This is a genomic window from Clostridium sp. MT-14 (genome assembly GCF_042436595.1).
GTDB lineage: Bacteria > Bacillota > Clostridia > Clostridiales > Clostridiaceae > Clostridium_B > Clostridium_B aromativorans.
On the sequence record NZ_JBHMIY010000001.1, the window covers coordinates 346,029 to 397,635 of the forward strand.

Annotated in this window: 44 protein-coding genes, 1 pseudogene and 2 riboswitches (1 of these 47 running past the window's edge); of the genes and pseudogenes, 4 read left to right on the top strand and 41 right to left on the bottom strand. The window is 34.5% G+C overall.

Going from position 1 to position 51,607, the window contains the following annotated elements:
• The 26 genes from whiA to ACFHWD_RS01795 form a co-directional block, all read right to left on the bottom strand.
• Window positions 1-532, bottom strand: the 5' portion of a protein-coding gene (gene whiA, locus ACFHWD_RS01670; RefSeq protein WP_150356729.1) for a DNA-binding protein WhiA. It extends 419 nt beyond the left edge of the window; 532 of the gene's 951 nt are visible here — the first part of the coding sequence; the start codon lies at window positions 530-532; its stop codon lies off the left edge, out of view.
• Between the two features lie 14 nt (window positions 533-546).
• Window positions 547-1,875, bottom strand: coding sequence for a YvcK family protein (gene yvcK, locus ACFHWD_RS01675; RefSeq protein ID WP_150356730.1), 1,329 nt, complete (start codon window positions 1,873-1,875; stop codon window positions 547-549).
• Complete coding sequence (gene rapZ, locus ACFHWD_RS01680) at window positions 1,872-2,759, bottom strand: RNase adapter RapZ (protein WP_229981985.1); 888 nt, start codon at window positions 2,757-2,759, stop codon at window positions 1,872-1,874. The genes yvcK and rapZ overlap by 4 nt, the downstream gene beginning before the upstream one ends.
• Window positions 2,760-2,969: 210 nt before the next feature.
• A complete protein-coding gene (gene murB / locus ACFHWD_RS01685; protein ID WP_229981986.1) occupies window positions 2,970-3,884 on the bottom strand; it encodes a UDP-N-acetylmuramate dehydrogenase in 915 nt (304 codons plus the stop codon).
• 119 nt (window positions 3,885-4,003) lie between these two features.
• On the bottom strand, window positions 4,004-5,875 hold the full coding sequence (gene uvrC / locus ACFHWD_RS01690; RefSeq protein WP_150356733.1) for an excinuclease ABC subunit UvrC: 1,872 nt from the start codon (window positions 5,873-5,875) through the stop codon (window positions 4,004-4,006).
• 16 nt (window positions 5,876-5,891) lie between these two features.
• On the bottom strand, window positions 5,892-6,500 hold the full coding sequence (locus ACFHWD_RS01695) for a metal-dependent hydrolase (RefSeq protein WP_150356734.1): 609 nt from the start codon (window positions 6,498-6,500) through the stop codon (window positions 5,892-5,894).
• Window positions 6,501-6,675: 175 nt separating this feature from the next.
• Window positions 6,676-8,103 (bottom strand): penicillin-binding protein 2, encoded by a 1,428-nt coding sequence (locus ACFHWD_RS01700; RefSeq protein WP_150356735.1) that lies wholly within the window; start codon window positions 8,101-8,103, stop codon window positions 6,676-6,678.
• 4 nt (window positions 8,104-8,107) lie between these two features.
• Window positions 8,108-9,310: an FtsW/RodA/SpoVE family cell cycle protein gene (locus ACFHWD_RS01705; RefSeq protein ID WP_150356736.1), complete on the bottom strand. Its 1,203-nt coding sequence runs from the start codon at window positions 9,308-9,310 to the stop codon at window positions 8,108-8,110.
• Between the two features lie 51 nt (window positions 9,311-9,361).
• Entirely contained in the window at window positions 9,362-9,802 is a 441-nt protein-coding gene (locus ACFHWD_RS01710) for an FHA domain-containing protein (RefSeq protein ID WP_150356737.1), read from the bottom strand.
• Between the two features lie 70 nt (window positions 9,803-9,872).
• On the bottom strand, window positions 9,873-12,695 hold the full coding sequence (gene uvrA, locus ACFHWD_RS01715) for an excinuclease ABC subunit UvrA (RefSeq protein ID WP_150356738.1): 2,823 nt from the start codon (window positions 12,693-12,695) through the stop codon (window positions 9,873-9,875).
• Between the two features lie 31 nt (window positions 12,696-12,726).
• A complete protein-coding gene (gene uvrB / locus ACFHWD_RS01720; RefSeq protein WP_150356739.1) occupies window positions 12,727-14,718 on the bottom strand; it encodes an excinuclease ABC subunit UvrB in 1,992 nt (663 codons plus the stop codon).
• A gap of 2 nt (window positions 14,719-14,720) precedes the next feature.
• Window positions 14,721-16,010, bottom strand: coding sequence for a PDZ domain-containing protein (locus ACFHWD_RS01725; RefSeq protein ID WP_150356740.1), 1,290 nt, complete (start codon window positions 16,008-16,010; stop codon window positions 14,721-14,723).
• A gap of 113 nt (window positions 16,011-16,123) precedes the next feature.
• Complete coding sequence (locus ACFHWD_RS01730) at window positions 16,124-17,299, bottom strand: S41 family peptidase (RefSeq protein WP_150356741.1); 1,176 nt, start codon at window positions 17,297-17,299, stop codon at window positions 16,124-16,126.
• A 228-nt stretch (window positions 17,300-17,527) separates the two neighbouring features.
• Window positions 17,528-18,418 (bottom strand): permease-like cell division protein FtsX, encoded by an 891-nt coding sequence (gene ftsX, locus ACFHWD_RS01735; protein ID WP_150356742.1) that lies wholly within the window; start codon window positions 18,416-18,418, stop codon window positions 17,528-17,530.
• Window positions 18,408-19,094: a cell division ATP-binding protein FtsE gene (gene ftsE / locus ACFHWD_RS01740; protein ID WP_150356743.1), complete on the bottom strand. Its 687-nt coding sequence runs from the start codon at window positions 19,092-19,094 to the stop codon at window positions 18,408-18,410. The genes ftsX and ftsE overlap by 11 nt, the downstream gene beginning before the upstream one ends.
• A 162-nt stretch (window positions 19,095-19,256) precedes the next feature.
• Window positions 19,257-20,198: a transketolase family protein gene (locus ACFHWD_RS01745; RefSeq protein WP_150356744.1), complete on the bottom strand. Its 942-nt coding sequence runs from the start codon at window positions 20,196-20,198 to the stop codon at window positions 19,257-19,259.
• On the bottom strand, window positions 20,198-21,022 hold the full coding sequence (locus ACFHWD_RS01750) for a transketolase (protein WP_150356745.1): 825 nt from the start codon (window positions 21,020-21,022) through the stop codon (window positions 20,198-20,200). Before ACFHWD_RS01750 ends, ACFHWD_RS01745 begins: the two co-directional genes overlap by 1 nt.
• 274 nt (window positions 21,023-21,296) lie before the next feature.
• Window positions 21,297-21,647, bottom strand: coding sequence for a type II toxin-antitoxin system PemK/MazF family toxin (locus tag ACFHWD_RS01755; RefSeq protein WP_150356746.1), 351 nt, complete (start codon window positions 21,645-21,647; stop codon window positions 21,297-21,299).
• Complete coding sequence (locus ACFHWD_RS01760; RefSeq protein ID WP_150356747.1) at window positions 21,607-21,927, bottom strand: CopG family transcriptional regulator; 321 nt, start codon at window positions 21,925-21,927, stop codon at window positions 21,607-21,609. Before ACFHWD_RS01760 ends, ACFHWD_RS01755 begins: the two co-directional genes overlap by 41 nt.
• A 686-nt stretch (window positions 21,928-22,613) precedes the next feature.
• Entirely contained in the window at window positions 22,614-23,777 is a 1,164-nt protein-coding gene (gene alr, locus ACFHWD_RS01765; protein WP_179978050.1) for an alanine racemase, read from the bottom strand.
• 105 nt (window positions 23,778-23,882) lie between these two features.
• Entirely contained in the window at window positions 23,883-24,491 is a 609-nt protein-coding gene (locus ACFHWD_RS01770; protein WP_150358447.1) for a germination lipoprotein GerS-related protein, read from the bottom strand.
• Window positions 24,492-24,574: 83 nt separating this feature from the next.
• The gene (locus ACFHWD_RS01775; RefSeq protein WP_378060001.1) at window positions 24,575-26,074 is read right to left on the bottom strand and encodes an NAD(P)H-hydrate dehydratase; all 1,500 of its coding nucleotides are present in this window, start codon (window positions 26,072-26,074) and stop codon (window positions 24,575-24,577) included.
• Window positions 26,034-26,450: a holo-ACP synthase gene (acpS, locus tag ACFHWD_RS01780; RefSeq protein WP_150358449.1), complete on the bottom strand. Its 417-nt coding sequence runs from the start codon at window positions 26,448-26,450 to the stop codon at window positions 26,034-26,036. Before acpS ends, ACFHWD_RS01775 begins: the two co-directional genes overlap by 41 nt.
• Window positions 26,451-26,572: 122 nt before the next feature.
• The gene (locus ACFHWD_RS01785) at window positions 26,573-26,920 is read right to left on the bottom strand and encodes a DUF6514 family protein (protein ID WP_150358450.1); all 348 of its coding nucleotides are present in this window, start codon (window positions 26,918-26,920) and stop codon (window positions 26,573-26,575) included.
• A 254-nt stretch (window positions 26,921-27,174) separates the two neighbouring features.
• The gene (sleB, locus tag ACFHWD_RS01790; RefSeq protein WP_150358451.1) at window positions 27,175-27,873 is read right to left on the bottom strand and encodes a spore cortex-lytic enzyme; all 699 of its coding nucleotides are present in this window, start codon (window positions 27,871-27,873) and stop codon (window positions 27,175-27,177) included.
• Window positions 27,874-27,992: 119 nt separating this feature from the next.
• The gene (locus ACFHWD_RS01795) at window positions 27,993-29,255 is read right to left on the bottom strand and encodes a magnesium transporter (protein WP_150358452.1); all 1,263 of its coding nucleotides are present in this window, start codon (window positions 29,253-29,255) and stop codon (window positions 27,993-27,995) included.
• Window positions 29,256-29,467: 212 nt separating this feature from the next.
• Window positions 29,468-29,637: riboswitch (M-box (ykoK) riboswitch) on the bottom strand.
• Between the two features lie 308 nt (window positions 29,638-29,945).
• Here ACFHWD_RS01795 and ACFHWD_RS01800 point away from each other — a divergent pair.
• Window positions 29,946-31,784: a YgiQ family radical SAM protein gene (locus ACFHWD_RS01800; RefSeq protein ID WP_150358453.1), complete on the top strand. Its 1,839-nt coding sequence runs from the start codon at window positions 29,946-29,948 to the stop codon at window positions 31,782-31,784.
• Window positions 31,785-31,805: 21 nt separating this feature from the next.
• On the opposite strand, the gene ACFHWD_RS01805 is transcribed toward ACFHWD_RS01800, so the two are convergent.
• The 4 genes from ACFHWD_RS01805 to ACFHWD_RS01820 all read right to left on the bottom strand — a co-directional run bounded on the left by ACFHWD_RS01805 (window position 31,806) and on the right by ACFHWD_RS01820 (window position 34,799).
• Window positions 31,806-32,480 carry a hypothetical protein gene (locus ACFHWD_RS01805; protein WP_150358454.1) on the bottom strand — a complete coding sequence of 225 codons (675 nt, stop codon included), beginning with the start codon at window positions 32,478-32,480 and terminating at the stop codon, window positions 31,806-31,808.
• A gap of 78 nt (window positions 32,481-32,558) precedes the next feature.
• Entirely contained in the window at window positions 32,559-33,467 is a 909-nt protein-coding gene (locus tag ACFHWD_RS01810; protein ID WP_150358455.1) for a YegS/Rv2252/BmrU family lipid kinase, read from the bottom strand.
• A gap of 175 nt (window positions 33,468-33,642) precedes the next feature.
• Window positions 33,643-34,065, bottom strand: coding sequence for a CBS domain-containing protein (locus ACFHWD_RS01815; protein WP_150358456.1), 423 nt, complete (start codon window positions 34,063-34,065; stop codon window positions 33,643-33,645).
• A 65-nt stretch (window positions 34,066-34,130) separates the two neighbouring features.
• Window positions 34,131-34,799: a TVP38/TMEM64 family protein gene (locus tag ACFHWD_RS01820; protein ID WP_150358457.1), complete on the bottom strand. Its 669-nt coding sequence runs from the start codon at window positions 34,797-34,799 to the stop codon at window positions 34,131-34,133.
• 217 nt (window positions 34,800-35,016) lie between these two features.
• On the opposite strand from ACFHWD_RS01820, the gene pssA reads away from it, so the two are divergent.
• Window positions 35,017-35,544, top strand: a complete 528-nt coding sequence (gene pssA, locus ACFHWD_RS01825) for a CDP-diacylglycerol--serine O-phosphatidyltransferase (protein WP_179978054.1) — start codon at window positions 35,017-35,019, stop codon at window positions 35,542-35,544.
• A 90-nt stretch (window positions 35,545-35,634) separates the two neighbouring features.
• Here the strand turns inward: pssA and ACFHWD_RS01830 are convergent, their stop codons facing one another.
• From ACFHWD_RS01830 to ppx, 3 genes are all read right to left on the bottom strand, one after another.
• Window positions 35,635-36,000: a hypothetical protein gene (locus ACFHWD_RS01830; RefSeq protein ID WP_150358074.1), complete on the bottom strand. Its 366-nt coding sequence runs from the start codon at window positions 35,998-36,000 to the stop codon at window positions 35,635-35,637.
• 69 nt (window positions 36,001-36,069) lie between these two features.
• On the bottom strand, window positions 36,070-36,660 hold the full coding sequence (locus ACFHWD_RS01835; RefSeq protein ID WP_179978056.1) for an HD domain-containing protein: 591 nt from the start codon (window positions 36,658-36,660) through the stop codon (window positions 36,070-36,072).
• Between the two features lie 65 nt (window positions 36,661-36,725).
• Window positions 36,726-38,228: an exopolyphosphatase gene (ppx, locus tag ACFHWD_RS01840; protein WP_378059970.1), complete on the bottom strand. Its 1,503-nt coding sequence runs from the start codon at window positions 38,226-38,228 to the stop codon at window positions 36,726-36,728.
• A gap of 222 nt (window positions 38,229-38,450) precedes the next feature.
• Here ppx and ACFHWD_RS01845 point away from each other — a divergent pair, with 222 nt between their 5' ends.
• Together ACFHWD_RS01845 and ACFHWD_RS01850 are read left to right on the top strand one after the other, a co-directional pair.
• Window positions 38,451-39,992 carry an exopolyphosphatase gene (locus tag ACFHWD_RS01845; RefSeq protein ID WP_378059972.1) on the top strand — a complete coding sequence of 514 codons (1,542 nt, stop codon included), beginning with the start codon at window positions 38,451-38,453 and terminating at the stop codon, window positions 39,990-39,992.
• A pseudogene (locus tag ACFHWD_RS01850) lies at window positions 39,985-42,132 on the top strand (RNA degradosome polyphosphate kinase); the annotation flags it as partial. The gene ACFHWD_RS01845 and the pseudogene ACFHWD_RS01850, both read left to right, overlap by 8 nt.
• Before the next feature lie 101 nt (window positions 42,133-42,233).
• Here ACFHWD_RS01850 and ACFHWD_RS01855 read toward each other — a convergent pair.
• The 8 genes from ACFHWD_RS01855 to ACFHWD_RS01890 form a co-directional block, all read right to left on the bottom strand.
• Window positions 42,234-43,460: a terpene cyclase/mutase family protein gene (locus ACFHWD_RS01855; RefSeq protein WP_179978060.1), complete on the bottom strand. Its 1,227-nt coding sequence runs from the start codon at window positions 43,458-43,460 to the stop codon at window positions 42,234-42,236.
• 48 nt (window positions 43,461-43,508) lie between these two features.
• A complete protein-coding gene (locus ACFHWD_RS01860) occupies window positions 43,509-44,207 on the bottom strand; it encodes a DUF4430 domain-containing protein (RefSeq protein ID WP_179978061.1) in 699 nt (232 codons plus the stop codon).
• The gene (locus tag ACFHWD_RS01865; RefSeq protein ID WP_150358067.1) at window positions 44,197-44,913 is read right to left on the bottom strand and encodes an ECF transporter S component; all 717 of its coding nucleotides are present in this window, start codon (window positions 44,911-44,913) and stop codon (window positions 44,197-44,199) included. Before ACFHWD_RS01865 ends, ACFHWD_RS01860 begins: the two co-directional genes overlap by 11 nt.
• Window positions 44,910-46,544 carry an ABC transporter ATP-binding protein gene (locus tag ACFHWD_RS01870; RefSeq protein ID WP_378059975.1) on the bottom strand — a complete coding sequence of 545 codons (1,635 nt, stop codon included), beginning with the start codon at window positions 46,542-46,544 and terminating at the stop codon, window positions 44,910-44,912. The genes ACFHWD_RS01865 and ACFHWD_RS01870 overlap by 4 nt, the downstream gene beginning before the upstream one ends.
• Window positions 46,525-47,433 (bottom strand): energy-coupling factor transporter transmembrane component T, encoded by a 909-nt coding sequence (locus ACFHWD_RS01875; protein WP_378059978.1) that lies wholly within the window; start codon window positions 47,431-47,433, stop codon window positions 46,525-46,527. Before ACFHWD_RS01875 ends, ACFHWD_RS01870 begins: the two co-directional genes overlap by 20 nt.
• Window positions 47,434-47,510: 77 nt before the next feature.
• The gene (locus ACFHWD_RS01880; RefSeq protein ID WP_378059980.1) at window positions 47,511-48,881 is read right to left on the bottom strand and encodes an Ig-like domain-containing protein; all 1,371 of its coding nucleotides are present in this window, start codon (window positions 48,879-48,881) and stop codon (window positions 47,511-47,513) included.
• A gap of 2 nt (window positions 48,882-48,883) precedes the next feature.
• Window positions 48,884-50,452 carry a cell wall-binding repeat-containing protein gene (locus ACFHWD_RS01885; protein ID WP_378059982.1) on the bottom strand — a complete coding sequence of 523 codons (1,569 nt, stop codon included), beginning with the start codon at window positions 50,450-50,452 and terminating at the stop codon, window positions 48,884-48,886.
• 151 nt (window positions 50,453-50,603) lie between these two features.
• Window positions 50,604-50,785: riboswitch (cobalamin riboswitch) on the bottom strand.
• Window positions 50,786-50,896: 111 nt separating this feature from the next.
• A partial coding sequence (locus ACFHWD_RS01890; protein WP_378059984.1) for an acetyl-CoA hydrolase/transferase family protein occupies window positions 50,897-51,607 on the bottom strand: 711 nt, incomplete at its 5' end.

The following is a 51,607-nucleotide window of genomic DNA, read 5'->3' on the forward strand; positions in this document are numbered from 1 at the left end:
AGTTCAATCCATATTCATTTACAAGATGGCTTAAATCACCTGCGTATATCTCATTATGGGTTACAAATTCTAAATGATAAGTCTTTTCAGGATTGCTGATACTCCCTCCTCCCAGGAATGCTCCTCTTATATATGCTCTCTTCAGTAAATCAGTTCTCACCATGTTTTGGGGGATACTATAATCTAAAGAAAATACATCTTCTTCCTCTTTTAAAATTCCCACTTCCTTAAGCAGTGTTCTAACATTCTCTCCTTCAGTTATAATTATCTCATATACATTGTTTTTTTTCAGAGAATTACTTTTTTTTACCAATATCTTTGAGTGCATATCAAACTTATTTTTTAATAACTTAAAAAGAAATCTAGCAGTTGGTGCATTTTCTGTAATTATCTTAAAACTAAATTTCCTTATGCCTCCTAAAAGTAAAGTTCCACTCACCTTCATTATTGCAGACAGTTCCGCTGCAGCCTCTTCTCTACCCATATTCGTATATCTGCAAATTTCATTTTTTACTCTCAATGAAAACGACATATCCAATCTCCTACTTATCTCTTTATTTCCTTTAACCTCTCCGACAAATAAAAATACTCTATTATCTTTTTCCTATCATATAGAAGTTTTTTGTCCATAATGGTTTCTATCAATATAGAAGCTAATTTTTCAGAATTATGTCTTATCAGTCCATTTTTAGCACTTATAAAATCACCCTCTATGACCTTCACTCCCAGGGAATCCACGGCATCCTCATTTATTTTAACTAGATGAGATTCCTCCTCCTTATATTTTCCTTCCAATTCTCTGTTTATTTTTCCTACATTGACGATCACATAATCAATTATACCGCTGCCTATATGATTAAAAATAGTCCTTATATGATCTTCTACAGAAAACCCATCTGTTTCACCGGGCTGGGTCATTATATTTGACACATAAAGCCTTATGGCGCTGGTATTTCGTACGGCATTGGCTATATCCTTTACCAAAAGATTGGGAATCACACTGGTATAAAGGCTGCCCGGCCCTAATATTACAGCATCTGCATCCAATATGGCATCCACTGCTTCTCTTAAAGCCCTGGCATTTTCAGGCTCTATGAATATCCTATCTATACTGCTGTTCTGCTCAACAGCCTCTCTTGGAATATTGGATTCTCCCTCCACAACAGAACCATTTTTCAATTTGGCTTTTAAAACCAAATTATCCAGAGTTACGGGCATCACCTTTCCAGTTACTGCAAGAACAGAACTCATCTTATGAACAGCTTCCTCAAAATTTGCGGATATTCCATCCATAGCAGCTAAGAAGAGGTTTCCAAAGCTCTGATTTTTAAGTCTTCCATCTTTAAACCTGTATTGAAGTAAGTCTTCCATAAGAGGCTCAGTATCTGCAAGAGAGAGTATACAGTTTCTTATATCTCCCGGTGGAAGCATTCCCAAATCTTCTCTTAAGTCACCAGAACCGCCACCGTCATCTGCTACAGTCACTATAGCAGTTATATTTGAGGTGTAATACTTAAGTCCCCGGAGCATGGTAGAAAGCCCTGTACCTCCGCCTATAGCCACAATCTTAGGCCCTTTTACTAGAAGACGCTTTTCATATATGAGATTTTCTAATTTTTTTGAATCCAAGGATACGCTTAAATATCCTTTATTTATCAGTGCTATTATAGAACGCATTCCCTGGGTTATAGAAATATATACTACAAATATCCCTGATATAACTAAAAATATATAAAAAGAAATATAATAAAAGCTATAAAACCTCCTGTTTACAAATTCTATCACTCCAAATATTATAAATAATACTCCCATGGCTCCAAGCATAACCCACCTTTTAACTTTTATACCAGGTCTGAGCCAATCTACAATCCTCATAGCTTTTTACCACCTTTATCATTCACGTCTTCTTCAATATCCCTGTGGTCTATATTAACTTTATGCCCATTAGCTTTTAATCTACTGTAAATAGCATTGGCAATAGTTACAGATCTATGCCTCCCTCCAGTGCATCCTATGGATACAATAAGCTGTCTCTTACCCTCCTTCAAATAATTTGGAATTAGGAACTCCAACATGTCTTCCAGCTTATCTATAAATTCTATAGTTTCTTTGAAATCCATTATATACTCTATTACAGGTTTATCTTTTCCAGAATATCTTTTAAGAGCTGGTATATAGAATGGATTTGGCAAAAATCTTACGTCAAATACCAAATCCGAATCAACTGGTATGCCGTATTTAAAACCAAATGAAAGTACAGTTATCATCAGCTGAGTTTCTATTTGACCCTCTTCTGAGTATATCTTTGTTATTTTCTCCCTCAACTCTCTGGTTGCAAGTTTTGAAGTATCTATTATATTATCTGCTCTGTCTTTTATATCTTTAAGTCTATTTCTCTCCATAAGTATTCCATTTAAAATTCTCCCATCAGGAGACAATGGATGTTTTCTTCTAGATTCTTTAAATCTTTTAACTAATACCTCATTTGAAGCATCCAAAAACAATATTTCATATTTATATCCTTCCTCTTTTATATAATTTAAGCTTTCAAATATATCATCAAAAAACTGCCCTCCTCTTATATCTATTACTAAAGCTATTTTATCTATTTTACCATCAGTTTGATAACAGGCCTCTGCAAATTTAGGTATAAGGGTAGGAGGAAGATTATCTACACAAAAAAAACCCAAATCTTCCAAACTTCTTATAGCCTGAGTTTTCCCGGCTCCTGATAATCCTGTCACTATAACAAATCTCATGGCCACATTCCTCCACCAACAAATATTTAGCATTTATATAAAATTTTTAAAATCAACTTATGCAAATTTACTTTTTTTAATTATAGCACAATGAATTAGAAGAATAAATATAGTTTAAAGTGGAGAATCAAATGCAGTATTAGCACTAATTCTCCACTTAAACTGATATTTAATATCTATACTTTGAACCTTAGGGAAAATTTTTATATTTTAATCTTCTCCTATAATCCTAACTTCAGTATAAAGATCCACATTGAACTTTTCCTTCACCCTATGCTGCACAATCTTTATCAAATTTAAAATATCACTGGCAGTAGCATTTCCCCTGTTTATTATAAATCCCGAGTGTTTTTCGGAAACCTGGGCATCTCCCACATTTTCCCCCTTTAACCCGCTGTCCTCTATTAATTTAGCGGCAAAATGGCCTTCCGGTCTCTTAAAAGTACTTCCTGCTGAAGCATATTCCAAGGGCTGCTTTTGACTTCTTCTTCTATTTAAATCATCTATACGATTTTTTATCTTTTCATATTCTCCATTTTTTAAATTAAAAGTCACTTCTAAAACAGTATATCCATACATCAATATAGAACTCATTCTATATCCCAATTTCAGCTCATCTCTATCAAGCACCCTCACTTCGCCAAAATTGTCTATAACCTTTGCGCTCTCTATTATATGGGAGATTTCTCCATTATATGCACCTGCATTCATGGTAACTGCCCCTCCCACACTGCCAGGGATTCCACAGGCAAATTCAATTCCCGTTAAACTGCTATTTAAGGCAGCAGCTGAAATCTCTTTCAAAGATGCTCCGCTTTCTGAAATAATTTTATTTCCCTCAACTATAATATGATTTAATTTTATAAGCTTAATTATTATACCCCTTATTCCGCCATCTTTTACAAGTAAGTTGGAACCATTTCCCATTATATAAAAAGGTACATTATTCTTCTTACAAAATTTTATTACATCTATCACCTGTTGAAAATTTCTTGGAGTAATAAGTATATCTGCAGGTCCTCCCACCTTAAAAGAAGTATGATATTTCATAGGTTCATCTATTCTTATATCCTCTTCATTCAATATTTCTTTCAAATTTATAGCAAAATTTTTAAACTTATTCATTGTAAGTATTCTCCTTGAAAATTAAAATTAAGTATTATGTTTAGTATAATGTATGTATACTACTTAATCAAGACTGTACATTCTTATATATTACATTTTACCCATTAAATTCAAGCCTATTAATTTTTACTGCCATTTTTGAAATAAAAAATGATATTTTCCGCCGTTCGTCTGTCTATAGAAGGTACAGCCAGCAGTTCCTCTAGATTTGCCTTTTTTATATTATCTATGCTTCCAAATTTCTTCAACAATGCTTTTCTTCTGACCGCTCCTACATTAGGTATATCTTCAAGTACTGAATGAAACACTCTTTTATTTCTAAGACTTCTGTGATAAGATATGGCAAACCTGTGAACTTCATCTTGTATTCTTGTAACAAGCTTATTCACATTAGGACTATAGCCTATGGCCAATTCTTCATTGTTATATATAATCCCTCTTGTCCTATGCCGGTCATCTTTCACCATTCCACATACCGGTATATCTATTCCAAGTTCTTTCAATATTTGAAGTGCCACATTTACCTGCCCTTTTCCTCCATCCATAAGGATCAGATCTGGAAAAATACAAAACTTTCCAGCACTCAATTCAAGATTTTTCTCCTTTATTTTCTCTATTTCATCCAGACCGTGCTGAAATCTTCTTTTAATTATCTCTCTCATGCTGTCATAGTCATTTGCCCCTACTACAGTGTTTATCCTAAATCTCCTATAATCGCTATTCTTAGGTCTTCCATTCTCAAACACCACCATAGAACCTACAGAATCCACTCCTTGAATGTTTGATATATCATAGGCCTCTATTCTATGGGGAATATCGTCAAGTTTAAGTATTTCAGAAAGTTCTTCAAGTGATGTATCATATAATTTTTTATCCTGAATAAACTTTAATTTAAAATTTTTTAGCATAGTTTCAGCATTTTTTTGAACCAAGTCCAAAATTGCCTTTTTGTCACCTCTAAGTGGAATTCTAATATACACTTTAGAACTTTTCTTCATACTGAGCCAATCCTCCAGCAGTTCAATATCATCCACTTCAGGTACATATATGGTCTTACCTATATAAGCAGTGCCTCCATAAAACTCCTTTATAAAATTGGCTATTACTTCGCTCTTAGGTAAATCCACTGTATTTTCCACAATAAAATGTTCTCTGCCAATTATTTTCCCAGATCTCAAAAAGAACACTTGCAGACAGCTGTCTTTTCCATCAGAGTACATATTTATAAAGTCCTCATTTTCAAAACCCACTGTAGTTATTTTCTGCTTTTCAATAACTTTTTCCACTGCAAATATCTTATCTCTCAACTCCGCTGCTTTTTCAAATTCAAGATTTTCCGAAGCGGAATTCATATTTTCTTTCAGTTCTCTGACTATATCCTTATTTTTCCCGGATAAAAAATCTATTACCTCATTCACTATATCCCTATATTTTTCCCTACTAATGTATCCTCCGCAGGGAGCTTTGCAGATCCCTATATAATAATTCAGACAGGGTCTTATTTTTTTTCCATCTTCCTTTATGGAAAACCTGCAGGTCCTTATAGGAAATATTTTTTTTATGATCTCCATAGTCTCATATACAGAAGAAGAGCTTACATAAGGTCCAAAATATTTTGCACCATCTCTAGCCACAGTTCTCGCATATATTATTCTAGGAAAATCTTCATTTACAGTTATCTTTAAAAATGGATATCTCTTATCATCTTTCAATAGTATATTATAGTGTGGTCTGTATTTTTTAATCAAATTGCATTCTAAAATAAGGGCTTCCATTTCTGAATCAGTTACAATATATTCAAATTCAGAAATATGTCTGACCATGGCTTTCACTTTTTCTGAATGATTTTTTGAACTCTGAAAATATTGTCTCACTCTATTTTTTAAAATTTTTGCTTTTCCCACATATATAATTTCTCCCAGAGAATTTTTCATCAAATATACTCCAGGTTTATCTGGCAATACTTTTAGCTGATATTGAAAATCAAACACTTAATCACTCCTAAAACTATTTGTAAAATATAACTGGAAGTCTATATATTGTAAATAAAATTCCACATATCATCAACAATTCCTCTATAGCAGAACCAACTTTAGAATTAGTTCTATAAGTGAGAGGAAATTTAAATTTCTTATTTTCAACAGGATAAAAAAGCGGTACTCCCCTATTTGTAAACATATCACATAACAAATGCATGCCGTAACCTACCATAAAATAATAAACCAAATAATGGATATTGTACATATTACCTAGATATCCTACAATAAAAGAAAACATTATCATACCTGTAAAACTGTGAGTTAATCCATTTCTATGAGAGGATACTGCTATTATAATGAAAGATATTCCAATAGCCTTCATTATTGGGGCATCAGTATATAAATAATCATACCAGATAAAAGTTATTCCAATACAGCCATAAAAAATAACTTTGGTAAATTTGTTTTTAAAAGGAAGAATATATTTATTTACTATGCTTTTAGGGTGATCTACATCCGGCAATATAGATGCAAATGCCACCAATAAAAGTCCCATAAAATTAAATTTGCCGGGAAGTATGTTGTAAATTGATAAATAGGTGATTAGCCCCATGCCTATATGAGTTTTCCCCTTCATATTTTCTCCTCATTAACTGTCATAATATTAGACAACTTTCATGCTTTTAATTTCAATAACCCCTTTATTGACTATATTATAGCATTAAATTCAGAGTAACTTCGTATTTTACATCAAAATTTCCCGGGAAATTTATACAATTGGAAATATATAATCGACAATACACAATTTACAGTTATTTTCTAAGTGCTGTCCTCATAACTTCCGCCGCTATAGAAGCAGCCAATTTTCCTCCCTGTCCTCCATTTTCTACAATCACCGCCACAGCTACTTTTGGATCTTCATAAGGTGCAAAACCTATGAACCAGGAGTGAGGTGGTGAATATTTTCCCATAGATTCATTGTCTGCTGTTCCAGTCTTTCCAGCTACGTCCATTCCCGCTATGGAAGCATTAACTCCTGTTCCCGATTCCACTACAGATCTCATAAGATCTCGCATGACATCTGCTGTGCTGGTGGATATCAACTGTCCTACCTGTTCCGGCTGTATACTTTTTACCTCTTGGCCCGTATTTGTAAGTACATCACTTACCAAATGAGGCTTCATAAGAATTCCTCTGTTGGCTATAGTGCTTGTAACCACTGCCATCTGAAGCGGACTCGCCAGGTCACTGCTCTGTCCTATGGCACTTTGGGCTATGCTTCCTTTTTCATAGGACTTAAGAGATGGAAACTTGCTGGGTTCCACTGGTATGCCATCTGTTGGGATTTCTTTGTTGAAAAATAATTTCTCTGCAGTCTGCTTTAATTTGTCATTTCCCAATTCAAGCCCCAGAGTTCCAAAATATACGTTGCTGGAATGTGTATACGCATCTTTGAAATTTATGCTTCCCAAAACTTCTCCTTCAAAATTATTCAGTGAATAACCTCCTCCCAGAGGGAGGCTCCCGGTATCTTGGATGTACTTATTCTGAACACCAGGTATATTTTCCAGGGCACTTATGGCAGTCACGGTCTTAAAAGTGGAACCAGGAGGATACAAACCTGCTGTAGCTCTGTTCAAAAGCGGTTTATTACTGTCTTGGTTCAATTGTTTCCAGGTATTTTGCAGGTTATTTGGATCAAAAGAAGGTCTTGAGACCATGGCTATTACTTCTCCAGTCTTGGGATTCAAAGCCACAACAGCACCCTTATTACTACCTAAAAGATTATAAGCCGCCTGCTGGGTGTTTAGATCTAAAGTTGTCTTCAAACTATAGCCGATCTTTTTTTGAGCCTTTCCTTTGTTTAATATGAAGCTCTTTATACTGTCCTGAATATTTGAGGACATAAGTTCCTCATCGTACTTTCTCTCAAGACCTGTAATCCCATATTTAATATCTACATACCCAAGCACATGGGCAAATATAGCTCCTCCGGTATACTCTCTCTTTTGAGTTTCTGCATTTATAGGTTGACTTTTAGTGAGGGCATTGCCATTTCTATCATATATGGTTCCCCTGAGCACTTCATTTCTCTTTATCCAAAGCCTCCTATTGTAGGTACTGTTCAATATTTTCGGGCCTGTTAACATTTCAAAATAGGTCATGTAGGAGATAAGAGCTATAAAGCATATTAAAAAAACCATCATTACCTTTTTTATATTATTCAATATGTCATTCATCCTTCTACCTACCTTCCTCTGATATTTTTTGAATTATGCCTAAAGAAAAAAACGTTATTAACATGGAGCTTCCGCCCCTGCTTACAAGAGGCAGAGTTATACCCGTAAGGGGAATGGCATTCATAACACCTCCGACTATAACCAGTACTTGTGATGCTATCATGGCGCTGTACCCCACAGCCAAAAGCCTTGAAAATTCATCGTTTCCATACACGGCAGCTCTCATACATCTATAAAACAACAAAAAATACAATATTATTATGGCAAATCCCATCAATATCCCCAATTCCTCACAAAGTACTGCAAATATAAAATCCGTAGTATTTATGGGCACATATTCGGGGTGTCCCAATCCCAACCCTGTTCCAGTAAGTCCTCCAGATGCTATAGAAAACATGGATTGGACAATTTGATAGCTTTGATCATTTGCATATGGCCAGGGGTTTTTCCATATCATAACTCTTGTTCTAACATGATCAAACAGTTTATAACTCATCAGGGCCCCTGCAGCAGATAATAAAAAGCAAACTATAACATATTTAAATTTTGAAGTTGCTATATAGAGCATGGTTATAGCTATTCCAAAAAATATGAGGGCAGATCCAAGATCTCTCTGAATCACCATGAACCCAAGGGACATCATTACAACCAGTGCAGGTATTATAAGGCTTTTGAAATTCTTATAATCCTTTAGGTCTGCAGCTAAATACGCAACTAAAAATAACTTTCCAAATTCCGAGGGTTGAAACTGAAAGCCAGCTATATCCACCCAGTTCTTAGAACCATTTAACTCAATGCCGACAAAAGTACCCATTCCCATAAATATCAGCGTGAACACCAGATAGATATATTTATACTTGCTGAACCTACTTGTATCCGGCATTAAGACCACAATAAGTATAAATCCTGTAACCCCCACTGCAAACCAGACTATCTGTTTGATTGCAACTGCCATATTCAATCTATACAACATCACCATACCTATAACAGACAGTATACTGGAAAAAATAAATATATATTTATCTCCATCGGAAAAAAATTTTCTTATTACAAAATATGAATATCCTATAAGCAGGCAGATTACCAGTGCCATTACCATGGCTCCTTTATCAAAAGGCTGCTTTATTATTGCCAGATTAAAAAAGCATATGAAGCATAAAAAGTATGTATATTTCAATAATTTTTTTTCGTCCTTAATAGAGTCCAATACTCTCACCACCCATCTATTTACAGCAATTTTATAATATTCAAATTAAAACTACCCTATGACCTTAAAAGACGTATTACCTATTCTTATTTCATCTCCGGAATTCAGATAGTGCTTTCCCCTTAGTTTTTTCCCGTTTAAAAGAGTTCCGTTAGTGCTTTCCAAATCCTCCAATATGCAGTCCTTTCCATTTTTTATATAAATTCTGGCATGATGCCCTGATGCATAAGGATCTTCTAATATAAGCTGATTATCATTTTTTCTTCCTACGGTTATTTCTCTTCTAACCGGAATCACAGCTCCCTTCCTGAGATTGGAATTATTACCCGGGTTTATCACTTCAAGTCCAAAGGATTTTCTATTTATTCTTCTCGCTCTTCTACTTCCCACTTTTATATCCTTATACATTATCCTGAGCGCCCAAAATATTATAATATAAACTATACCTATGATTACAATTTTAAAAATCATACTCAATTTACTCAGATCCATTTAAAAGTATCCTCCTTAACACATAGAAAGACTAGCATTATAAGTGTGCCTATGCTAGCCTTTATATAAATTATAACATTTCTTTTAAATATTGTCCCGTATAGGAGCTTTTATTTTTAGCTATTTGTTCTGGAGTGCCAGTACAAATAACGGTGCCGCCTTTTTCTCCGCCTTCAGGTCCAAGATCAATGATATAATCTGCACACTTTATAACTTCTAGATTGTGTTCTATAACTACCACCGTATTACCTACATTTACAATTCTCTGGAGTATATTTATAAGTTTACTCACATCATCTATATGAAGCCCCGTAGTAGGCTCATCCAGTATATACAGTGTTTTTCCAGTACTTCTCTTGGACAATTCATAAGCTAATTTAATCCTCTGAGCTTCTCCTCCAGACAATTGTGTAGAAGGCTGCCCTAATTTAATGTATCCAAGTCCTACGTCTGCCAATGTCTGTAATTTATTTTTTATTCTAGGTATATTCTCAAAAAACTCCAGGGCCTCTTCCACCGTCATATTTAGTACATCATCAATATTCCTATTTTTATATTTTACCTGGAGAGTTTCCCTATTATACCTTTTTCCCTTACATACTTCACAGGGTACATATACATCTGACAAAAACTGCATCTCTATTTTTATTATCCCATCACCGCTGCAGGCTTCGCACCTGCCGCCTTTTACATTAAAACTAAACCGTCCCGGTTTATATCCCCTCATTTTAGCTTCCGCCGTATTTGAAAACACTTCTCTTATTATATCAAATACTCCTGTATAGGTGGCAGGATTTGATCTGGGGGTTCTTCCTATGGGACTTTGATCTATATTTATGATCTTATCTATATTCTCTACACCGAGAATGCTGTCATAAGCTCCCGGATTATCTTTCGAATTGTTCAATTTCTTATGCAGGGCCTTATATAATATTTCATTCACCAAAGTACTTTTTCCCGATCCGGATACTCCAGTAACGCAATTAAATATTCCCAGCGGGAAATCCACATCTATATTTTTCAAATTATTCTGCCTGGCCCCTATTACTTTTATAAACTTGCCGCTGCCTTTTCTCCTCTGTTTGGGAACTTCTATTTTCTTCTTGCCCGTCAAGTACTGCCCCGTTATAGATCTTTCACAATTCATGATATCTGAAATAGGCCCCGCTGCCACTACTTCCCCACCATGCTCTCCTGCTCCAGGTCCTATGTCAACTATAAAATCTGCCTGCTTCATGGTATCTTCATCATGTTCCACAACTATAAGAGTATTCCCTACATCTCTCAGATGCTTCAATGTAGCAATAAGCCTATCATTATCCCTCTGGTGAAGTCCTATGCTTGGTTCATCCAATATGTAGAGTACACCTACCAGCCCGGAACCTATCTGAGTGGCAAGTCTTATCCTCTGTGCTTCTCCTCCGGACAGTGTTCCAGCTGTTCTCGAAAGGGTCAGATAATCCAATCCCACGTCTATTAAAAACTGAAGTCTGCTGTTTATTTCCTTAAGTACCTGATCACTTATTAGCCTATCCTTTTCCGACAGCTCTATTTCCTTGAAAAATTTCAGTTCGTCTTTTATGGACATACTAGAGAGCTCAAATATATTTTTTCCACCCACTGTAACAGACAGTGCAGCTGGATTCAATCTAGCTCCCTTACATGTTGGGCATGGGTTATCACTCATGTAATTTTCTATTTCCCTTTTTATATAGTCGGAATTTGTCTCCATGTATCTTCTCTTTAAGTTATTCACCACTCCTTCAAAAGAATGATTGAATTCCATTATCCTATTATCCTTTTTATATCTTACTCTTACCTTTTCTCCCCTGAGTCCGTACAGGAGTATATCTAAAACTTTCGGGCTGAGTTTTTCTATTGGAGTGTCCAATTTAAATTTATACTTGTTGGAAAGGGCCTTCAATATACTGAAAGTCCAGGAATCCTCTTTTAAGCTTCCTTCTCCCCAGGGCATTACAGCCCCCCCAAGTATACTCTTTTTTTTGTCAGGTATGACCAAATTTTCGTCTATTTCAAGAAGAGTTCCAAGTCCGTCACAGGTATCACATTTTCCAAAAGGTGAATTGAAAGAAAAAGTTCTAGGAGTGATTTCTCCTATACTTATACCACAGTCAGGACATGCAAACTTTTCACTAAAAAGCACATCCTCTCCACCTAAAACATTTATTATAACTACACCTTCTGACAATTTAAGAGCAGTTTCAATAGAACCTGCTAATCTGCTTCTTATGTCATTTTTGATTATTAACCTGTCTATGACCACCTCAATGGTATGCTTTTTATTCTTCTCAAGTTTTACCTCTTCATCTTCCAAATCAACTACATCACCGTCAATTCTTGCTCTTATAAATCCGTTTTTGACTATATTGTCCAATACTTTCACATGTTCTCCCTTTCTCCCTTTAATTATGGGAGAAAGTACCTGTATTCTGGTTTTTTCAGGCATGCCCAAAATTCTATCTACCATCTGATCCACCGTCTGCTGTGATATCTCTCTACCGCATTTAGGGCAATGTGGTACACCTATACGTGCATATAGAAGTCTCAGATAGTCATATATCTCAGTAACAGTCCCTACAGTAGAACGTGGATTCCTGCTGGTTGTCTTCTGATCTATGGATATTGCAGGGGATAGACCTTCAATGTATTCTACATCAGGTTTATCCATCTGGCCCAAAAACTGCCTGGCATAAGCAGACAATGACTCTACATATCTCCTCTGCCCTTCCGCATATAAAGTATCAAAAGCTAATGAGGATTTTCCCGATCCTGAAAGTCCGGTAAAAACTATCAATTTATCTCTAGGTATAGTTAAGCTCACATTCTTCAAATTGTGTACTTTAGCACCTTTTATCACTATGCTATCTTTCATTGGTTTAACTCCTTAGGTATTTCGATTATATTTATACAAGCTTTTTATTTTTCTGCTTTTTCAGCTTTGTTATTATATCCCTCAATTTTGCAGCTTCTTCAAACCTCAGTTCTTTAGCTGCCGTCCTCATCTGTTTCTCATGGGTCTTTATAAGTTCATCTATTTTTTCATTATCGGCCTCTACAGCTTCCTTTAAACTATTATATTCCTGTTTTTCTTCCAAAACCATAGTTGACTCTATAACTTCTCTTATATCTTTGTGTATAGTCGTAGGTGTAATACCATTTTTCTCATTATAGGCCATCTGTATTTTTCTTCTCCTTTTAGTCTCGCTTATAGCCTTATCCATGGAATTGGTGATAGTATCCGCATACATTATAACTCTGCTTTCAGAATTTCTGGCAGCCCTTCCTATAGTTTGTATAAGTGATCTCTCCGATCTTAAAAAGCCCTCTTTATCCGCATCCAAAATGGCAACCAATGCAACCTCCGGTATGTCAAGCCCCTCCCTTAAAAGATTGATACCAACTAAAACTTCAAATTCGCCCTTTCTCAAATCCCTTATTATCTTCATTCTATCTATTGTTGATATATCTGAATGTAAATATCTAGCTCTTATATCCATGTTCTTAAAATAATCCGTCAAATCCTCTGCCATCTTTTTTGTAAGAGTGGTTACAAGGGTTCTAAAACCTTTAGATGAGGTTTCTCTTATATTATTGTAAAGATCATCTATCTGCCCTTTAATGGGTTTTACTATGATTTCCGGATCCAAAAGTCCCGTAGGTCTCAATATCTGTTCAGCTACATTTTGCGAATGTTCCAGTTCATAATCCGAAGGGGTGGCGCTTACAAACACCACCTGATTTATTTTTTTCTCAAACTCCCCAAATTTAAGTGGTCTATTATCATAGGCCGAAGGAAGTCTAAAACCGTATTGTACCAGGGAGTCCTTCCTTGATTTATCCCCTGCATACATGGCTTTCACCTGAGGAAGAGTAACATGACTTTCATCTATAAATAAAAGAAAATCCTTTGGAAAATAATCTATAAGAGTCTGGGGTGGAGTTCCCTTTGCCCTGCCGTCCAATATTCTGGAATAATTTTCAATTCCACTGCAGTATCCAACTTCACGTATCATCTCTATATCAAAATTAGTCCTCTGTTTCAACCTCTGGGCTTCAAGTAATTTGTCCTGGGATGTGAGTTCTTCAAGTCTGTCTTCAAGCTCCTCTTCTATTTTATTTATAGCTATTTCAAGCCTTTCCCTGGATGTAGCAAAGTGAGATGCCGGGAATATGGAAACATGATTTCTAATTCCAATGGTTTTTCCTGTAAGTACGTCAAATTCTCTTATTCTATCAATTTCATCTCCAAAAAACTCCACTCTTATTCCATGATCCGTAGATGAAGCCGGAAATATGTCTACTATATCCCCTTTTACTCTAAAAGTTCCCCTCACAAAATTTATGTCATTTCTTTCATATTGAATTTCCACTAATTTTTTCAACACATCATCCCTGTTTTTTATCATACCCGGTCTTAGGGACAACGTCAGCTTCTTATACTCTTCCGGATTACCAAGTCCATAAATACAGGATACTGAGGCCACTACTACAACGTCTTTTCTCTCCAAAAGGGCAGAAGTAGCTGAGTGCCTTAACTTATCTATCTCATCATTTATGGAAGCATCTTTTTCTATATATGTATCTGTCTGAGGTATATAAGCTTCTGGTTGATAGTAATCATAGTATGATACAAAATATTCCACACTGTTTTCAGGAAAAAATTCTCTAAATTCCGAACACAATTGTGATGCCAGAGTTTTATTATGAGCTAGTACAAGAGTGGGCTTTTGTACCCTTTCTATTATATTTGCCATGGTAAAAGTCTTGCCCGAACCAGTTACACCAAGTAGTGTCTGAAATTTATCTCCTTTTAAAATACCTTTTGTTATACCATCTATTGCTTCAGGCTGATCACCCGTAGGTTTAAATTTAGAATGTATTTTAAATTTTCCCATTTTTAATCATCCTTATCTTTATTTTTTATCTTGTTCAGTACATCAGAAAATTTATTCTTATCCAATTTTATCACCATACTATTCTGAGGTATTTTTCTTGGTACAAACACTATGCCTAATTTTTTATCTTCATTCATTTTACTGTAACTTACCTGCTCAAAATTTCCTGCTTCCTTTTTTACCTTGAGCCATATAAAATTTGAACATTTTCTGATAACTTCTGCTATCTTATCTTCATTGTCGATTTTCTCATTATTTATTTCCACCAACATATCCCCACTTCTAATTCCCATTTCATTGGCAGGAGAATTAGGTGCAACTGCAAGTACCATTATACCCTCACTGCTGCTTACATACTTTGGTACTCCCTTTACTTCTAAATGCCTTTGAAACATTATAATTCCCTCATGAGCCACCGGTGCAAATATAACCACTAAAAACTTCAACCAAATATTCAAAACTGCAAGTTGAGCCATGCCGAATAAAATAACACTATATAATATTATTAGGCCTCCTGATAAAAACGATTTTTCCTTAGTATCTCTTGTAAAAGTCACACTATTGTATCCCATCACTGCATAAAATGGTATTAAAGATACCACCGCACTTTTTAATATATCATATGGAATGGAACTGTTTATAAGCGGCCACCATGCAGGAACAGCTACCTGCCAGGAGCTTCCTATCATCGTTCTGCTGTGAATTATAAAAAATACGGCTATCGGAATTGTCCAATATCTTTGAAGGGCAAATCCTCCTACTATATTCCCATTTTTACTTGAAAAAACAGGAACTGCACCCTTTTTCCCATCCAGTATAATCAAAATTCCCTCTACAAAATGCAATATAGCTACCATGCTCATAAGCGCCACCACATCTATTTTTAAAAAATCCAGATTGGGAATGTTAAAAGTTTGGGAAGACATGGCCAATATAAGGCTTAAAAATCCCAATATTGCTCCAGAATAGGAAAAGCATATAAATCTCACATTAAAAAACATAAAAACGATAGATGCCAAAAATATTAAATCTACAGCTGAATCTTCGTCAAAAACCACCCCTAAATATGACATAATAACACTGGCCAATATGCCTCCAAAAATTCCTATCACAATTTGAGATATTGTAAGTTCAAAAGGAGAATTGATTCCCTCTCCAATTATCATTTTTTGCATTATAACTGTCTGTTTATTCTTTCTATATAATGTAAACACCAAAATAGCTAGAATTAACACTAAATAGGGTTCCGTCAGTGCAAAAGCTATAGATTTCAACGTGTACAATAATATCATTAAAACTTAATTCCCCTCTCGCAAACTAAGTTAGACAGAAACCATCTGTCTAACTTAAAATCTCAAATATATTATAATTATATATTCACATATCGTCAAAATTATCTACAATTCTATTTTATTTTATTTTTTGCTATATTTAAAGCTTTATTAAATTGTGGATCTTTATTTCTATCATAAGGTGAATTTTTAAGAACTTCGGGGTATTCCACTTTCACATCAGGTTTTATTCCCTTTTTGTGTATATTTTCACCATTTGGAGTATAGTATTTAGAAATAGTAACCTTAAGTGCAGTCCCATCTCCTGTATCCAGAACGGTCTGAACGACTCCCTTTCCATAAGTCTTTTCTCCAACTAAAGTCCCAAGTTTATAATCTCTAATTGCTCCCGAAAATATTTCCGAGGCACTGGCTGTATTCCCATTGGTAAGTACAGTTAAGGGCAGTCCGTTAAAATCTCCACCTTTTGATTTATATTCTTTTTTATTATTATACTTATCTATAGTGGAAACTATTACTTTGTCCTTCGGTACAAAATTGGAAATCATATCTACACATTGATCCAGCAGTCCCCCCGGATTATCTCTCAAATCCACTATTAGTGATTTCATCCCCTGACTTCTCAATGTATTTAATTTATCCTTAAAACTTTTAGCTGTATTTTCATCAAACATAGACACCTGTATGTATCCTACATTATTTTGAAGCATCTCGCCAGTTACTGTAGAAATGTCTATCTTTTGTCTGTTGACTTTCACATTGAAGCTGCCTTTATTTTTTCTGTACAACGTAAGGGTAACTTCTGTATTTTCCTTACCCTTCATAAGCGATACAGCTTTATCAAGATCCTTTCCATTTACAGTAATCCCATTCACTTTTTGAATTATATCATTTGCAATTATTCCTGCTTTTTTAGAAGGTGAACCATCAAACACACTCATTACTACAATATTGTTGTTTTTTGACGTAACCTGAATTCCTATTCCACTGTAATTTCCTTCAGTTTGAACATTAAAATCATCATATTCTTTTTTATTCATAAATACAGTATATGGATCATTTAGTGACGAAGTCATTCCTTTAATGGCTCCCTCCACTAATGTATTATCATTTATAGGTCCATCGTAATATTTATACAATTGGTTTCTGACCTCAAATAACTTTGAAAATTCTCCCATTACATTACTTTGAGTATTTTTTATAAAACTAGTAGTTCCAAACATTGTAAGAATATTTGTCACAAGTACAATAACTACAGTCCACGTTATCCATCTTTTTTTACTTTTCAAACTATACACCTCGTTTTCTGAAACATTCACTATATAATAGTATTTATGTAAATCTTAAATAATTATAACACTAAAAAATAAATTTGCGGAAATATTTATAAATACTTTCAAGACAATTATAAAGTGATTGTTAGTTTTAGGTTGAGTTTGCTCATAAAACCATAGAGGCTGTTTCAAATAAATTTCGAAACAACCTCTAATAAACAGTTAATAAAAAGCTATGTCAATTTAAACATTTAAAAATTTTCTAATAGACATTACACTTCCTGCTGCACCTATTATCACACCTGCTAAAATAAACAATCCAAACACAGTGGTAGCCACATAATGCGGGCTTATCAATTGCATCATTATAAATGCAGATGACGCCTTAGCATAAACTATCCTATACAGATAATACAGTACTAAATTTGATACTATTGCCCCTATTACCCCTATTATTATACCTTCTATAATAAAAGGCCATCTTATGAACCAATCTGTAGCTCCAATATATTTCATTATACCTATTTCTTTTCTTCTTGAATAAACTGTTATCTTTATTGTATTTCCTATTAAAAACAGTGAAACTCCTATGAGCAATACAAATATAATACTTCCTGCCCACTTTATAGTTCTGGTTATAGTTACAATTTTATCTACAATACCTCTCCCATCCTGGATACTGTATATTCCAGGCATTCCTTTTATGTTGCTGACTACCTTGGAAATAATTTCCGGACTGCTAACTTTAACTATGTATGAACTTGGAATCGGATTGTCCTTATCTAGTCCCTCCACCAGTGATTTATTCTGATCTCCCAGTTGCTTTTTAAATTTATTCAGCGCCTCAGATTTTGTTTCATAGCTCAAATTGACTACTCCATCTATATTCTTTATCTTATCTTCAATATCCCTTTTTTGAGACATAGTTATATTATCTTCCAAATACACTTTTGCTTCTACCTTAGACTGTATCTCCAATATTCCCTGTTTGATATTCAGCATTGTAAGCATAGATATTCCGAATATAAAAAGTGTAGCTGCTACTGTTGCCGCTGCTGCTATACTTATAGTCTTATTCCTCTTTAAACTTCTAAATGCATCTTTCACAAAAAACCCCATGGCACTAATCCTCATAACCGTATGCACCCCTCTGTTCATCTCTTACTATAATACCTTTTTCTATTGCTATAACTCTCTTTCTCATAGAATTCACTATATTGCTTGCATGGGTTGCCATTAATATCGTAGTTCCAGCATGATTTATGTCATTTATAGTATCCATTATATCCATAGAAGTATCTGGATCTAAATTTCCTGTAGGTTCATCCGCTATCAGTATAGATGGATTATTTACTATAGCTCTTGCCAGAGAAATTCTCTGCTGCTCTCCACCCGAAAGCTCATGGGGAAAGGATCTATATTTGTTGGCAAGTCCAACCAGGGACAATACAATGGGGACCTTTTTCCTTATTTCTCTCAAGGGTGCTTCAATTACCCTCATGGCAAAAGCCACATTTTCATAAACATTGAGGGTTGGTATTAGCCTAAAATCCTGAAAAACAACTCCCAACCTTCTTCGATATAAGGGTATTTGATTTCTCTTTAGTTTCGTAATGTCTACATTATTAACTATTATATTTCCACTTGTAGGTTCAATTTCCTTTAAAATAGTTTTCACAAATGTAGTTTTTCCCGCACCGCTAGGTCCAACTAAAAACACAAATTCTCCCTTTTGGATATCCAGGTTTATATTAGACAATGCAAATATGTTGTTGTTGTAAACCTTGCTCACGTTTTTAAACTGTATCATTTAAACCTCTCCTTATATTTAACAAGTTTCCAAGCTTGCACATTACATCAAACATTATATCATAATAATGCAAAAAACCAAAAGTTAAATATATGAAATTATTATTACGGAGAATTTAGCAAAAGAGATGCCCTATAAATCAGCATCTCTTCTAACCCATATTTATTTTAAAGACAGTCCTTTTTTAACAGCTTTAACTATATCATCTCCGGTCAACCCATAAGCTTTTAAAAGTTCATTGGGTTTTCCACTTTCCCCAAAAGTATCTTTAATGCCTATCCTTATAACTGGCGTAGGCAAATTTTCACTTAACACTTCACATACGGCAGAACCCAGCCCACCTATAATACTGTGTTCTTCCGCAGTTATAACTACACCGGTTTTTCTAGCAGTTTCCACTATTGCTTCTTTGTCTATAGGTTTTATAGTATGTATATTCAAAACTGATACCTTTATTCCCTCTTCAGCCAGAGTATTATAGGCTTCCAATGCTGCCTCTACCATTATCCCTGTAGCAATTATAACTGCATCCTTTCCTTCCCTCATTTTTATAGCTTTCCCTATTTCAAATTTATAATCCTCATTATTATTTATAACGGAAACTTTAGATCTTCCAAGTCTCACATAACAGGGTCCTTTCACTTCAGCCACGGCTCTAACTGCTGCCTCTGTCTCCACTGCATCGCTAGGACAGATAACTGTCATGTTGGGAATGCTCCTCATAAGGGATATGTCCTCTACCGACTGATGGGAGGCCCCGTCTTCGCCTACTGTAAGTCCTGCATGAGTAGCACATATTTTAACATTTAAGTTTGGATAGCATATGGAGTTTCTTATCTGTTCAAAGGCTCTCCCAGTAGCAAACATGGCAAAAGTGCTTACAAAGGGTATCTTATCACAGGTGGATATCCCAGCTGCCACCGCCATCATATTGGCTTCTGCTATTCCCATATCCATAAACCTTTCAGGATAAGCTTTTTTAAATCCGGCAGTCTTGGTGGATTTCGAAAGGTCTGCATCAAAGACCACTACTTTTTTATTTTCAGCTCCCAATTCTACAAGAGCTTTCCCATAAGCTTCTCTAGTTGCTATTTTATTTGACATTACTCTTCACCTCCTATATCCCTTAATGCCTCTTCGCATTGTTCTATGTTGGGTGCAGAGCCATGCCACCCTACCTGATTTTCCATGAAGGATACCCCCTTGCCCTTGACAGTCTTACAAACTATAGCAGTTGGTTTATCTTTAACTGATTTCGCCTCTTCAATAGCATCTATAATCTGCTTAAAATCATGTCCATTTATTTCTATAACATGCCACTTAAAGGCTTTAAATTTTTCTCCGATGGGATAAGCAGACATTACCTCTTCACAGGTGCCGTCTATCTGAAGTCCATTTGCATCTATGAAAGCTGTCAAATTATCCAACTTATAATGAGCTGCAGCCATAGAAGCTTCCCAGACTTCACCTTCTTCAAGTTCGCCATCTCCCAACAGGGTATAAACTCTATAACTTTTTTTATCGATTTTACCGCCAAGTGCCATACCAACAGCAGCAGATATTCCTTGTCCCAAGGATCCCGTAGACATATCAACACCAGGAGTTTCATTCATATTAGGATGTCCTTGAAGTATAGAACCCAGTTTTCTAAGAGACTTTAACTCCTCCACACTAAAATATCCTCTTCTAGCAAGAGTACTGTACAGTACTGGAGCCGCATGCCCTTTTGAAAGTACAAATCTGTCTCTATCTAAATCTCTGGCATTTTCAGGATCAACATTCATCTCATAAAAATATAATGTAGTTAAAATTTCAACTGCAGACAGTGAACCGCCTGGATGGCCTGAGCCAGCCTTAGTCAGCATTTTTATTATGTCTTTTCTTATAACTGATGCAATCTTTTTAAGCTCTTCTATATTTTTTTTCACAACTTCAACCTCCTACTAATACTACTAATCAAGTAATTCTCAGGCCCAGCTGGAGTTTATTCACAGAGAATGCTTTTCTCCACCTGAACCTCGGATAAAAAACTTTAACTTTATTTTAACACAAAGTTTTAATTTCATATATATAAAGCACCACAAAACTTCACCCCTGTGCTCTAAGCACCGGGGCTTATAATCAACAACAAAACCTGAATCCAGGTTTCTGTTAAAATTAAAAATTATAGTAAATTATACGTCATTGAGTTCAATTGAAAATCTATTGAAGCCCAATACTTACTAAAAGTGCATTATCTACTTTTTTCATATCACTATCTGTCATATGACCAATTTTTTCTTTCAATCTTCTTTTATCTAAGGTTCTTATTTGTTCCAGCAGCACTACCGAATCTTTATTGAGGCCATAGGCCTCTGAAGATATTTCCACATGAGTCGGAAGTTTTGCTTTATTTATCTGAGAGGTAATAGCTGCAACAATTACGGTTGGACTATATTTATTACCAACATCATTTTGTATGATAATAACAGGTCTTACCCCTCCTTGTTCAGACCCAACTACAGGGCTTAGATCAGCATAAAATATATCTCCTCTTTTCACTATTGTCGTCATCTGGCAAATCACTCTCCGAAAGCTTCGCTTCATATTCTTTTAATTCCTTTATGTCACTTGCAAAGCCCATTTCTGAAAATTCAAGATTAAGTTGTGCCATTTCCCTATATCCTTTTTCCATTTCTGATATTCTATTTAACCTTTTTTTCTCACTAATATATAATATGATAACTTCCCTAATAAATTCACTCCTTTTTTTGCAATCTTCTTTAAGTGCCTTGTTGAATTCATTATATAGTGTTTCTGAGAGGTCTATTACTAATCTTTTAGAATTTGACATATACAAATTAATACCTCCTATTACCCTAAGCGAAAGATTATACAAGCTCATTATAGTACCAAATCTGTAGGCATGTCAAAGAAATTATCTATAATTTCACCAATTTTCTACTTGTATTTTTTTACATAGGGTTTTTTATCTCTATAACTATTCTAATATAACTTTTTAATATTTCTATTTAAGCATATTACAATCTATATGTAAAAATTTTTAGATATTAATTTAAATATTGTATGTATCAGCTTTTATATTATTTACAAAACCGCACCTATACAATTTCAAGTGCATATTGTATTTGGAAAATCGATATCAACAGGCATTAATTAATCCTAACAATTATGTAATACTATGTAAACATAGATATAATTTCATAATGCATATTATTATTATGTTATACCATTTTTTTAATTTATATTCACAATATTGTCATATATGAAATCATTGTATATAATTCATTAAAAAATACAGCCTCATAAAATGCACCACATAATTATAAATTTACCATAAGGGCTGCGTGCAAATGTTTCATAATTTTAATATATGTAATTTCAATTCAACATCTAAATAATTATATTTCTTACTGAAAAAAACACTGATATTCGCCTCAATCAGTTAAAAATACATACGAAGGTTCAGATGAAAAAAATTATTATCTATGGAAAAACTACACCTGAACCTAAAAATCATTAAATCAAGTAATTTTTAACTTTAACTACTTTTCCATTTTTTATATACACTCTTGGAATTCTCTTGTTCATCATACAGAGTATTTCATAGCTTATAGTACCCAGGATCTGTGCTGCATCCTCTGCATCAAACTTGAGGCCATCTTTCTCTCCTAGAAGAACAACTTCATCTCCTACATTGACCTCTCCTACATCAGTGACATCTACCATACATTGATCCATACATATGTTTCCCACTACTGGAGCAAATTTTCCGTTAACTATAACCTTCGCTTCCCCAAATAATCTTCTGGTATATCCATCAGCGTATCCTATCGGCAAAGTGGCAATTACACTTTTCCTGTCGGCTTTAAATTTCCTTCCATAACCTACATACTGCCCAACTTCCAGTGTTTTTACATGAACTACATTGGCTTTCAAAGTCATAAGAGGTTTTATATTCAACTGATTCTTGTCCACTTCGTGGGAAGGATAATAACCATAGATTATTATTCCAGGTCTGACCGAATCACAATAGGTATCTGGAAGTTCCATTATAGCTGCACTGTTGGCTATATCTCTCATATTTATTTTTATACCTTTGTCTGTTAATTTCTCATAAAATAGTTTATATTTTTCAAACTGTTCATGAGTATATGTCTTATCTGTCTCATCTGCTGTAGAGAAATGTGAAAACAAGCTTTGTATTTCTATATTGGGCAATTGGCTTATTTTATAAACTTCATCTACACTGTCATCATTTATCAAAAATCCTATTCTACCCATTCCCGTATCCACAGCAATGTGTATCTTTGCAATTTTCCCCTTATCTACGGCCTCCTTAGACAGCTGACATGCATATTCATAGGAAGGAGTTATGGACTCTACATCATAATCTACTACGTCACTAATAAGGGTATGGGGTATTATACCAAGTACCATTATAGGCGATTTTATCCCATTTTTCCTAAGCTCTATGGCTTCATCCAAAACAGCTACCGCCAGTCTTTCTACTCCATTCTCAAGAAGAACCTGTGAAACTTCTACTGCTCCATGTCCATAGGCATCAGCTTTCACAACTCCTATTAATCCCTTACTACCCACTTTTGATTTTATTTGACCTATGTTGTATGTAAGATTATCTAGATTAACTTCCTCCCATACTGGTCTATAATTTCTAAACATCGACACATCACCTCTATATATAATTGAAAGAAAATAAATAATTTTAGGACATTAACTTAATTATATACCTTTTCTATAGGAATTGTGAATAAAATTATTTCAATATTAATTTATATCAAAAATATTTTCACTCAACTCCACGTTTGCCTTAAAATCACTATATTCCACATCTACTTTTTTTCTTCCAGTAGAATCAAATATTTTCAAGTAAGTTGGCGTATTATGCTTTAAATTCACATATAATTCAGCTTTACTGATGTTTTTATTATTACCAGGTATATCCAAACGCACAACCTGATACTGCTCATTATTTACCTTCTTAAAGGAGTTGTCAATCTTTTCATTGGTATAAAGCAGTGATATATACTCTTCTATAAAACAGAATTTAAACAAGCTATTGAAATTTTTTTCCATACTGTATTTACCACTGTTGTCACTATTTTTAACAAATATTTTATTTCCCCTATATACAATTACTCTGTCTTTGCCCAGTTCAAATCTTTCTCCATATCTGCTGTCATAATACTGTCTGCCGCCGTAATTTATTTGCTGTTTCTCATTTTCTATCTGAATATTCACATTACAGCTATAACTATCTAGGTCCTTTAAATAATATATTATCTTTTCCGTGTTTTGAATATCTCTTCCATGGAATAAAAAAATAGCAAGTAAAACAAAAGATATACCTATCCCCATTAATAGTTTTTTCTTCATGCCACTCCTCCTGATCTAAAGCGCTCCACTATTAATCTATTCTACCATACCCTTTGATATTACTATTTTTTGGGGTTGATCTTCTACTGCATCAATTCTTTTATTGAAAAAGGAAGCTGTTTTAAAACATGACTGGCATTTACACAAAACATATATTGGGATAGTTTCTCTCCAGAGTATCCATGCACAAAAGCAGCTATACACGCCGCTTCAAAAAGATTATACTTTTGAGCCGCAAAAGAAACTATAATTCCAGTAAGGCAGTCCCCCATACCTCCAGAAGCCATAGATGAGTTCCCCACAGGATTTACGGCCACTGCATTTCCATCTGTAATAATAGTATTATATCCTTTCAAGAGTACAATTACATCATTTTCAGCTGCAAAATCTCTAGCTACCTTTATTCTGTTTTTCTCTATATATTGAATATCAAATCCCGTGATTCTAGCCATTTCTCCTAGATGGGGAGTCAAAATCACTCCACATTTTTTGTTCTTTAATATATGTAAATTCCCCATCAGCACATTGATTCCATCTGCATCAATTACAACATTTTTTTTAGATACATTTAGAATCCTATCAACCATATTCAAAGTTCTGTCATTTACTCCCATACCTGGTCCTATGGCAATAGCATCACTTTTCTCTATGGCCTTCTGCAGCTTTGAATCATCTTCCAGCTGAATTGTCATACCCTCTACTAGTTTTGAGCTGAGTACTGGCTGAATATTCTTATAGCAGCCTAAAGTAACAAGTCCCGCACCACTCCTTACAGCTCCCTGAGTGCATATATAAGCGGCTCCTGTAAACCCTTGAGAACCAGCTATAACAAGCACTCTGCCATAATCGCCTTTGTGCCCAAATTTATTTCTCCTCTTTAACTTTTCTTTTATAAAATTTTTTTCTATTATAAATTTAGAATCGATAAATTTTCCAACAGCAATTTTGGGAATTCCTATATCCTCAACTGTTACCTCTCCTGTAAATTTATCACTTCCATATCTTAAAAAACCCTGCTTATACAATTGAAATGTAACAGTTTTATCCGCCTCTACACAATTGCCCATTATCTCTCCCGTATTCCCATTAAAACCAGAAGGAACATCTATAGAAATGGTATATTTACTATTTTCATTTATCAACGATATGACAGAATCCTGTATGCCCTGTATATTTCTAGAGAGTCCAGTACCAAATATACCATCAATAATAACCTGGCTTTCTCTTATACTTTTTCTAAGTCTCACCATATCTTCTAAAGAGTTAACCTTATCCAGACTCATATGGAGAACTTTTAATATATTATAATTTATTTTGCATTCTTCACTCATGCCCTCCTCTTTCCCAACTAAAAATACATGAACTTCTTTATTTAAATTATATAGATGTCTCGCTATTGCAAAACCATCTCCACCATTGTTGCCCTTTGTACAGATTATACAAAAACTATTATAATTTTTTAAATCTATATTCGCAATTACTTTTAAAGCCGCGTTTTCCATTAGAACAATGCTGGGTATTTTTAATTCACTTATAGCATAATTATCTATCTTCCTGCATGTCTCTATGGATGCTATCCTCAATCTCATCCACCTCCATCACTGCATATGCTATGGCATTGTCCACACCATGTGATATGCTCAAATGTATCTTATAATTGCCACATTTATTGGCCATCAATTTAGCTTTTCCCTTCAATATCACATTAGGTCTGCCAGAAGCTGCTCTGTCTATTTCCACTTCTTTAAAATCAAATCCTCTAAATCCGGTACCCATTGCTTTTACCACTGCTTCCTTTGCTGCAAATCTTCCAGCCACAAATTCAGGTCTTAAATTTCTATTTTTAAGATATTCTATTTCATTTTTACTAAAAATTCTGTCCATAAAATTAGCATGTTTACTAATGGCTTCTTTAATCCTCCTAATTTCAACTATATCCACTCCAACTCCAAATATCAAAATTACATTTCACCCCCAATTCATTAATTTAATTATACCAGTATTTATTATATTATATTTGTTTTTCAATGCAGTAAATAATAAATTAAATTTATATAAAAAAAGAGGATTTCTCCTCCTTTCTAATAAGCTATATAATTTATCTGTTTGTCAAAGTCCAAAATATATTCATCTACATAATCTCCGAGTACATCAACTAAATGTATGGGTGACACCTGGTTGTCATATAACAACTTCAGTAAATTATGTACTTTATATCTCTCAGGGCTTATATTTTTAATACACTCCCTTTGTACATTTACCAGTTTGTTTTCCAGTATATCCTGTCTTTCCACTTCAATTCCATAGGATTGAACCTGTATAACCTCATTTTTGTAGGTAATGGCAACCTTTTCCTTTAACAATCTGTAAAGATACACATATTTTTTATCTCCTATTATTTTACTAAGGCTAAAATTCTCAACTATCATAAACATTTTCCCCCTGTAATTATTAGCTAATATTATTGACTTACACATATATTAGCACATGCCCACAAAAAAATGTGTCAGTTCATGATTAGATGGATTATAAATTATCCCTTATATATGACAATAAAAATCTCTCAACTCCACAGGTAAAAGTATAAATATACTTTTATTCTATTTATTAACAGTTTTTATTGAAATTCTATGTCGAAATTTTATATATATTGACTATATATTTTTATAGATTTAACACTATTCTATCTGCAGAATCTATGTTTACCTATAATTTTTATAAGAGGTCTTGACCATATCCATGAACTCGTTGCCGTTGCAGGATTAAAATAATATATGGCCCCATCAGAAGGATCCCAACCATTTAGTGCGTCTCGAGCTGCATTTATGGAATTCTGTTCCATGTTAGCATGAATCTGACCGTCCACTATTGCAGTAAAAGCTCCCGGCTGATATATGACTCCTGGTACTGTAGAAGGGAATCTAGGATCCCTGGTCCTATTTAGTATTACAGCTCCTACAGCTACTTGTCCTTCATAGGGTTCTCCCCTTGCCTCTCCATTTATCAAACGGGCTATAAGCATTACATTCTGATTGTTGCTGCCAGATGCAGTGCCGCCACTTGAAGTATTTATACCCAAAGCCGCCAATGTAGCATCTCCTACTATACCATCAGGAGTCAATCCATTCTTTGATTGAAAATATTTTACAGCAGTATAAGTCTGATATCCATATGCCCCATCTACACTTCCATTATAATAGCCCCAGTTTTTAAGTTTTGTCTGTATCTGACTTACCACATTGCCCTTGGATCCATAGGAATAAGCTATGGCTTTTACAGCATTATCATAAGGAAGTAAAAACAGAGAAGTGAATATATATGTGAACACTATGGCAAGTATCAATATAAGTTTTATTTTAAAGTTCATAGACTTTTTACCCATATGATCATCTCTCCTTTAGTATTTATTAAACTTGTATTTATTTTTACGTGAACATAGTTTATGCACAAATACAATAAAAAATACATAAAGAAAAGCTGTCAAATGACAGCTTTATAATTTTATCCAACTTTTCTCAATCTCTTTTTCCAGCTCGGTATCAATATATCTTCCACGATATCATTTATGACCACTATACCGCACAACTTCTCCTCATCATCTACCACGGGAAGGGAAAGTAAATCATATTTTGAACAATTTTCTATGGCCTTACTTATATTTTCATTATGACTTACACTTACCACATCATCTATCATGATCTCTTTCAATTTAGTTTCGGCGCTGGACAATATAAGGCTCTTCAAAGATACAACCCCTTGAAGCTTTCCTTTGTCATCAATAATATATATATAATAAGACACTTCATCCTCTGGATTGATTTCCCTAAATAACTCAATGGTTTCATTGACAGTTATATTTATATTAAATGAAATAAAATCCTTTTTCATTATACTTCCCACTGTCTCTTCATTATAATCCATAAGAGTTCTTACTTCCTCAGCATCTCCTTTTTTCATATTCAAAAGCATCCTTTCTGCAGTGTCTTCATCAACCTCGTCCAAGATATCTGCAATTTCATCTTTTGGCATATTAAACAGTACTTCGTCTCTTTTAGACTGACTCAAATTTTCCAGAATGTTCGCCTGTATTTTGGGTTCTATTTCCTCCAGTGTATCTGCCGCCAGATCTTGATCTAAACTTTCAAATACTTTTTTTCTATAATTCACATCCATATCCTCTAATATATCTGCCAAATCTGCAGGATGAAGTTTTGATAATTTCTTATATGGAACTGAAAGCTTTAAATTATTATTCACCATTTCTAAAGACTCCACATTATCCCACATTATAAGGCTGTCCTCTGGTTTCTTATTGAATATATCATAAAACTTCTTTATAATATGTTCCACGCCAAATCTTCTTCCCAAGGCCAAGGTACCTGTATCAACAGCTACAACCCTGTACTCACCAGCTATCTTTGCAATTCTGAGATCATTGACCCTAACTAACTTTTTTCCATTTATATCTACAATCTGTTTATCTAGAAGATGCTTTGACAAAAGGTATGAATAACTCTGAAGTATTATTCCTCTTATACCTTCTCCTCTAATTATTACCCTATTATTATCTTCATAAAAATTTATATTTTTACATTCACAATTGGAAACTTCCGTACCATTCTTTATCTTATATCCTATAGCTCTTGGCATGCCATGATCAGTGGATACATATATGTCCACAAGCTTTCCCACATACTCATTGAATTCATCATACACTTTCTTATAAAGAATTTTACTCAAAAAGAAACTGGTTAACTTTTGCATAAATATTCCTCCTTTGACTTACGGAGAAATATTTAAAAACAACAACTGTACAACGCACATCAAAGTTTAGGAATCTATTTAAATACCTCCCCGTAGGCACTTATTAAATTTTGTAATAAGTCACACCGACCTCCATAAGGTCCGTTTTCCATTTAACTACACCACCTAAATTAAAAAATTAAAAAGAGCCTCCAAGGCTCTCCTCACAAACTAAAACTTTCTAATCGTCTGAGTTTTAGCACTATATAGCTTTAGACTAAACCAATCCAGCTGCATTAGATAAAACCTTAATCCGGTAATATCTGTTGACCCATTGGCATCTCTCGATGTTTCCGGGCATCAGCATATGTCTATATAGGAGCCTCACCTAACATAACAAATTGCAAACATATGATATTATCATTTACACTATAATTATATTACAAATTTGCCAAAATGCAATAAGTAAGTGCTAAATTTATCAATATTTATTTACTATTCACTTATTAATACACTTTTCCCTTATTTTGCTCAATATAATTTTAAATATCATGTTCTCTTTTATCTAAATCTTTTCCCATCTATTTATATTATATACTACACATTTATTTTGGTACACATACTTTTCACTATTAGCCATCAGCTGCCCTATAGGTTATTACTCTATATGTTATAATAAAAGCAATAAAAAAACAGAATGGAGAATTTAAATTGAGATTAAATAAAAATTTTCTACCAATATGCAAAAAAGATATGGAAATAAATAATATAAACCAACTTGACTTTATATTTATAACTGGAGATGCTTATGTAGATCACCCTTCCTTCGGAACTGCCATAATATCCAGGATTTTAGAAAGGGAGGGATTCACAGTAGGTATAATAGCCCAGCCAAATTGGAAAAATACAAATGATTTTAAAAGATTAGGCAGACCTAAACTGGCATTTTTAATTAACTCTGGAAATATGGACTCCATGGTCAATCATTATACTTCTTCCATGAAAAGAAGACATGAAGATCTGTACTCACCAGGGGGGAAACCCGGATATAGGCCCGATAGAGCTGTAATAGTATATTGTAACAGGGTAAAAGAATCCTATAAAGACGTTCCCATAATAATAGGTGGTATAGAGGCCAGCCTGAGAAGATTTGCCCATTATGACTACTGGAGTGACAAGATAAGAAGAAGTATTCTTCTGGATTCCAAATCCGATCTGCTTGTATACGGCATGGGAGAAAAATCCATAGTACAGATAGCAAACCTGCTAAAATACGGCATGGATATCCAAAGTATCACAGATATAAGAGGAACTGTATATTGCTCTAAGGACAAAAACCATTTAGGGAAATATATAGAAGTACCTTCCTTTGAGGAAGTGCTGAAAGATAAAAAATCCTATGGAGATAGCTTCAAACTGGAATATTTAGAACAGGACGCCATAAGGGGAAAAACACTGGTACAGAAACATGGAGATCACTACATTATCCAAAATCCCCCTCAGTATCCATTGACAGAAGAAGAAATGGATATAATATACAACCTTCCTTATACCAGAACTTATCATCCAGTATATGAAAAAGCAGGAGGCATACCTGCAATAAAGGAAGTACGTTTTTCCATTACCAGCCACAGGGGATGCTATGGCGGATGTTCCTTTTGTGCCCTGACTTTCCATCAAGGAAGAACCGTTCAGAGTAGAAGTGAAAACTCCATAGTCGGCGAAGCAAAACTTCTGACTACACTGGACGACTTTAAAGGCTATATACACGACGTAGGGGGACCTACTGCAAATTTTAGACATAAAGCCTGTAGAATTCAAGAAAAAACAGGAGTATGTAAAAACAAACAGTGCCTATTTCCCCTTCCCTGTAAAAACCTCATTATAGATCACAGTGAATACTTGAGTTTATTGAAAAAAATAAGAAAAATACCAGGAATAAAAAAGGTATTCATACGCTCTGGAATACGATATGACTACCTGATAAATGACAAAAATACAGACTTTTTCATAGAGCTGTGCAAATATCATATAAGCGGCCAGTTGAAGGTAGCCCCTGAACATATAAGCGACAAAGTATTGGCACAAATGGGTAAGCCTAAAATGGACGTATACAACAGATTTGTAAAAAAATATTTTGAAATAAACAAAAAACTAGGTAAAAAACAGTACCTTGTGCCTTATTTAATGTCCAGCCATCCTGGAAGCGATTTAAATTCAGCTGTAGAATTGGCCCTGTATATTAAAAAAATGGGTTATACTCCTGAACAGGTTCAGGATTTCTATCCTACACCAGGAAGCTTGTCTACAACTATGTACTATACAGGCATTAACCCTATAACCGGTCAAAAAGTTTATATTCCAAAAAAACAAAGAGAAAAAAATATGCAGAGAGCTCTTTTACAATTTTCCCTTCCCCAAAATTACAAACTGGTAAAAGAAGCTCTGATTTCCGCCGGCCGTGATGACTTAATAGGAAGCGATCCTCACTGCTTGATTTCCAAGAATCCACCCAGGAAAAAGCATTTACATAAACACTTCCAAGGCTAATTTAAAGTACAAAGTTGAAAATCAACCGGATTTGATATTTGAATAGTGATTTTTCCTCACTTTGTTTAAAACATAAATCCATACAGCAGTCCAGCTTACATCACCCAGCACTGGCTGCACTAATACTTTTACATCCAGGAGCCAGGCTATTAGTTCTACTGAAGTTATACATGCCGCCAATACTATAATGTATATACCAAATTTATTCGGATTATTTTTACCCATAAATCCCAGTACAAAGAATATCACCAGAGTATTAAATACTATATATGGCCAAAATATGTATGAACCCTTAGAAAAAGTCATAGTATATCCTAACACAGCAGGATACTGCTGTGCATTTTTCAATATAACTTCATAATTATGCATTATAAAACCATATAATACACATAGTACAGCAGATATTACAAATATATAATAAAATTTGATATTGTCCTTTCTCATAAAAATATACATAGCAGTAAAAGCTATCAGGGGAACGGCAATTAGATTTAAGAAAAAGGGTATTTTAAGCATATAAAGATATTTTATGTTGTCTGCCAAAAATAAAATAAGAATACAAATATATCTAAATAGCATGGCTATTAAAATAAAAAGTGTTATTATTTTTACCTTATTTGGCAAAAATTTAATCCAGGCAAAGCCCTGTATAATCATTATAAACATAATAGGTAATAGACAAATATAAAACGTCATATATTCTCCTTCTCTTAACAGCACTCTAGTTTATATTTATTAATATTGCCTATCTTATATTACTATTTTAAACAAAAATTATATACTCTCTCCATATTTTGAATTCATGTTTACCCCTAAAACCTCTATCCCGCCTTTTATACATTCTATTGTAAGAGGAAAATCAGGACCCCTTTCACCGTCTATATCGGTGACTATATCTTCATTGCAGTCCACTTCTATTTTATCTGATTTAAAATATATAAGGCCTGCAGTATTTTCTAAATGATCTCCTCTCAGCATTTTTATAAAAAGCGTAATCGTGTCTTTTATCACTCCCGCCTTAATTATTATGACATCCAATAGTCCATCATCTATTCTGGCTTTATAAGCAAGATTTAGATTTCCAGCAGTCTGTCCGTTAAACACCATCATCAAGTACATATCTCCATCAAAAAATGCAGTTTCAGATTTCACCTTTATTTTAAGCTTTCTTAAATTATGGAGCTGCTCCAAGCCTTTAACATAATAAGCCAATTTCCCTATGGTATTTTTTAAATTCACATCGGTCTTTTGGGAAACATCCGTAAATAACCCCGTACTTGCCACATTTATAAAATATTTGTCATTTACTTTACCCAAATCCAAACTTCTAGGTTCACTATTTATTATCTGCTCACAAGCCCTTCCTACATTTTCAGGTATTCCTATAAATTTTGCAAAATCATTAGCTGTACCCACCGGAAGAATAGCTATAGGTATATCTATATTTAACCTTTTCATATGGTTTACAGCAGTATCCACCGTTCCATCTCCACCTGCCACTAATATGTAGTTATAAGTTTCATCTAACCCCTTAAAAGCCTCTTCCATATTAACACCAGGGCTAATTCTAAATGGAACTATTTCATATCCATATTTTTGATGTATTTTAATCACTGTATCTATACCCGACACTATAGTGTTCTCTCCCGAATATGGATTATAAATAAATTTTACTTTATTCATACTGAACTCTCCTATTACACAAACTTAATAAAATATGCGCTATTGATTCAATTATATTGAATTAAAAATTTAAATTTTTATTTACATCACCTGATATTATATCACCTAAAGTAATAAATCCACAAGATTACTGGTAATTCCTGTGGATTTATTCATAAATTATTAAATTCTATTTTTAGGATATGCCTGGCTTAGATATATTACTCAATGCATCTCCTGCCTGTTCATTGGACTTGGAGTTAGTAGCCAAATCACCCAATGACACCATACCCACAAGATGTTCATTTTCCACTACAGGAATTCTTCTTACCTGTCTTTCACTCATTACCCTAGAAACATCTCTCAAATCCATGTCTGGAGAACTTGTTACAGGGTTTGAAGACATTATATCCCTTACTGTCTTAGAATTATAGCTCTCACCCTTAACTGCCGATCTTATTGCAATATCTCTATCTGTTATAATTCCTATAACTCTATCCCCATCACATACTGGAACAGCTCCTATATTATTCTGTTCCATAATCTCAGCTGCCCTCTCTATGGTATCGTCAGCTTTCAGGCTAATTACAGATTTAGTCATTATATCCTTAACTTTCATTTACAAACACTCCTTTAAATTTAGATTACATAGAATATTATGTCCTAAATCAAAGATTATGTTGCTTATAAATTATTGGTATTTTTAGATATCCTCCTATGTACATATAAAGAGCAAAAGGCTATAATACATAAAATCATTATGGGTAATATGAACTTAATAGAAAAGGGATCCTCTAGATTTTTTCCCATCAATGAATAGGTAACCATTTCCGGCAAAGTTCCTATTAATGTGCCAAAAATAAAATCACTGTACTTCATCTTTGTAAGCCCTGCTGCATAACTCAATGGATCATAGGGAAACACAAAAGACAATCTCATTATGGTCATAACTTTAAATCCATATTTTTCTATATTTTTGTCCAATACTAAAGCTTTTCCTTTTAATATCTTGTCTACAAAAGAACGCCCTAAATATCTGGATAAGAAAAAAGCTACAGTAGCTGATCCAAAACATCCAATCATGCTCAGTAAAACTGCTATATGAGAATTAAATATATTCCCTGCAACAATGGACATAAGGGATGCTGGAAATATAATAAGCAGTGGCCTCAACGTATACATGACAATAAAGACAACAGCAGAGAATTCCCCGTAACTCTGTATATAACTCCTGATCCTATATACATTTATATTACATAATTTATCTTTATAAACAAACAATACGATTATGATAAATAAAACCAAGATGGCAAATATTATAGATTTAACAAAATTTTTATTATTCTTTCTCATGAATTTCCAACTATCCTTTTTACATGACTTTAAAGTTAAATTGATAAAATATAAAGCATATTTTCAATAAAAATTTATGAACTTCCAACTAAAAAGAATTTAATCTACTTATTAACTATTTTTATAAAATGAGTTATAATTATTTTATGTAATTATATACTTTTTACTCGTTTTAAGCAATAAAATATTTTATTATTTTTTTAAGGAGTGATCCACAGTGGCTAAAATAAAACTAGCTAAAAGTACCGTCCCAAATGCATTTACTCTTACTAACCTCAGCTGCGGTATAATATCCCTAATAATGTCCTTTGAAGAAAATTATATATGGGCCGGCTTGTTTATATTGCTGGCATGTTTGGCTGATAGATACGACGGAAGAGTTGCTCGATTTTTAAAGGTATCCAGTGATTTAGGCAAAGAACTGGATTCACTGGCAGATTTAGTTTCTTTCGGAGTGGCTCCTTCAGTTCTCGCATTTAATCTCTATAATTTTTCTAACTTAGGCCTATTGGGCTATCTGCTGGTACTGCTGCTGCCAATATGCGGGGCATACAGGCTGGCAAGATTTAATATTACTGAATTTGATGGACAATTCTTCGGTATTCCCATAACTTTTGCAGGTATGTTCATGTCACTTTATTGTTTGATTACATTGAGACATCCTCTTCCTTCAGAAGTTACAATTCTACTTATTATAATACTTTCATATCTTATGGTATGTAAGTACAGATTTAAAAAATTTTAATCCTATATCTTAATAAAATTTTTTATAGGTACCAGTTAAACTTGTTGTTTAATGTAATAAAAGAAGAATAGGTACAGATCGGCTTTTTGCTTATTCTTCTTTTTTATTATCATCATATATCGTATCTAAGTTGTTCAAAAACAACTCCTCATCTATTTCTGTCTCCATATATTGTGCTTTCATTTTTCCCCTGATGATTTCAGTTCTCATTTTGCAATACTGTGCATATTCTACGGTAGATTTATCTATGGCACTTATGAGCTTATCGAGTATATCACCCAATTCATCTACCCTATGAAGAGCATCTTTTACCTCTTTCTTATGGGCAGATGCTATGGAATTTAATTCCCCTGCTCCTCCTATAAGTAATCTATAACAATTGGTTAGTTTAGACAATAAATCTGTCAGGTTATTTATATCACAATAATATTCTTCAATTATCTTTCTATGAGACATATCTATCACCCTGACTAAAATTTATAATATACTATAATATTTATATTAAAGTTATAATAAATTATAACTTCATACCTTCTTTAGCCTAACCTTTATAGAAAACATCTCCTCAAACAAAACTGATTTATTATTTAATTTCAAAAATATTTTTCCTATATTATCACTTTTTACATGGATGTATAGATAATTATCTTCTAAATTTATTTCCTCAAGAGCAGTATTCAGCCTATGCGTATGATCTAGGGCATCAGACACTCTTAGAATTGCTATTAATTTTAACAGTTCTTTTTTTTTCATTATATCATACAGTTGAATGTCACAATCCACATTTTTTCCGTGGCTACCTGCAATTATAGAAAGGCAATGCTTTAATTCCCATGGAACGGCCTGAAAATTTTCTTCCTGCAGTATTATATATTTAGTATGACGTTGATGGTTTGACTTGTTTATAAAACAGCCTACATCATGTAAAATTGCACTGCAGCTTAGAAGATTTCTGTAGTAGGATCCTATCAAATAGGACTTTTTATTTAGTTCATCATATATCTGGCCGGCAAAATTCTCTACTTTAATTTCATGATCTAATATATTTCTGACATTGTATTTTTCAGCGGTCTTAAATACATCATTAATTTTTACATAATCATATATATCGAGCATACAAAATCCTTTCATAATTATTTATACACTACAAATAATATGAAAGGATTTCTTTTTATATGAACTCATTTTACCACAAGCACTTTATTAAACACTTTATAAAAATAATCCCTGCAGTCATCAATCATGCCCATCTCAAGCAAAGATTCTTTTTTTGAAACTATATTTAAAATAACTTTTTCCTTTTCAATCTCAATGTCTATATCCACAACGTTGCCATCATATGCTCTATCAAGAGACCTTGAAATATAAAACACCAAAGACAGTTTTTTAATCATTTCAATATCACTGCAATTTAGGATCTTGCCAAAATAATCAGTTTTTTTAATTTTGCCTTCTTCAAAATTGGACACTACAAAGGCTGTCATTATCTGTTCTCTATGGGTAAGTCCATATATCTTCAGGTTTCTCACAATGTAAAAGGAATAATTTTCCTGGCTCCCAAAGCCCAGTGAAATACCACATTCACTGAGCATAACTGCAGACTTTAATATTCTATAATCCTCATCCTTCATGGATAACATATCTGAAAAAACTGCACATAATTTCTTGGCAAAGCCCCACACCAACTTTAGATGATCTTTATCCAGATTATAATTATTCATTATGTTATTCAATGAAAAATCAAGTATATTTTCAACAAGAGGAGGATAACCTTCTATTAATTTTCCATAAAGCAGTCCCTGCCTCAGCCCGCTTTCACTGATACAGAGTTTTTTAGTATTGCAGTACTTTATCACTGTAGCTATACAGCAAATGGCGCCTACAAATATGTCCGCTCTGTCTCTGGATATTCCCCTCACTTTTTTATACTGAGAAATACCCATGTTCTTTAAAAAATTGTATATATCTATAACATCTCTAGAAGAAATTATATAATTATGAGGGTTATTAAAAGGATAATTGATTTTATTTCTATGTATTTTGCCAATAGTCCTGTGACTTCCCCCGATACCTATAAGGGACATACCAGATGCTTCTTTCAGCCAGCCTATTTTATCAAAATTTGACACCAGAAAAGCCTCTAGTTCTTTTATTCTTTTTTGGTTGTTTCCCTTAATGGAAAGAAATTTATCTGTGAGTGTAATTGCTCCCATTGGAATACTTATACACTCTTTTAGCCTTCTATTTTTAACCAGTATGAATTCAGTGCTGCTTCCACCTATATCCATTAAAAGTGCAGATTTAACATCAATGCTGTTAACTACTGCCAGATAATCAAAATATGCTTCTTCATCTCCCGAAAGTACTCTTATATCTATTCCTATTTCTTTTTTTGCCCTATCTATGAACTCTCTCTGATTGGAAGCCTTCCGCACTGCTTCTGTGGCAACCGCCACAATCTCAGTTACATCATTTGAATCACATAGTCTTTTAAAATGAGATAATGCAATAATGGCCAATCTGATTTTTTCTTCACTTATGGCTCCATCAGCTGTCATATTCCTTCCGAGTCTTACTATGGACTTCAATTCATCTACAAACTGATAATTTCTTCCATTCATAATTTTTACAATCAAGACTCTCATGGAGTTAGAACCAATATCTATTATTGCCAATTTTTTCATAGCGTATCTCCTTATATGAAATTATAACTATTTACAATATACCTATTATATTATATAAATTCAGCAAATATTTCAACAAATATCTGGAAGTATATTTAAGGGTATGTTATTTAAATGTTAAAATCCTGTTAAGTTTAAAGTATTCACCACCCTCAATAAAGTATAATTTAATTGTTCATAATATAATTATTGCACTTAAAATTTATATTGGAGTTGATGCACATGAAAAGCATTAAATTGTCACAGACAGTAGCAGCCATAGATGCTGGTTCCAACTACTTGAGAATGAGTATTGCCGACATAGATCATGACGGTCACATCAATGTACTGGAAGATTTAATCAAACCTACCAATATAGGAAGAGATACTTTTTCAAGCGGCAGAATATCTGTTGATACTATTCACAATACCTGTAATGACATAAAGGGATTCACACAGGTAATGAAAGATTACAAAATAAAAAATTATAAGGCTGTATGCACCAGTGGAATACGTGAAGCTGAAAACAAGCAGTATATCCTGGAACAGATAAAACTCAGAACAGGAATAGAAATAGAGGACATAAATGTATCACAAGAACGTTTTTATATAATGAAAGCTCTAAAATACAATATATCTGAATTTAATTTTTTTGATAAAAAGACCACATTGGTTATAAATATAACAACAGGTTCAGTGGAAGCTTCCATTTTTGAAGATAATAAATTAAAATTTACAGAGCATATCCAAATAGGGTCTCTCAGGTTGAAAGAAACCTTTACGGGTTTGGAAAATAAGATTATGAATTTCTCCAATTTAATGAAGGAATACGTTGAAAGTAAATTATACTGGATAAAATCCAATACAAAGCATTTAAAAATAGAAAACCTCATCATAATAGGAGGCGAAGTACATACAATTGTCAATTTAATCAACAGCAGGGGCAATAATTCCAAAATGAATAATATAATACTTGGAAAAGATTTTAAATCACTGTACAATGAAATTAAAAATATGACTGAGGATCAAATCACTTTTAAATATAAAATCAGTGCCATTAAAATGAACCTTTTGCTCCCCACGCTGATTTTATTCAACTGCTTTTACAAGATGGCAAATACGGAAAGTATATACAACCCCAACATAACTTTAAGGCTTGGGGTCTTACAGGATCTTTCTGATAAGATTTTCAACCTTCCCCGTAAATCAAAGCTTATAGATGATATTTTAAGTTCTATAGATCATATTGCCGACAAATATAAGATTGACAAAATCCATTCCAATTACGTAGAAAAAATTGCACTGTCAATATTTGATCAAACTTTAAAAATTCACAAGATGGTGGAATCTGAAAGATTGTATCTGCAGGTATCCAGCAGGATTCACGATGTAGGACAATTTATAGATGCGGTAGATCCTGAAATTCAAGCTTATAACATAATAATAAATCAGGATATAATGGGATTTTCATATAGAGAACTAAACATAATAGCCAGCATAGCCAAATACCATTGGGATATAATACCTAAAGAATCAGATTATAATTATTCCATTCTGGATTCCAGAGATAAGATGGTCACATCTATGTTGTCTGCCATTTTAAAATTATCAGAGGCACTTGATACATCCCATCTTCAAAAAATAACAGATATAAAACTTACGAAAAACGGCGACATGCTATTTTTCAATACTACATCTGAAAAAGACATAAGCCTTGAAGAATGGGCTTTTAACAGTAAGGCAAACTTTTTTCAGGAAGTTTTCGGTATAAAACCAACAATTTAAGGAGGCTCAATTTATGGGTAAATTCAACAAAAGTAAAAATTTTATAAACAGAGAGCTAAGCTGGATAGAATTCAATAAGAGAGTACTGGAAGAGTGCAGAGATACAAATCATCCTCTATTTGAACGTCTGAGATTTCTTTCTATAACCTGTTCCAACCTGGATGAATTTTTCATGGTAAGAGTTGGCTCTCTCATGGATCAGATAAAGGCAGGCTTCAACAAACCGGATCCTTCAGGATTGACTCCAAAAGAACAGCTGGCAGATATATATTCAAGTGTGACAAAATTGGTGGCAAAGCAGTGCAGTTATTATAATCGTTCTTTAAAAATAGCTCTTGGAAAGGAAAACATAAAATTTCTAAAACCTCAGGATTTAGATGAAAATCAGAGCAAATTTATAAAAAACTACTATCGCAAGAATGTTTTTCCCGTTCTGACTCCAGTACTTTTAGACAGCAGCAGTGCTTTTCCACTGCTTTTAAACAAGAGTTTAAACATAGGTCTCATCATCGAGAAAAAAGGAGTCAAATCTTTCGCTACGGTTCAGGTACCCTCGGTACTTCCAAGGATAGTGGTGATACCAAGTGAATCAAATTTTAACATAATACTTCTGGAAGATATTATAAAATCAAACTTAAAAACTCTTTTTGGTACCGAAAATATATTATCCTGCGGATGTTACAGAATAACGAGAAACGCAGATATGGCTGTGGATGAAGAGGGTGCAGAAGATCTTCTTGAAGCCATAGAGGAATCTTTAAAGCAGCGTAAGTGGGGTGCTGCAGTAAGACTGGAACTTGAAAGGGGAATAGACAAGGATATAGTGAGAACCCTTGAGAAAGAACTGGAAATCTCAAAGACTCAGGAATATATCTCAAATGTTCCACTGGACTTGACCTTTTTAAATAAGCTCATATCCGTAAAAAAGTACAAATATCTGTGCTATGAGCCTATAAAGCCATTAAATCCACTTAAAGGGATGGAAGATGAGGACATTTTTTCCATAATATCAAAGAAAGATATACTCTTATACCACCCCTATGAGTCCTTTGAACCTGTTATAGAATTTGTAAAGCAGGCTGCAGAAGATTCTTCAGTACTTGCCATAAAGCAGGTGCTCTACAGGGTCAGCGGAAACTCTCCCATTGTAAGATCTCTTATAAAAGCAGCCGAAAATGGAAAACAGGTTACAGTGCTCGTGGAATTAAAGGCAAGATTTGATGAAGAAAACAACATAATATGGGCAAAGCAGCTGGAAAAGGCAGGATGCCATGTAATCTACGGATTAGTGGGACTTAAAACGCACTGCAAGCTTCTCTTAGTAGTCAGGAGAGAAAATGACGGAATAAAAAGGTATGTTCACATGGGCACTGGCAATTACAACGATGTAACTGCAAAAATATATACGGATTTGGGTCTTTTCACATCAAATCCCTATTTTGGTGAAGATGCATCCGTAATATTCAACATGCTTTCAGGTCATTCCATTCCAAAAGAACTTAAAAAGACCTGTATAGCTCCACTTAATTTGAGAGAAAGGTTTCTATATCTCATAGAACGGGAGAAAAACAACGCTCTAGATAGCAAACCTGCTAAAATAATTGCCAAGATGAATTCACTGGTGGATAAACATGTAATTGAAGCTCTGTACGACGCATCCTGTGCAGGAGTAAAAATCCAGTTAATCGTCAGGGGTATATGTTGTTTAAGGCCAAAAATAAAGGGTGTCAGTGAAAATATAAGTGTAATAAGTATCGTGGGAAGGTTCCTCGAGCACAGCAGAATATATTATTTTTACAATAATGGTGAGGAAGCACTGTATTTATCCAGTGCAGACTGGATGAACAGAAATCTGGACAGAAGAGTGGAACTTTTATTTCCCATAGAAGATACAGATGTAAAGAATAAATTGAAGGGAATACTCAATACACAGTTAAACGACACAATCAAAGCTAGAATGCTGACCAGCGACGGTTCTTATTCTCATATAGACAAACGCGGCGGGAAACGGGCCCTGGACAGCCAGAAATTATTTTACGAGACAACCCTGGATCCGGACAAGAACTCTTTAAGTAAAACGGAGCTCTCCAAAAAGAAATGGAGGGAAGAAGGTTTTCAGGTACGTCAACCTCAAGTATAAAAATAAAGTTTAGAGTTCAAATATCAAATATAGTAGATTTTCGGTTTTACCCGAAAATCTTTATCATTTGATATTTTATATTTGAACTTTCATAAGAGGAGCTAATTTCTAAATATGCTGCCGGTCTGTTCTTTAAACATTTTATAAGCTTCCAGTGCCTCCGCAGCCTGTTCAGTAGAAAGAGGATCATACACATTCTGCTTATTATAGCTGAATCCTCCATCTTTTAATTTATAACTTAAAAGTTCATCTATCAGGTTTTTGTTGTTTTTCGTAAATTCACTGCCTGTAGGATCTATTCCATTACTGCAGAGAGCTATGATAACCTGAGATAAACTCTGGCTGTTCTCTACACCCATAGAGGAATATCCTGCATCACTGCCCTGCATGGAGGAAAGTTTTGCAATTCCGGCATCTACGACCTGCTTCACATCTTCTCTATCTCTATACGGTGCCAGAGCTGTGAGTGCCATAGATGTCATATCTGTATCCGCTTTATTACTCGTAATACTCCATCCATTATCCTCTGTCCTGGCAGATACTATTTTATCTATGAATTTATCTCTACTAACAAGGGCATCATTTGGCACGTCAAAATTTCCAGAATCCAAAGCTATAAGACCAAATATATAGGCATTTATACCCTGGTTATCCATGCCGGCATTATTGTATATTTTTTCTACCAGATTATATCCTCCAAAACTTGTAGAATCCTTGCCCAGTAATGATAGGACAATTACCATTCTCTCATAATCCGTAGGGGCAAAAGAATCGGCTTGTGATGAAGTCAGGCTGTTTTCAAAAGAAGTCCAATAACTTGGGGGAACTTCCTCTCCACATCTATATACCACCAATGCTTGCCAATCATCTTGGATCCCATCTTTTAAAATTTTATTCACAGTTGCATCAAGTGTACTTTCCACCTGAGACTTATAATTATAATCTTGAGATACAGAGCTCAATTCGAAAGTGTATTTAAGACTACTTTTTAAATACCTGCTTTCTGAAGAATGAACTCCATTTCCTACATTTAAAGAATAAACTTCCCCCTGCTTATATCCGCCTTCCGGAGCATCTACCTTTACTTTGCTGCTGTCAAGTAATTTTATACTGACATTTACTAAATTTCCTTTACTGTCCGTTACAGTTATGGCATTTTTGGTCTGATCATCAAAACCCACAGGTTGACTAAATTTTATAGTCCATGATCTATTAGGATCAGTTATAGTTTTATCTACAGAAGCCGCTTTCACAAGCAGCGGTTGAACCAATAGTATTGAAGTCACAGCCGTGCTTAAAACGGCATACTTTATCTTTGATCTTAACATTTTACATTTCCCCCCATATACAATTATTTAACAAATATAATCTAATCGTTACATACCATTTTTAACATACTTCCAAATCACAGAATCCCCACTCTTCAACACATATTGTCCACTTCCTATATTGGCCTTTACAAATTGGGACTGTCCTTTTTTCTTCACATAATAACACCATCCGGACATGGGTCCTTCTGCCCTCTCTTTCAGCCCATTTATATCTGAGAAATAAATTGTAGAACCAGTTCCCTTTGTTGTGTAACTTATCTTGACTCCATCAAGAACCTTTTGAGTTACATATCCTACGGTTTGTCCATCTATACCATTCAAATTTTTTTGTAAAACAACTCTATTTCCATGAGCTTCATCAATAATCTCAATAGAAGACTGCTCTACCGACTTTTGAGAACTAGCACCGGGTGCACTGGAATTTTGTGAAGAACCACCTTGAGTTGAAGAAGTCTGTCCAGTTTTGCTGTTTACCTTTGAAGCTCCATCTAAACTGCTGGAAGCAGAATTTTTAGACGATTTGCTGGAGACAGCAGGATTTCCCTTTTCATCTTTAGCACCACTTTGGCTTTTCCCAGCTTGAGCTGTACTATTTGACTTATTTTGGGCTTTCTCTGCACTTGCCTGTTTATTTGAAATAGTGCTGGTATATACGTTCTGAGCCTTGATCGCAAGCGCAAATATAACAGCGCATACCACAACAGCAGATACAATTATTATATACTTTTTCTTTTTATTCTTCATTAATTTCATCTCCCTTTTTAGTATTCATGTAACTTATAATCAATCTCCTATTATAGCGCTGAAGCACCGGTAAAAACCTCTTGTAAAATATAACTGAAAACACAAAAGAGCTGATTCCATGGAGAATATCAAAAGTCAATCCCGAAGCATAAGCAGCTAAAATTGAGCCTAAGTTTATAGGTTTTACGAAAGCCAATATATACTGAATGTTCATAATCCAGTCAAACATAAAGCCAAACAAAAAACACAGAATTGAGAATTTAAAAGTTGAAATTTTTCTGCCGCTCTTCCCCAATATCCCTGAAATGATTCCCACAAGCCCCCAGGAAAACATCTGCCAGGGAGTCCAGGGTCCCTGACCAAAAAATATATTGGATAAAAATGCAGTAGTGCTTCCAATTAAAAATCCCTCATAAGATCCAAATACAAAGCCAGAAATTGCCACTAAAAAAGTAACCGGTTGTATATTTGGAGCAGCAGCAAATACTATTCTGGAAACAGCTGCAAATGCACTTAAAGTAGCTATTATAGCAATTTCCTTAGTACCTGAGTGACTTTTTTCAAAATAGAAATAACTCATAAAAAGTATTGCAAAAACACTCACAGTGCATATAAGTGAAACTCCTGTTTGAAAATTACTTCTAACCGTAAGTGCCATTAGCACTATGATTATAAGAGAAGTAACTACAATAATAAATTTTTTCATATTGAACACCTTTCAATGGCTTCTTCCAGGGTAAATATACTATCATCCTTATCCCTCAACAATTTGTTCATGGAAGTTGTATAAAATATTCCATCTCCCAATACCTGCCTCTTATTTCCGTCTGCCACAATTCTCCCATTGAACATAATCATGTATCTTCTGCAAAAATTACTGGCAAAATCTGTATCATGAGTCACCAAAATAATGGAAGTACCCTTTCTATTGAGATTTTGAAGTAATTTCCCCAATTTGTTTTTAAGTCCACTCTCAAGGCCTCTCGTTGGCTCATCCAGTAGAATCATATCAGGCTGTAATACAAGTATGGAGGCTATGGCTACCCTCTGACGCTGACCGCCGCTTAAATCCCTTGGGTTTTTATCCTTCAGATCATATATTTCAAGTTCTTTTAAAACGCTATTCACTATTTTCTCATCATATATCCCATAATTGTCCATGGTAAATTTAACTTCTTCGTAAACACTGTCCTTTGACAAATAATCATTGGGATTTTGAGATATATATCCTATATGTCTGGCTATCTGCCTTATATCCATTTTCGAAGTATCTTCTCCATAGAGCCTTATGATGCCTTCATGCTCCACAAGTCCCAGAATAGTTTTTAAGAGAGTGCTTTTTCCGGCACCGTTGGCTCCCAATATTGCAATAAATTCACCATTTTCCACAGTAAAATTTATATCTCTCAAAACTTGTTTAGAGCCATATTTACAATTTAATTTGTTTACAGAAATCACTTCTTTGTCATTATTCTGGAATTCAGCAGCAGCAACTTCATTTCCTGATTTTACATTCAATGAGCTGTTTAGAATTTCCACCCGGGCGTCTTTAAAATTTTGCGGCATTTTATTAAAATTCATTTTTTTAAAGAACTTGAGATAATCGGGCATAAACATAAATTGTCTTTTATTACAATTATAATAAAAATCTCTCTTATCTTCAAATAACTCCAAAGTCCCATCATTCATGACAGCTATGGAATCCACAGTATCAAACCACCTGTTCACTCTCTGCTCTATGACTATTATGGTTATTCCGAGTTCTTCATTTATTTTTTTAGTTATATTCAGCATTTCTTCTGCAGAAGAGGGATCCAGCTGTGAAGTTGGTTCATCCAGTATTATACAATCCGGCATATATACAAGGGCAGAGGCCACTGCCACTTTCTGTTTTTCCCCTCCTGACAGGGAAGCAATATCTCTATCAGCAAGATGAAGTATTCCCGAAAATTGAAGTGCCTCATAAACTCTCCTCTTGATCACATCTTCATCCACTCCTATATTCTCCAGTCCAAATGCTACTTCCCTGTGGACTCTATTCATCATAAGCTGTTTTTCAGGATCTTGAAATACCATGGTTACCTTTTCTGCTCTTTCCCTATGGCTCATATCTTTTAAATATTTTCCACCTATTTTTATTTCCCCGCCTATGGTACCGCCATAAAAATTAGGTACTGTACCAACTATTGCCCTGGCAAGAGTCGATTTTCCAGATCCCGATCTTCCTGCTATTAACAGAAAATCATTTTTTTCTAACTGTAAATTTATATTTTTTAAAGACCTCTCTTTTTCCATAGGATAAGTAAAATTCAAATCCTTAATCTCTATATATGCCATACTTTTTCTCCTCGCCGTTCAATATTACAGTTAATGAAATAGCTACTATAAAGGCAAAAATTACAGCTATTCCAATGTTGATGAAATTCACAATGGTTACACCATCATATATGTTAAATTGCACCCATCCTTTAAACTGTGCTGTTCCATAAAATATAATAAGGGCAGTACTCAAAGCTATTATCTCCCAGTCCCCTGCTTTAAATTTCTGCCTTTCATAGACACTTCTGCTTCCGCTTAAAAATCCTCTGACATAGGCTGCCTCACCTATGTTAAAAGAGCCTTCCATGGAATCCTCAAGAAGTATGGACATCACAGGAATATAACTTGCAGCTTTTTCTCTGGCTTTTTTCTTGTCAAACATCACACCTCTTACCTCATATATTTCCTTTAAATTTCTAAATCTATCCTTCATACTGGGTATGAGCTTGAAACTTATCATGAGCATGAGAGTGGATTTGGGCATTATGGATGAAAAATAGGAAACTGCCCTGTCAGAATCAACCATAAGCTCGAGTATTATAAAAAGATAGATTACCGCAAGAAACTTAAAGGACATCACCAGGGCATATATAAACGCCTCCAGCGTAAATCTTTTATTAAACAGATAAAACAGTGTTGTTCTCCCGGAACTCACAAAGAGTACATTCAGCAAAATTATAAAAAAAGCAATTGGGAAAAAATAGTACAGTGCCGTTCTGAATTTGTGCTTTTCACTGCAAAACACCGCAATAAACAAAATAAAAACATATACGGATGACAGTATCACCGGGTTGTCGTTGGAAAATATTATTACCATCATGGACATAAAAACCAGAGAAGCCGTCAGCACGTGGTACTGTTTAAAATCAATGAAATACCTGGATTTTTCTTCATCTTTATAAGTCATGGATATTCACTTCCTTATCAGCTGTTTAAAGAATGGCTGTAAGTGTAACAGCCATTCTTTAAGTATTCCCTAAAATGCTATTTTATAGGTATTTCTATAGTATCTGAAAGCGGATTATCTTTGTCATCTAAAACAAAAGCTTTTAATGTATATTTTCCCGTGGATGGAATCTGCATGGATGCATCTATAGTAGAGGAATCACCGCTTTTTATAGACTGACTTACACTCACATGATTGATAAATTTGCCTTTATTATTATCATCATACAAGGCTACCATCAATGTAACCGGCTGATCTGTAGAAGAGGCATTACTAGCCTTTATTTCTATATTTGCATCATTTCCCAAAGTAAAACTGGTATTTTCAGTTAAATTTTCTATGTTAACTATTTCCTTGACTACAGTAATTTCACATGTATCTTTTACATCAGGATTGTCTTCAGCTTCAGCCGTTATGGTGGCATTTCCCTCTCCAGCTGCAGTAACCTTACCGTTAGAATCAACTGTAGCTACATTATTATCAGAACTGCTCCATGAAATTTTGTCATCACCAGGTAATGAAGATGCTGTAAGCTGTACACTTCCACCCTTTACTAATTTATCTTCACTTTCATTTAAGGTTATGCTGGTTGCAGGAACATAAAATCCCTTGTATACAGATCCTTTTTCTTCAGTTAAAAGTTTATAGGATACCAATGCTTCCAGTCCCTGGTTTGTAGCATATGCATTTATTGTTTCATTATCGTTGACACCAAATCCAGACTTATCACTCACTGCATAACTTAAAAGAGCATCCATAGGGTTTTTGTTATTTTTTATAAATCGACTGTCTGTAGCAGGATCTATGCCATTATCACAAAGACCAATTATGACCATTTCTGTGCTGTTGGAATTTTCCCCGCCATAACAAGATGTAAATCCACCGTCTTCATTTTGTACATCAGAAAGTTTCTGTACTGCACTGTCTACTGCAGATTTCACATCTTTATTCTTATTGTAATAAGGTGCAAGAGCTGAAAGTGCCACAGCTGTGGTATCCGGATCCATGACATATTCTACAGATCCTCCATTATATTGATTAATATTAGAATACCAGGCACCATTTTGCCTTCCGGGATCATTCAATATGGCATCAATTAATTTCTCCCTGGTCCAGACTGCATTTTCAGGTACATAAAAATTTGCCGCATCCAGAGCCAAAAGAGCATACAAATAAATATTCATTCCTCCATTTTTCATAGTCTGCTCATCATAATCATATATTTTCTCCACAAGATTTATATTGTCAAAATTTGTGGGATCTTTACCTGCTGCCAATAACCCAAGTACACCTTTTTCATATGTTCCAATAGTTGGAGTTTTTAAAGCCTCTTTAAGATTATCAATATAATTTGATACTGTATCCTTATCAGCCTTGTACAGTGCAAGATTTGCTATTGCTCTGTCCACAGCTACCCATCCACCTTTTCCGTAATCAAAAGATTGAGCCCCTGGTTTTCGTCTCCATTCAATGTCGTCAGCTGAGTATCCTGTTTAGGTGGATTATTGCTTCCGCCTCCAGAACCGCCACTGGAACCACTTCCAGTTCCACCTGGATTATCATAAGTCCAATCATGGTAATCAAATCTTATAACATCTCCAGATTTCGGCTCTATGGCTTGAACACCTACCTGGGCAAATTCATTATTTACATATATGAACCAACTGGTGCCATGAGATAAATCCTGGGCAGATTCATTGACATAATCTTGTCCATTTACTGACATAGAATTTATATAGCTACTTTTAATATCCACTTTATCTACAACAGTTTTTAAATAATCAAGGGCAACTTTATCTTCTTCTACATTCAACGTCTTTTCTTCAAGAATGGTTCCATTATTATCTTTAGTAATTTCCAAAGTGAAAGTTCCCGAATTTGCAGAAGTTCCGCCTCCTGTACCCGGCTTGGTTTCATCTCCTATACCGCCGCTGGTGGACTCTCCATTGAAATAGCGAACCAGATCGTCCAAAATCACAGCTGGAACTACCGCAGTGCCGCCTAATGCAGTAATAACGGTTTTATCTGACATGTTCTCTTTTAAAAAATCCGCTGTTTTCGAAGCAACAGTATTGTCAGTCAGGACAACAGGTGCGGATTCTGTAGCTGCAAGAGCTGAGCCGGAAAGCGCATCTGCAAACTCATCCCCATTGGGTCCATTTCCCCTTGCCACGTACACATTGCTAAAATTAAGATCGGATTTAAAATTCTGAAGCACGGCCAGATTTGTATCGAACCTGGTAGCACCCCCAAGTCTTACAGCATTTGTAAAAGAAGATTCCAGGTCGCTGGATATGACTCCAGTGCCGCCTACTATGTAAGTTTTTTCTATATTTCTGTTTTTCAAATAATTTTTCACTGCCTGTGGAAGGGCATCGCTTTGTGACAGCAATATGGGCATTCCCTTTTTAGCAGCTATTGAGGCTATTGAAAGGCTGTCGGCATAGCCGCTTCCAGATGCAACTACAATATTGCTGACATTTTCCAATTCTTCTGCTATTTTCACAGAGGTCTCATACCTATCTTGTCCACCTAATCTTTTCACAGTGCTGACACCAATATCTTTTAGCTGCGATTCCACATTATCAGATAAAGAACCTGTTCCACCAATCACAAATGCTCTATCCACTTCGAGCCTTTTAAGTTCTTTTATAGTTTCATCATCCAGCGAATCCTGTCTTGAAAGTATTATGGGAGCATTATATTTTTTCGCAAGAGGTGCTGCACAGAGTGCATCTGCATATCCATACCCCTGAGCTATAACAGCAGTAGCCGCACCATATTTCCATCCTTCCTGACTTATTTTTAGAGACGTTTCTATTCTGTCCTCTCCCCAAAGCCTGTTTTCATTTTCAGTCGCACTCATGTTTCCAGAATTGCTTGAATCCGCATATACATTTCCAGTGAATCCTGATAAAGCAATGCCAATTACGAACAAAAACATGGCAATTTTGCCGACAATTTTTTTCATATCTTCCATATCATAACCCCTTTCCTGAACAAAACATCAAATCAATTCCAATAATAAAGGGATCCCTAAGGATCCCACTATTTACATTCAATCATGGCTGCTTATATATATTTTGACACTAAAAAACAATTTAATAAAACGTACCATGTTTCCCTCCGAAAAATGAACAAAAATGTCAGGCAGGCTTCCTGGCTCAGATTCATCCTACTTCCTTGTCTTCCCGGTATATTACCAGTGACATAAACAAGGTTTCATCCTCCATACAGTAGCGGTGGGACTGCAGTATTTCCTATACTTTTCCTTTTAAATATTCAAAACATCACCTAACACCAAATATTAAATTTTACAGATCATCTATTACTCTTACCGTTAAGTATAAGATATAAATTTTATTCAGTCAATATATTCAGTTAAATAAAAAAGTCGTAAAAAAGAAATGGATTACACTTTATTTTAATAACTGCAATTAAACCTATTTTCAAATTCACTTATCAGTTCATCCCTGAACTTTGGATGTGCAATTCTTATAAGCTCCCTGGCTCTTTCCTTCAACGATTTGCCTCTAAGCTGTGCAATTCCGTATTCCGTCACTACATAGTGTACATCATTCCTTGAAGTAGTGNCCCTGGCTCTTTCCTTCAACGATTTGCCTCTAAACTGTGCAATTCCGTATTCCGTCACTACATAGTGTACATCATTCCTTGAAGTAGTGACTGCTGATCCTCTGCTCAAGAAAGGCACTATCTTCGATACCGTACCCTTTTTTGCAGTAGACGGTATGGCTATAATTGACTTGCCATCCTTGGCCTTGCTTGCTCCCCTCATGAAATCAACTTGTCCCCCTACTCCGCTTATCTGGTTCAATCCAACACTCTCAGCAGTTATCTGTCCCATCAGATCTATCTCAACACAGGAATTTATACATACCATTTTATAATTTTTCATAATAACCATGGGTTCATTCACATAATCCACAGAATCGGACTCAACCATGGGATTATCATTTACAAAATCATATAATTTTTTAGTTCCCATTAAAAAAGTCACAATTATCTTTCCTGGATGGAGGGTCTTTTTCTTGTTTGTTATTACTCCCGATTCAACCAGATCCACAATCCCATCAGATATCATCTCAGAATGTACTCCCAGATCCTTCTTGTCTTT

Coding starts and splice junctions, on each gene's coding strand:
- murB (WP_229981986.1), bottom strand. CDS start 3,884: ATGAATAAGTTTAAAAATTTTGCTATAAATTTGAAAGAAATATTGAAT.
- ACFHWD_RS01865 (WP_150358067.1), bottom strand. CDS start 44,913: ATGAAAAAATTTATTATTGTAGTTACTTCTCTTATAATCATAGTGCTA.
- ACFHWD_RS01810 (WP_150358455.1), bottom strand. CDS start 33,467: ATGAATAAAGTAAAATTTATTTATAATCCATATTCGGGAGAGAACACT.
- ACFHWD_RS01760 (WP_150356747.1), bottom strand. CDS start 21,927: ATGTCAAATTCTAAAAGATTAGTAATAGACCTCTCAGAAACACTATAT.
- ACFHWD_RS01745 (WP_150356744.1), bottom strand. CDS start 20,198: ATGTCAAATAAAATAGCAACTAGAGAAGCTTATGGGAAAGCTCTTGTA.
- ACFHWD_RS01855 (WP_179978060.1), bottom strand. CDS start 43,460: ATGTTAAGATCAAAGATAAAGTATGCCGTTTTAAGCACGGCTGTGACT.
- ACFHWD_RS01860 (WP_179978061.1), bottom strand. CDS start 44,207: ATGAAGAATAAAAAGAAAAAGTATATAATAATTGTATCTGCTGTTGTG.
- ftsE (WP_150356743.1), bottom strand. CDS start 19,094: ATGATACAGTTTAAAAACGTGAGCAAGGTTTACAACAACAACATATTT.
- ACFHWD_RS01770 (WP_150358447.1), bottom strand. CDS start 24,491: ATGAAGAAAAAACTATTAATGGGGATAGGTATATCTTTTGTTTTACTT.
- yvcK (WP_150356730.1), bottom strand. CDS start 1,875: ATGAGGATTGTAGATTGGCTCAGACCTGGTATAAAAGTTAAAAGGTGG.
- ACFHWD_RS01815 (WP_150358456.1), bottom strand. CDS start 34,065: ATGAAAGTTAAGGATATAATGACTAAATCTGTAATTAGCCTGAAAGCT.
- ACFHWD_RS01820 (WP_150358457.1), bottom strand. CDS start 34,799: ATGAGAAAGAATAATAAAAATTTTGTTAAATCTATAATATTTGCCATC.
- ACFHWD_RS01785 (WP_150358450.1), bottom strand. CDS start 26,920: ATGATAGTTGAGAATTTTAGCCTTAGTAAAATAATAGGAGATAAAAAA.
- rapZ (WP_229981985.1), bottom strand. CDS start 2,759: ATGAGATTTGTTATAGTGACAGGATTATCAGGAGCCGGGAAAACTCAG.
- ACFHWD_RS01795 (WP_150358452.1), bottom strand. CDS start 29,255: ATGCAAAAGTTAACCAGTTTCTTTTTGAGTAAAATTCTTTATAAGAAA.
- ACFHWD_RS01725 (WP_150356740.1), bottom strand. CDS start 16,010: ATGATATTATTGTACACGTTGAAATCTATAGCTTTTGCACTGACGGAA.
- sleB (WP_150358451.1), bottom strand. CDS start 27,873: ATGGGTAAAAAGTCTATGAACTTTAAAATAAAACTTATATTGATACTT.
- ACFHWD_RS01755 (WP_150356746.1), bottom strand. CDS start 21,647: ATGACGACAATAGTGAAAAGAGGAGATATATTTTATGCTGATCTAAGC.
- ACFHWD_RS01845 (WP_378059972.1), top strand. CDS start 38,451: ATGAAAAGCATTAAATTGTCACAGACAGTAGCAGCCATAGATGCTGGT.
- uvrB (WP_150356739.1), bottom strand. CDS start 14,718: ATGGGAAAATTTAAAATACATTCTAAATTTAAACCTACGGGTGATCAG.
- alr (WP_179978050.1), bottom strand. CDS start 23,777: ATGTTTAGAAATTATAGACCAGTATGGGAGGAAGTTAATCTAGATAAT.
- ACFHWD_RS01710 (WP_150356737.1), bottom strand. CDS start 9,802: ATGGATCTGAGTAAATTGAGTATGATTTTTAAAATTGTAATCATAGGT.
- ACFHWD_RS01885 (WP_378059982.1), bottom strand. CDS start 50,452: ATGGAAGATATGAAAAAAATTGTCGGCAAAATTGCCATGTTTTTGTTC.
- ACFHWD_RS01830 (WP_150358074.1), bottom strand. CDS start 36,000: ATGTCTCATAGAAAGATAATTGAAGAATATTATTGTGATATAAATAAC.
- uvrA (WP_150356738.1), bottom strand. CDS start 12,695: ATGAAAGATAGCATAGTGATAAAAGGTGCTAAAGTACACAATTTGAAG.
- ACFHWD_RS01700 (WP_150356735.1), bottom strand. CDS start 8,103: ATGAATGACATATTGAATAATATAAAAAAGGTAATGATGGTTTTTTTA.
- ACFHWD_RS01805 (WP_150358454.1), bottom strand. CDS start 32,480: ATGACGTTTTATATTTGTCTATTACCTATTATGTTTATAATGATTATA.
- ftsX (WP_150356742.1), bottom strand. CDS start 18,418: ATGAGGATTAGTGCCATGGGGTTTTTTGTGAAAGATGCATTTAGAAGT.
- ACFHWD_RS01875 (WP_378059978.1), bottom strand. CDS start 47,433: ATGACTTATAAAGATGAAGAAAAATCCAGGTATTTCATTGATTTTAAA.
- ACFHWD_RS01695 (WP_150356734.1), bottom strand. CDS start 6,500: ATGAAGGGGAAAACTCATATAGGCATGGGGCTAATCACCTATTTATCA.
- ACFHWD_RS01835 (WP_179978056.1), bottom strand. CDS start 36,660: ATGCTCGATATATATGATTATGTAAAAATTAATGATGTATTTAAGACC.
- ACFHWD_RS01870 (WP_378059975.1), bottom strand. CDS start 46,544: ATGGCATATATAGAGATTAAGGATTTGAATTTTACTTATCCTATGGAA.
- ppx (WP_378059970.1), bottom strand. CDS start 38,228: ATGAAAAAATTGGCAATAATAGATATTGGTTCTAACTCCATGAGAGTC.